This window comes from Janthinobacterium sp. JF4, from assembly GCF_059617925.1.
The window spans coordinates 1-52,053 of the sequence record NZ_JCAQAV010000041.1; the positions used below are offsets into that span (position 1 = coordinate 1).

Annotated in this window: 53 protein-coding genes, 1 tRNA gene and 3 pseudogenes; 21 read left to right on the plus strand and 36 right to left on the minus strand. The window is 64.0% G+C overall.

All coding sequences use genetic code 11. The features are described from left to right. Nucleotides 1–134: 134 nt before the first annotated feature. Nucleotides 135–211: transfer RNA gene (locus AC54AF_RS22450), tRNA-Val, on the minus strand. 148 nt (nucleotides 212–359) lie between these two features. On the opposite strand from AC54AF_RS22450, the gene AC54AF_RS22455 reads away from it, so the two are divergent. Then, entirely contained in the window at nucleotides 360–824 is a 465-nt protein-coding gene (locus AC54AF_RS22455; protein ID WP_496638316.1) for a hypothetical protein, read from the plus strand. 3 nt (nucleotides 825–827) lie between these two features. On the opposite strand, the gene AC54AF_RS22460 is transcribed toward AC54AF_RS22455, so the two are convergent. Further along, the gene (locus AC54AF_RS22460; RefSeq protein ID WP_496638317.1) at nucleotides 828–1,940 is read right to left on the minus strand and encodes an acyltransferase family protein; all 1,113 of its coding nucleotides are present in this window, start codon (nucleotides 1,938–1,940) and stop codon (nucleotides 828–830) included. 138 nt (nucleotides 1,941–2,078) lie between these two features. Between AC54AF_RS22460 and AC54AF_RS22465 the strand changes: the two genes are divergently transcribed. Continuing rightward, nucleotides 2,079–3,041, plus strand: a complete 963-nt coding sequence (locus tag AC54AF_RS22465; protein WP_496638318.1) for a M14 family metallopeptidase — start codon at nucleotides 2,079–2,081, stop codon at nucleotides 3,039–3,041. Between the two features lie 6 nt (nucleotides 3,042–3,047). On the opposite strand, the gene AC54AF_RS22470 is transcribed toward AC54AF_RS22465, so the two are convergent. Further along, the gene (locus AC54AF_RS22470; protein ID WP_436504389.1) at nucleotides 3,048–3,377 is read right to left on the minus strand and encodes an SMR family transporter; all 330 of its coding nucleotides are present in this window, start codon (nucleotides 3,375–3,377) and stop codon (nucleotides 3,048–3,050) included. Between the two features lie 23 nt (nucleotides 3,378–3,400). Further along, nucleotides 3,401–3,721 carry a quaternary ammonium compound efflux SMR transporter SugE gene (gene sugE / locus AC54AF_RS22475; protein WP_034783172.1) on the minus strand — a complete coding sequence of 107 codons (321 nt, stop codon included), beginning with the start codon at nucleotides 3,719–3,721 and terminating at the stop codon, nucleotides 3,401–3,403. Nucleotides 3,722–3,932: 211 nt separating this feature from the next. Between sugE and AC54AF_RS22480 the strand changes: the two genes are divergently transcribed. The 3 genes from AC54AF_RS22480 to AC54AF_RS22490 all read left to right on the plus strand — a co-directional run bounded on the left by AC54AF_RS22480 (nucleotide 3,933) and on the right by AC54AF_RS22490 (nucleotide 5,851). After that, entirely contained in the window at nucleotides 3,933–4,295 is a 363-nt protein-coding gene (locus AC54AF_RS22480; protein WP_496638319.1) for a DUF1304 domain-containing protein, read from the plus strand. 138 nt (nucleotides 4,296–4,433) lie between these two features. After that, nucleotides 4,434–4,730 carry an ArsR/SmtB family transcription factor gene (locus AC54AF_RS22485; RefSeq protein WP_496638320.1) on the plus strand — a complete coding sequence of 99 codons (297 nt, stop codon included), beginning with the start codon at nucleotides 4,434–4,436 and terminating at the stop codon, nucleotides 4,728–4,730. A 56-nt stretch (nucleotides 4,731–4,786) separates the two neighbouring features. Then, complete coding sequence (locus AC54AF_RS22490; RefSeq protein WP_496638321.1) at nucleotides 4,787–5,851, plus strand: alkene reductase; 1,065 nt, start codon at nucleotides 4,787–4,789, stop codon at nucleotides 5,849–5,851. A 49-nt stretch (nucleotides 5,852–5,900) separates the two neighbouring features. On the opposite strand, the gene AC54AF_RS22495 is transcribed toward AC54AF_RS22490, so the two are convergent. After that, nucleotides 5,901–6,122 (minus strand): hypothetical protein, encoded by a 222-nt coding sequence (locus AC54AF_RS22495; protein ID WP_496638322.1) that lies wholly within the window; start codon nucleotides 6,120–6,122, stop codon nucleotides 5,901–5,903. Between the two features lie 250 nt (nucleotides 6,123–6,372). Here AC54AF_RS22495 and AC54AF_RS22500 point away from each other — a divergent pair, with 250 nt between their 5' ends. Further along, nucleotides 6,373–6,984 carry a 1-acyl-sn-glycerol-3-phosphate acyltransferase gene (locus tag AC54AF_RS22500; RefSeq protein WP_131686376.1) on the plus strand — a complete coding sequence of 204 codons (612 nt, stop codon included), beginning with the start codon at nucleotides 6,373–6,375 and terminating at the stop codon, nucleotides 6,982–6,984. On the opposite strand, the gene AC54AF_RS22505 is transcribed toward AC54AF_RS22500, so the two are convergent. The 12 genes from AC54AF_RS22505 to tssK form a co-directional block, all read right to left on the minus strand. Continuing rightward, entirely contained in the window at nucleotides 6,981–7,541 is a 561-nt protein-coding gene (locus AC54AF_RS22505; RefSeq protein WP_496638323.1) for a HupE/UreJ family protein, read from the minus strand. The two genes, AC54AF_RS22500 and AC54AF_RS22505, sit on opposite strands and share 4 nt — an antisense overlap. Then, a complete protein-coding gene (gene ureG / locus AC54AF_RS22510; RefSeq protein ID WP_096236144.1) occupies nucleotides 7,538–8,176 on the minus strand; it encodes an urease accessory protein UreG in 639 nt (212 codons plus the stop codon). Before ureG ends, AC54AF_RS22505 begins: the two co-directional genes overlap by 4 nt. 22 nt (nucleotides 8,177–8,198) lie before the next feature. Beyond that, a complete protein-coding gene (locus tag AC54AF_RS22515; RefSeq protein ID WP_496638361.1) occupies nucleotides 8,199–8,879 on the minus strand; it encodes an urease accessory protein UreF in 681 nt (226 codons plus the stop codon). Further along, nucleotides 8,879–9,403 carry an urease accessory protein UreE gene (gene ureE, locus AC54AF_RS22520; protein ID WP_496638324.1) on the minus strand — a complete coding sequence of 175 codons (525 nt, stop codon included), beginning with the start codon at nucleotides 9,401–9,403 and terminating at the stop codon, nucleotides 8,879–8,881. Before ureE ends, AC54AF_RS22515 begins: the two co-directional genes overlap by 1 nt. A 13-nt stretch (nucleotides 9,404–9,416) precedes the next feature. After that, a complete protein-coding gene (gene ureC, locus AC54AF_RS22525) occupies nucleotides 9,417–11,117 on the minus strand; it encodes an urease subunit alpha (RefSeq protein WP_496638325.1) in 1,701 nt (566 codons plus the stop codon). Nucleotide 11,118: 1 nt separating this feature from the next. After that, the gene (locus AC54AF_RS22530; protein ID WP_496638326.1) at nucleotides 11,119–11,448 is read right to left on the minus strand and encodes an urease subunit beta; all 330 of its coding nucleotides are present in this window, start codon (nucleotides 11,446–11,448) and stop codon (nucleotides 11,119–11,121) included. A gap of 30 nt (nucleotides 11,449–11,478) precedes the next feature. Beyond that, nucleotides 11,479–11,781 carry an urease subunit gamma gene (locus tag AC54AF_RS22535; protein WP_034751936.1) on the minus strand — a complete coding sequence of 101 codons (303 nt, stop codon included), beginning with the start codon at nucleotides 11,779–11,781 and terminating at the stop codon, nucleotides 11,479–11,481. 25 nt (nucleotides 11,782–11,806) lie between these two features. Next, entirely contained in the window at nucleotides 11,807–12,649 is an 843-nt protein-coding gene (locus AC54AF_RS22540) for an urease accessory protein UreD (RefSeq protein WP_496638327.1), read from the minus strand. A gap of 153 nt (nucleotides 12,650–12,802) precedes the next feature. Beyond that, complete coding sequence (locus tag AC54AF_RS22545; RefSeq protein WP_496638328.1) at nucleotides 12,803–15,007, minus strand: EAL domain-containing response regulator; 2,205 nt, start codon at nucleotides 15,005–15,007, stop codon at nucleotides 12,803–12,805. Between the two features lie 175 nt (nucleotides 15,008–15,182). Then, nucleotides 15,183–17,348: a sensor histidine kinase gene (locus tag AC54AF_RS22550; RefSeq protein ID WP_496638329.1), complete on the minus strand. Its 2,166-nt coding sequence runs from the start codon at nucleotides 17,346–17,348 to the stop codon at nucleotides 15,183–15,185. Next, nucleotides 17,345–20,413: an ATP-binding protein gene (locus tag AC54AF_RS22555; RefSeq protein ID WP_496638330.1), complete on the minus strand. Its 3,069-nt coding sequence runs from the start codon at nucleotides 20,411–20,413 to the stop codon at nucleotides 17,345–17,347. Before AC54AF_RS22555 ends, AC54AF_RS22550 begins: the two co-directional genes overlap by 4 nt. Before the next feature lie 146 nt (nucleotides 20,414–20,559). Then, the gene (gene tssK / locus AC54AF_RS22560) at nucleotides 20,560–20,886 is read right to left on the minus strand and encodes a type VI secretion system baseplate subunit TssK (protein ID WP_496638331.1); all 327 of its coding nucleotides are present in this window, start codon (nucleotides 20,884–20,886) and stop codon (nucleotides 20,560–20,562) included. Nucleotides 20,887–21,031: 145 nt separating this feature from the next. Here tssK and AC54AF_RS22565 point away from each other — a divergent pair. After that, a pseudogene (locus AC54AF_RS22565) lies at nucleotides 21,032–21,730 on the plus strand (type VI secretion system baseplate subunit TssF); the annotation flags it as partial. Nucleotides 21,731–21,834: 104 nt separating this feature from the next. Here the strand turns inward: AC54AF_RS22565 and AC54AF_RS22570 are convergent. From AC54AF_RS22570 to AC54AF_RS22580, 3 genes are all read right to left on the minus strand, one after another. Continuing rightward, nucleotides 21,835–22,212, minus strand: a complete 378-nt coding sequence (locus tag AC54AF_RS22570) for a DUF2750 domain-containing protein (protein WP_496638332.1) — start codon at nucleotides 22,210–22,212, stop codon at nucleotides 21,835–21,837. Between the two features lie 88 nt (nucleotides 22,213–22,300). Continuing rightward, complete coding sequence (locus AC54AF_RS22575) at nucleotides 22,301–22,690, minus strand: Imm1 family immunity protein (protein WP_496638333.1); 390 nt, start codon at nucleotides 22,688–22,690, stop codon at nucleotides 22,301–22,303. Then, the gene (locus AC54AF_RS22580; protein ID WP_496638334.1) at nucleotides 22,687–24,327 is read right to left on the minus strand and encodes a SulP family inorganic anion transporter; all 1,641 of its coding nucleotides are present in this window, start codon (nucleotides 24,325–24,327) and stop codon (nucleotides 22,687–22,689) included. Before AC54AF_RS22580 ends, AC54AF_RS22575 begins: the two co-directional genes overlap by 4 nt. A 180-nt stretch (nucleotides 24,328–24,507) precedes the next feature. Here AC54AF_RS22580 and AC54AF_RS22585 point away from each other — a divergent pair, with 180 nt between their 5' ends. Together AC54AF_RS22585 and AC54AF_RS22590 are read left to right on the plus strand one after the other, a co-directional pair. After that, entirely contained in the window at nucleotides 24,508–25,482 is a 975-nt protein-coding gene (locus AC54AF_RS22585; protein WP_496638335.1) for an SDR family oxidoreductase, read from the plus strand. A gap of 305 nt (nucleotides 25,483–25,787) precedes the next feature. Then, nucleotides 25,788–28,091 carry a PAS domain S-box protein gene (locus tag AC54AF_RS22590; RefSeq protein ID WP_496638336.1) on the plus strand — a complete coding sequence of 768 codons (2,304 nt, stop codon included), beginning with the start codon at nucleotides 25,788–25,790 and terminating at the stop codon, nucleotides 28,089–28,091. Between the two features lie 3 nt (nucleotides 28,092–28,094). Here the strand turns inward: AC54AF_RS22590 and AC54AF_RS22595 are convergent. Then, a pseudogene (locus AC54AF_RS22595) lies at nucleotides 28,095–28,169 on the minus strand (DNA polymerase ligase N-terminal domain-containing protein); the annotation flags it as partial. A gap of 134 nt (nucleotides 28,170–28,303) precedes the next feature. On the opposite strand from AC54AF_RS22595, the gene AC54AF_RS22600 reads away from it, so the two are divergent. From AC54AF_RS22600 to AC54AF_RS22610, 3 genes are all read left to right on the plus strand, one after another. Then, a complete protein-coding gene (locus tag AC54AF_RS22600) occupies nucleotides 28,304–28,624 on the plus strand; it encodes a hypothetical protein (RefSeq protein ID WP_496638337.1) in 321 nt (106 codons plus the stop codon). Nucleotides 28,625–28,850: 226 nt separating this feature from the next. Further along, entirely contained in the window at nucleotides 28,851–29,177 is a 327-nt protein-coding gene (locus AC54AF_RS22605; RefSeq protein ID WP_496638338.1) for a hypothetical protein, read from the plus strand. A 42-nt stretch (nucleotides 29,178–29,219) separates the two neighbouring features. Beyond that, the gene (locus AC54AF_RS22610; protein WP_496638339.1) at nucleotides 29,220–29,483 is read left to right on the plus strand and encodes a hypothetical protein; all 264 of its coding nucleotides are present in this window, start codon (nucleotides 29,220–29,222) and stop codon (nucleotides 29,481–29,483) included. Between the two features lie 66 nt (nucleotides 29,484–29,549). On the opposite strand, the pseudogene AC54AF_RS22615 reads toward AC54AF_RS22610, so the two are convergent. Continuing rightward, a pseudogene (locus AC54AF_RS22615) lies at nucleotides 29,550–29,693 on the minus strand (fasciclin domain-containing protein); the annotation flags it as partial. Between the two features lie 160 nt (nucleotides 29,694–29,853). Between AC54AF_RS22615 and AC54AF_RS22620 the strand changes: the two are divergent. Continuing rightward, nucleotides 29,854–30,822: an IS1595 family transposase gene (locus AC54AF_RS22620; RefSeq protein WP_496638340.1), complete on the plus strand. Its 969-nt coding sequence runs from the start codon at nucleotides 29,854–29,856 to the stop codon at nucleotides 30,820–30,822. A 94-nt stretch (nucleotides 30,823–30,916) separates the two neighbouring features. Here AC54AF_RS22620 and AC54AF_RS22625 read toward each other — a convergent pair whose 3' ends face one another. The 5 genes from AC54AF_RS22625 to AC54AF_RS22645 all read right to left on the minus strand — a co-directional run bounded on the left by AC54AF_RS22625 (nucleotide 30,917) and on the right by AC54AF_RS22645 (nucleotide 38,162). After that, nucleotides 30,917–32,362, minus strand: coding sequence for an efflux transporter outer membrane subunit (locus AC54AF_RS22625; RefSeq protein WP_496638362.1), 1,446 nt, complete (start codon nucleotides 32,360–32,362; stop codon nucleotides 30,917–30,919). A 44-nt stretch (nucleotides 32,363–32,406) separates the two neighbouring features. After that, nucleotides 32,407–35,607: a multidrug efflux RND transporter permease subunit gene (locus AC54AF_RS22630; protein WP_131686361.1), complete on the minus strand. Its 3,201-nt coding sequence runs from the start codon at nucleotides 35,605–35,607 to the stop codon at nucleotides 32,407–32,409. Nucleotides 35,608–35,609: 2 nt separating this feature from the next. Then, on the minus strand, nucleotides 35,610–36,848 hold the full coding sequence (locus AC54AF_RS22635) for an efflux RND transporter periplasmic adaptor subunit (protein ID WP_496638341.1): 1,239 nt from the start codon (nucleotides 36,846–36,848) through the stop codon (nucleotides 35,610–35,612). A gap of 271 nt (nucleotides 36,849–37,119) precedes the next feature. After that, a complete protein-coding gene (locus tag AC54AF_RS22640; protein WP_496638342.1) occupies nucleotides 37,120–37,980 on the minus strand; it encodes an alpha/beta hydrolase in 861 nt (286 codons plus the stop codon). Next, nucleotides 37,977–38,162, minus strand: a complete 186-nt coding sequence (locus AC54AF_RS22645; RefSeq protein WP_496638343.1) for a hypothetical protein — start codon at nucleotides 38,160–38,162, stop codon at nucleotides 37,977–37,979. The genes AC54AF_RS22640 and AC54AF_RS22645 overlap by 4 nt, the downstream gene beginning before the upstream one ends. 173 nt (nucleotides 38,163–38,335) lie before the next feature. Here AC54AF_RS22645 and AC54AF_RS22650 point away from each other — a divergent pair, with 173 nt between their 5' ends. The 3 genes from AC54AF_RS22650 to AC54AF_RS22660 are packed head-to-tail and all read left to right on the plus strand — an operon-like array spanning nucleotide 38,336 to nucleotide 40,724. Then, the gene (locus tag AC54AF_RS22650; RefSeq protein ID WP_496638344.1) at nucleotides 38,336–39,298 is read left to right on the plus strand and encodes a LysR family transcriptional regulator; all 963 of its coding nucleotides are present in this window, start codon (nucleotides 38,336–38,338) and stop codon (nucleotides 39,296–39,298) included. After that, on the plus strand, nucleotides 39,295–40,272 hold the full coding sequence (locus tag AC54AF_RS22655) for a D-2-hydroxyacid dehydrogenase (protein WP_496638345.1): 978 nt from the start codon (nucleotides 39,295–39,297) through the stop codon (nucleotides 40,270–40,272). The genes AC54AF_RS22650 and AC54AF_RS22655 overlap by 4 nt, the downstream gene beginning before the upstream one ends. After that, a complete protein-coding gene (locus AC54AF_RS22660) occupies nucleotides 40,269–40,724 on the plus strand; it encodes a hypothetical protein (RefSeq protein WP_496638346.1) in 456 nt (151 codons plus the stop codon). Before AC54AF_RS22655 ends, AC54AF_RS22660 begins: the two co-directional genes overlap by 4 nt. A gap of 3 nt (nucleotides 40,725–40,727) precedes the next feature. Here the strand turns inward: AC54AF_RS22660 and AC54AF_RS22665 are convergent, their stop codons facing one another. The 7 genes from AC54AF_RS22665 to AC54AF_RS22695 all read right to left on the minus strand — a co-directional run bounded on the left by AC54AF_RS22665 (nucleotide 40,728) and on the right by AC54AF_RS22695 (nucleotide 45,622). Continuing rightward, nucleotides 40,728–41,231: a DUF1993 family protein gene (locus tag AC54AF_RS22665; RefSeq protein WP_496638347.1), complete on the minus strand. Its 504-nt coding sequence runs from the start codon at nucleotides 41,229–41,231 to the stop codon at nucleotides 40,728–40,730. 61 nt (nucleotides 41,232–41,292) lie between these two features. Beyond that, on the minus strand, nucleotides 41,293–42,174 hold the full coding sequence (locus tag AC54AF_RS22670; RefSeq protein WP_496638348.1) for a CE1 family esterase: 882 nt from the start codon (nucleotides 42,172–42,174) through the stop codon (nucleotides 41,293–41,295). Nucleotides 42,175–42,247: 73 nt separating this feature from the next. Then, nucleotides 42,248–43,465 (minus strand): sensor histidine kinase, encoded by a 1,218-nt coding sequence (locus tag AC54AF_RS22675; RefSeq protein WP_496638349.1) that lies wholly within the window; start codon nucleotides 43,463–43,465, stop codon nucleotides 42,248–42,250. Next, complete coding sequence (locus AC54AF_RS22680; protein ID WP_496638350.1) at nucleotides 43,462–44,163, minus strand: response regulator transcription factor; 702 nt, start codon at nucleotides 44,161–44,163, stop codon at nucleotides 43,462–43,464. The genes AC54AF_RS22675 and AC54AF_RS22680 overlap by 4 nt, the downstream gene beginning before the upstream one ends. Further along, nucleotides 44,160–44,699, minus strand: coding sequence for a GNAT family N-acetyltransferase (locus AC54AF_RS22685; RefSeq protein ID WP_496638351.1), 540 nt, complete (start codon nucleotides 44,697–44,699; stop codon nucleotides 44,160–44,162). The genes AC54AF_RS22680 and AC54AF_RS22685 overlap by 4 nt, the downstream gene beginning before the upstream one ends. 15 nt (nucleotides 44,700–44,714) lie before the next feature. Next, nucleotides 44,715–45,062, minus strand: a complete 348-nt coding sequence (locus AC54AF_RS22690) for an SMI1/KNR4 family protein (RefSeq protein ID WP_496638352.1) — start codon at nucleotides 45,060–45,062, stop codon at nucleotides 44,715–44,717. Further along, entirely contained in the window at nucleotides 45,059–45,622 is a 564-nt protein-coding gene (locus AC54AF_RS22695; RefSeq protein WP_496638353.1) for a GNAT family N-acetyltransferase, read from the minus strand. The genes AC54AF_RS22690 and AC54AF_RS22695 overlap by 4 nt, the downstream gene beginning before the upstream one ends. Nucleotides 45,623–45,802: 180 nt before the next feature. Here AC54AF_RS22695 and AC54AF_RS22700 point away from each other — a divergent pair, with 180 nt between their 5' ends. The 4 genes from AC54AF_RS22700 (at nucleotide 45,803) to AC54AF_RS22715 (ending at nucleotide 48,767) form a co-directional block, all read left to right on the plus strand. Next, the gene (locus AC54AF_RS22700) at nucleotides 45,803–46,570 is read left to right on the plus strand and encodes a CPBP family intramembrane glutamic endopeptidase (RefSeq protein ID WP_496638354.1); all 768 of its coding nucleotides are present in this window, start codon (nucleotides 45,803–45,805) and stop codon (nucleotides 46,568–46,570) included. A gap of 9 nt (nucleotides 46,571–46,579) precedes the next feature. Beyond that, entirely contained in the window at nucleotides 46,580–47,239 is a 660-nt protein-coding gene (locus AC54AF_RS22705) for a hypothetical protein (RefSeq protein ID WP_496638355.1), read from the plus strand. Between the two features lie 10 nt (nucleotides 47,240–47,249). Further along, complete coding sequence (locus tag AC54AF_RS22710; RefSeq protein ID WP_496638356.1) at nucleotides 47,250–48,047, plus strand: DUF6624 domain-containing protein; 798 nt, start codon at nucleotides 47,250–47,252, stop codon at nucleotides 48,045–48,047. A 213-nt stretch (nucleotides 48,048–48,260) separates the two neighbouring features. Continuing rightward, nucleotides 48,261–48,767, plus strand: a complete 507-nt coding sequence (locus tag AC54AF_RS22715) for a P-loop nucleotide/nucleoside kinase family protein (RefSeq protein WP_496638357.1) — start codon at nucleotides 48,261–48,263, stop codon at nucleotides 48,765–48,767. Here the strand turns inward: AC54AF_RS22715 and AC54AF_RS22720 are convergent. After that, complete coding sequence (locus tag AC54AF_RS22720; protein WP_496638358.1) at nucleotides 48,764–49,909, minus strand: alpha-hydroxy acid oxidase; 1,146 nt, start codon at nucleotides 49,907–49,909, stop codon at nucleotides 48,764–48,766. The genes AC54AF_RS22715 and AC54AF_RS22720 overlap by 4 nt on opposite strands. Before the next feature lie 92 nt (nucleotides 49,910–50,001). Next, on the minus strand, nucleotides 50,002–50,958 hold the full coding sequence (locus AC54AF_RS22725) for a phytanoyl-CoA dioxygenase family protein (RefSeq protein ID WP_496638359.1): 957 nt from the start codon (nucleotides 50,956–50,958) through the stop codon (nucleotides 50,002–50,004). Nucleotides 50,959–51,072: 114 nt separating this feature from the next. On the opposite strand from AC54AF_RS22725, the gene AC54AF_RS22730 reads away from it, so the two are divergent. Further along, on the plus strand, nucleotides 51,073–51,948 hold the full coding sequence (locus AC54AF_RS22730) for a helix-turn-helix domain-containing protein (protein ID WP_496638360.1): 876 nt from the start codon (nucleotides 51,073–51,075) through the stop codon (nucleotides 51,946–51,948). Nucleotides 51,949–52,053: the final 105 nt, after the last annotated feature.

A 52,053-nucleotide genomic window follows, 5' to 3' on the forward strand; every position in this document is an offset into this window, starting at 1 on the left:
ATCCCCGACCCCTTGGATGTCGACCAAGTATTCTAACCAGCTGAACTAACCGCCCGTAAAACTTTTTTGATCATTGTATTTCAAATGACCGCTTGCGGCTTGCGCCAGCTTAAAAACCATCTACTGCCAAATTCTGGTGGGCGGTGAGGAATTCGAATCCCCGACCCCTTGGATGTCGACCAAGTATTCTAACCAGCTGAACTAACCGCCCCGAAGACCAGCATTATAGAGAGGCTTTCCCGGAATGACAAGGGCTGTTTTACAGGAAACTTTAATCTGTTTTTCATCCGCTTCCCGGGCGTCAGCCCTCTTTATACAGAGTCGGCCCGGCACACGCGGAATGCCGCTAGAATCGCGGCATGAACTCCACCCTATTCGCCTGGCTGAAAACCCTGAGCCGCATCTGCGGTTTTGAAACGGCCGACACCTTCCCGCCCGGCCACCCATATGCGCGCACGCGTTGGGACGCCGCGTATTTCGATATCGCCTCCGACGTGAAGCCCGACGAGATCGAACGGCGCATCTGCGCGGCCATCGCCAACACGCCGAGCGTCTTCGCCTACATCACCAACCCCACGCCGCGCATGCAGCGCGCGCTGCTGAACGTGATCCACGACCGGCTGCGGCGCCAGCCGGGCGCGGGCGCCACGGACCTGGTCTTGTTATTGATCAATGCCTACGCCAGCGACCACGTCGCGGAAGCCGTGCCCGGCCTGCGCACCCTGATCCACAACACGGAGCACGAAGACACGAATCTGCGCGTGCACGCCATCCTGGAATTGCTGGTGGGTACGCCACGGGGACTCGATGTAATCGACATGTAGTCGTCACGCATGATTCGCGGGAACATAGCGCGCCCGCAAACGCATGAACGGCGTTTCCACCAATGCATATAAAAGCCAGCCCGTGGCGATGCTCAGAATAATCATCATCAGCATGGCCGGCAGGCTGTCCGGCCCGTAACCAATATCCTGCATGATCGGGCGCAGCAAAATGCACAACTGCTTGTGCAGCAAATAAATCGCATACGACCACAGGGCCAGACTGGCCGCGCCCGGCACGCGCAGTTTATACAGCGCACTGGCGGGACTCAGCGCCGCGATCAGCAGCAGAGTAAAACTGGCGGCCAGGGCCGGATAGCCGAGCACGGTCACCCAATAACCATAGTGATCGGTGAGAAACACGTAAAACATCAGCGCCGTAGCGGCGATTCCCGCCAGCAAGGTGGGGTTGCCATGGGATGTCAGGCGCGCCCAGGCAGCCGGATGGTGATTCTTCAGCAGCGCCAGCGCCACGCCCGCCACCAGCTCGTCGAAGCGGCACCACGACGCGTAATAAATATACTTGTAATAGCCGAGGCCGCCGCGCGGCAGGTGCACGTACTCATCCCACAAATAGGCCCGCACCAGCATGCCGACGATAAAGCTGGCGGCCACGGCCAGCCACGCCCACAGCAGCGACTTGCGGCACGCCGCAATCAACAATGCCACGGCTGGCAGCAGCACATAGAATTGCTCTTCCACGCACAGCGACCACGCATGCGAAAACGCCGTGCCCGGCGTCAGATTGATGTTTTGCGTAAAGCTCAGGAATTTCCACAGGGGCAGCAGCGCGCTATCGCCGCGAAACGCGGGCCACAAATAATACAGGGCCAGCACGACATAGAAACTGGGCAAGGTGCGCAGAAAGCGCCGCGCATAGAAGCGCGGCAAGGAAAAGCCGTGTTCGCTGCGCAAGGCCGCGAAGATCTGGTTGCCGATCAGATAGCCGCTGAGGGCAAAGAACAGGTCCACGCCCACCCAACCGATTTCGCCCCAGAAGCCAAACGCCCCGCCCTCGCTGACGAACAGCAAATAATGGTTCATGAAGACGAGCACGATGGCCAGCGCGCGCAAGGTATCGAGGCCGTACAGGCGGGAAGGATGAGACGTACTGGACATGGAATCGGCAAGGGAAAACAACGGTGGCGCCGATCATGCCACGCCACACGCTGCCATGGCCAACTTTTTACAGGCGGCCACGGCGAATCCCGCTAAAATATGCCGACCCCGCTTTCCCTTCCCTGATACCAATAGGATATGTCCAGCATGAGCAGCGCACTCCACTTCAAGTCCATCAACTACACGGGCCAGGGCAACGGCCCGCGCCTGATCGTCACCGGCGCCGTGCACGGCAATGAAACCTGCGGCACCAAGGGTATTCAACGCGTGATGGCTGAACTCGACAGCGGCGCCCTCTCCATCGTGGCCGGCAGCGTCACTTTCGTGCCCATCACCAACCCGCTGGCCTATGCCAAGGGCGTGCGCAGCGGCGACCGCAACCTGAACCGCAACCTGTTCCCCAACGACAATCCGCAGGATTTCGAAGACCGCATCGCCAACTGGCTGTGCCCGCTGTTGGGCCAGCACGACGTGCTGCTCGACTTGCACTCGTTCAATGCCGACAGCCAGCCTTTCGTCATGGTGGGGCCGCGCAACAACGATGGCCCGCTGCAACCGTTTCAGCACGAAGACAAGGAGCGCGCGCTGGCGCGCCGCCTGGGCGTGCGCCGCTTCGTCGATGGCTGGCTGCATGCGTATGGCCAGGGCGTGCAGCGCCGCCTGGGCAATAGCGACCAGGTAGGCCTGGTCTTGCGCTATGGCGTGGGCACCACCGAATACATGCGCTCGACGGGCGGCTATGCCCTGACCCTGGAATGCGGCCAGCACGCCGACCCGACCGCGCCGGACGTGGCCTACCGCGCCATCAAGAATACGCTGGCCTTCCTCGGCGTCATTGATGCGCCGCAACCGGAAGCGATTGCCGACGCCGACATGGAAGCGCTGAACATGGTCGTCGTGCACGACAAGCTGCATGCAAGCGACCGCTTCATCAAGACCTGGTCCAGCTTTGACAAGGTCAAACAGGGTGATCAAATCGGCGTGCGCGCGGACGGCACGCCCGTGACGGCCGAATTCGACGCCTACATCCTCTTCCCGGACGTCAACGCGCAAGCCAATGCCGAGTGGTATTACCTGGCGCGGGTGGCCAGCAGCTTTTGATTACTCTTAGTGGCCGACCGACTTGGAGAACAAGTTAATGACGAGCACGCCGGCAATGATCAGCCCCAGGCCGATCAAGGCTGGCGTATCGAGGCTTTGCTTGAACCAGAACCAGCCGACGGCGGAAATGAGCACGATGCCCACGCCGGACCAGATCGCATACACGATGCCAGTAGGAATGACCTTCAAGGTCAGGGACAAGCACCAGAAGGCGATGCTGTAGCCGACCACGGTGATGATGCTGGGCCACAAGCGGCTGAAGCCGTCGGATGCCTTCAAGGCGCTGGTGGCGATCACTTCGGCGATGATGGCGATGGCAAGGTAGAAATACGTCATGGCGAGACTCATGCTGGCATCCTTTATTGAGGGCTGAGCAGTTTCAAGCCCAGGATGCCCGACACGATCAGGGCGATGCAGGCAATGCGCGCGGCGCTGGCCGGTTCGCCCAGCACCATGATGCCGAAGATGGCCGTGCCGACGGTGCCGATGCCCGTCCAGATGGCGTACGCCGTGCCCAGCGGCAAGGTGCGCAAGGCCAGGCCCAGCATCACCACGCTGCCCAGCATGGAAATGGCGGTCAATACGGAGGGCACGAGGCGGGTAAAGCCGGCACTGTATTTGAGGCCGATGGCCCAGCCGATTTCCAGCAAACCGGCCAGTACCAAGATGATCCACGCCATACACACTCTCCTGAGGCGGCAGGGTCGTCCCCGCCATGCAGCCCCCACATCGAGCAGGGTCGTCCCCACAGGAGCAAAAGGAAAAAGTATACCATTGGGTAAAAACTCTTGCCCCAAGCACACTATCGCCAGTGCGGCCCCTGTATTCGAAAGTTGCCAAAAAACATGCACTTGGCGGCATAATTGCCGCATCCATACACTCTCGGGAACAATGATGCTGCTTCTGGCCCAGATTCTTACCGCCCTCATCCTGCTGCTGCACGTCTACATCGCGCTGCTGGAAACCGTGCTGTTCGACGCGCGCGGACGCAAGGTGTTTGGCCTGTCGAAGGAAAAAGCGGAGATCGTGCGTCCCGCCATGTCGAACCAGGGGTGCTACAACGGCTTTCTCGTCGCCGCGCTGGCGCTGGGCTTTTTTCACCCGGACACGGCCATCGCTGATGCGTTCACCGTGTTCGGCCTGGCGTGCATCGCCGTGGCCGGCGTGTGGGGTGCAGCGACCGTCATGACGCGCATCCTCTACCTGCAAACGGTGCCTGCCGTCATCGCCTTGCTGCTGTTCCACTTCGCCTGATAGCTGCCAGGGCGGCCCTGCTTGAAAAATCCACGCTGCCAGCACCTTGTTTACTTATATCGCAAAATACCGATATTGAAATTAACAAAAGACGAACCATATATCGTCTACAGACGAACATCGATCAGGAGAAACACCATGGACATCGACGCCATCCACAAGGCGCTGGCCAATCCCGTGCGGCGACAGATCCTGCAATGGCTGAAGGAGCCGCAGCAGCATTTCGCCCAGCAAGAGCATCCGCTCGACTTCGGCGTCTGTGCCGGACTGATCGACCGCAAGCTGGGTCTGTCGCAATCGACGGTCTCGGTCCACCTGACCACCTTGCAAAAGGCCGATTTGATTTCAGCCAGGAAAGTTGGCCAATGGAGCTTTTTTAAACGTAATGAAGCCACCCTCCAGGCTTTTCTGCAGCACATGCAGCAAGGTTTGTAACCGCAGCCCCATCCATATCGCCGTCCGCGGCACTCTCGACAGGAAAGATAGCAACCATGGCAACCTTATTCGACCCTATCACCATTGGTGGCCTGCAACTGAAAAACCGCATCATCATGGCGCCCCTGACGCGTTCGCGCGCCGGTAATCCGGGCCGCGTGCCCAACGCCCTGATGGCCGAGTACTACACGCAGCGCGCGTCGGCCGGCATGATCATCTCGGAAGCGACGGCCGTCACGCCGCAGGGCGTGGGCTATGCCGACACGCCGGGCATCTGGTCCGAGGAACAGGTCGAAGGCTGGAAACACATCACCGAGGCCGTGCATGACGCAGGCGGCCTGATCGTGCTGCAACTGTGGCATGTGGGCCGCATTTCCGCCCCCGTCTTCCTCGATGGCGACTTGCCCGTGGCGCCCAGCGCCGTCAAGCCGGCCGGCCACGTCAGCCTGTTGCGCCCGAAACAGGAATTCGTCACGCCGCGCGCGCTCGATACGGAAGAAATCCCCGGCATCGTGGCAGCCTACCGCCTGGGCGCCGAGAATGCGAAAAAAGCCGGTTTCGACGGCGTGGAAATCCATGGCGCCAATGGTTATTTGCTCGACCAGTTCCTGCAAGACAGCACCAACCTGCGCACCGATAACTATGGCGGCTCGATTGAAAACCGCGCCCGCCTGATGCTGGACGTGACGGACGCGTGCATAGCCGTGTGGGGCGCGAACCGGGTCGGCATGCATCTGGCACCGCGCCGCGATGCGCACGACATGGGCGATTCCGACCCGCGCGCCACCTTCGGCTATGTGGCACGCGAACTGGGCAAGCGCGGCATCGCTTTCATCTGCGCCCGCGAAGCGCTCGGTGACGACCGCCTGGGCCCCTACCTGAAGCAGGAATTTGGCGGCGTGTACATTGCCAACGAGAAAATGGACAAGGCGGCGGCCGAAGCCTTGCTGGCCAAGGGCGAAGCCGATGCCGTGGCCTTTGGCTTGTGGTTCATCGCCAACCCGGACCTGCCCATCCGCCTGCACAGCGACGCACCCTTGAATCCGCTGAATCCGGATACCCTGTACGCGCCCGATGCGGCCGGCTACACGGACTACCCGGCACTGGCGGCACTGGCTTAAACAGCGCTCGGGGCGACAGCAGCGGCAGGTCGTCGCTGTTGCCTGCCCTTCAGCGCCATCGGCGCCGTGCCGGCCTGGCCGGACGGCGCGCCTGCACGCTGCTGAAGACGCGGCGTATCACCTCGACCGGTACCGCGTGCTCACGCAAATAGGCGGTCGCCACCGTCCGTCCCAGGGCGTGATGGAAAGCGACGCCCCGCTCGACGAGCTCGGCCATCACTTTGTCCGTTCGCACATGCTCCCCCTTTACATCGTCGATACTGTTTTTCATGCCATGGCTCCCTGTCGGGTGGATCAACACTGCATCAAGTTTTGACCACATGGTGCGCATTTAGTGCCCTACACAGCGGCAAAGCATCGTTAAAATAGCGGCAGCAACAGCCTCGACACCGCATGAATAGCGGCCTCGGCTGCTTGTCGCCATCGCCAGCCCCGTATAGAATGCCTGCGCAGAATTTTTGCTTCAAGGAAAATGGCCAGCAGCGCCATCCGATTAAGAACAGTGTCACTGAAGGGTATCAATGGACGATTTATTTGTACAAGCGGGCGACTTGCCGACCTGGCACCAGCGCTGCGCGCTGCGCGTGCTGCAGCTGTTCGGCTGGCGCATGCGCTTCCGTCCCCTGCCAGGGCCGCGCGGCATCGTCGTCGTCTACCCGCACACGTCCAACTGGGATTTCATGGTGGGCCTGTTCGGCAAATGGGCGCTGTCCCTGCCGTTCCGCTGGCTGGCCAAGGATTCCCTGTTCCGCGGCCCGATGGGCAAGGTGCTGCGCTACCTCGGTGGCGAACCCGTCGACCGCAGCACCACCAGCGGCACGATCGGGCGCCAGGCCGAACGCATGCTGGCCGCCGACTGGTACTGGCTGGCCATCACGCCGGAAGCGACGCGCAGCTACCGTCCGAACTGGAAAAGCGGCTTTTACCACCTGGCGCTGGCCGCCAAGGTACCGCTGTTGCTGGTCTATATCGACTACCCGAACAAGGTGCTGGGCGTCGTCGACCATATCTACTTGACGGGCGACAAGGAGGCCGACATGGCGGCCATCGCCGCCGTGTATGCGGGCCACCAGGGCTTGCACCCGGAAAAGGCGGCGCCCATCGTGCTGTCCGACAAGCGCCCTGGCGCTTAAGCTAGCCCCAGCAACACCACGCCGGCGGCCGTCAAGGCCACGCCGGCCCCACGCAGCATGCGCTCGGCCAGCACCTGGCCGACGAAACGCCCCGTACACAGCAAGACAGCCGAGGCCAGCATGAAGCCGCATGCGGCCGCTGTTGCCGGCAATTCCTGGCCATGCGCATTGCCATGCGCCAATGCAAACAGGCCCACCAATCCCATGCCGAGCCAGTTCGGCAAGGCCAGCGCCAGCGCGATGGCCAGCCCCACCAGCGCCACCGTGGCGGCGATACCCGTTTCCAGCCCGGGCACCGTCAAGCCCGCCATACCGGCCAGCGCGCCGAGCAGCATCATGCCGAGAAAAGTGGCGCTCTGGCCCAGCCCGCGGCGCTGCTGGCCGCCCCAGATGCCCACGCCCAGCATGGCCAGCAAATGGTCGATGCCCGTGAACGGATGGGCGAAACCGGCCAGGAAGCCTGCGCTCTCGCCATGACCGGGGTGGGCCATGGCGGGCAAGGCCAGCAGGTACAAGGCCGCCACGGCGGCTGTTTTCTTCATCAGTCTTGCGCTCATTGCAGCTCCTTGCCTGGTTGATCGAGCAAACCTTGCTCGCGGATAAAATCGATGACCACCTGCACGCCGTCGCCGCTGCGCAGGTTGGTGAACACGAAGGGGCGCTCGCCGCGCATGCGCTTGGCGTCCTGCGCCATCACATCCAGGTTGGCGCCCACATACGGCGCCAGGTCCGTCTTGTTGATGATCAACAAATCGGAACGCGTAATGCCGGGCCCGCCCTTGCGCGGGATTTTTTCGCCACCGGCCACGTCGATCACGTAAATGGTGAGATCCGACAATTCCGGGCTGAAGGTAGCGGCCAGGTTATCGCCGCCCGATTCGACCAGGATCAAATCGAGATGCGGAAAATCTGCCTGCATGCGCGCGATGGCTTCCAGGTTGATGGACGCGTCTTCGCGGATGGCCGTGTGCGGGCAGCCGCCCGTTTCCACGCCCATCAGGCGCTCGGCCGGCAAGGCATCGGCGCGCAGCAGGATTTCCATGTCTTCCTTGGTGTAGATGTCGTTCGTGATGACGGCCATGTCGTAGCGCTCACGCATGCCCTTGCACAGCATTTCGCACAGGGCCGTCTTGCCCGAGCCGACGGGCCCGCCGATGCCCACGCGCAGGGGATTGGAGGTGATTGATGTCATTTTTTGCTCTCTCATAAAATTTTCAGGAACGGTACAGGCGGCTGTACTGCACTTCGTGCCGCATCGACAGCAGCGACAGGCCGGGCGCCCAGTTGCCCATCTCGTCGTCTGGTAACGTCTGCGCCGTCAGGGCCGCCGCTTCCAGCTCGGGGCGCAGCGACAGCAATAGCCGCTGGCCCGCCACCTGCCCCAGCGGCACGGATTTCACGCAGACGAGCACCTGGTTTTCCGCCCACGCAAACAGCATGGCCAGCAGCGCCTCTTCGCGCGGAATCGCCAGTGCCGCCACGGCGCAGGCATAGGCCGTGGGCAGGGCCACTTCCGGCTGGCCCTGCAGCATGTCGATCAAGACGCCGTCGGCCACGCCCAGCTCGGCCAGCAATTTGGTCAATGAATAGCCCATCTGGATGGTCTCGGCGCGAAATTCCGCCGTGTCGCGCGAAGCGATGAAACGCTCGCTCCAGCGCTGCACGGCGCACAGATCCTGCGCTGCGAACGCCTGCATCAAGCGCCAGCACAAAGGCGCTTCCCAGCGCGCCACCACCAAGGTCAGATGCTGGGCGATCCAGTCGCGCGCCGTGGCCGCATCGTCCACCAGGCCCGATTCGAGCGCCGCTTCCAGCCCCTGCGAATAGCTGTAGGCGCCGATCGGCAAGGCCGGGCTGGCGAACTGCAGCAGATGCAGCAGGGCCGACGCCTGCATCATGCGGCGCCTGGCACGTCGTCGGGACGGTGGATCTTCTGCCGCAGCGGCACGGGCGCCAGCAAGTGCTGGCCGTGGCCGTCGTGGTGGCCATGGCCGCCGCCATACGCGCCCGCCTCCGGCTCGAACGGCGCGCTTTCTTCCGTCACCGTCGCCTGCAAGCCTTCCAGCATTTCCTTCAATACGACATCCTTGCGGATGCGCAAAAAGCCGTCGCCCACCTGCGCCTGCGTGTGCCGATTCCCCAGATGAAAAGCGCAGCGCAGCAGGGTGTGGGCGTCCGCGCAGCGCACCAGGTAGGTCGGCTCGCGCGCGGCGACGATCCGCACCACCTGCCCTTCCGGCCCCGTCATGCGCTCGCCGTCGCGCAGCACCGTGCCGCGCACGGTGAACACGGCCACGTCGTCGCCATTCGACAGCACGGCGCGCAACCGGCATTTTTCGCGCTGGTCGTAGGGCAGCACGAGTTGCGCGAACGGCGCGCGTTCATCGCCAGGTGCCAGCTTGGTATGCAATGTGAGCATGCTTGTCTCCTGCTTAAAATAGAAAATAGCGCTGCGCCATGGGCAGCACGGCGGCCGCCTCGCACACGAGCAACTGGCCGTCGGCGCGCACGGCGTAGGTTTCCGGGTCCACTTCCATGTGCGGCGTGGCGCTGTTATGGATCATGTCGTGCTTGCGCAAGCCGCGCATGTTTTTCACGCCGATGACGGATTTGTTGAGTTTGAGCTGATGGCCGATATCGAGCTCGTAGGCCGCCTGCGACACGAACGTGAACGACTTTTTCAGGCCGCCGCCGAAGGCGCCGAACATCATGCGGTAGTGCACGGGCTGCGGCGTGGGAATCGAGGCGTTCGGGTCGCCCATCTGCGCGGCCGCGATCATGCCGCCCTTTAAAATCATCGACGGCTTGACGCCGAAGAAGGCCGGCTTCCACAGCACGATGTCGGCGATCTTTCCCGCCTCGATGGAGCCGACCACGTGCGATATTCCGTGCGTGATGGCCGGGTTGATCGTGTACTTGGCGATATAGCGCTTGGCGCGGAAATTGTCGCTGCGCGCCGTGTCGGGTGCCAGCGGCCCCCGCTGCACCTTCATCTTGTGCGCCGTCTGCCAGGTGCGCATGATCACTTCGCCCACGCGGCCCATGGCTTGCGAATCGGACGACATCATCGAGATGGCGCCGATGTCGTGCAAAATATCTTCGGCGGCGATGGTTTCGCGGCGGATGCGCGACTCGGCAAACGCCACGTCTTCGGCAATCGCCGGGTCCAGGTGGTGGCACACCATCAGCATGTCCAGGTGCTCGTCGAGCGTGTTGACGGTGAATGGGCGCGTCGGATTGGTCGACGAGGGCAGCACGTTGGCCTGTCCCACGGCGGCGATGATGTCGGGCGCATGGCCTCCGCCCGCCCCTTCCGTGTGAAACGTGTGGATGGTGCGGTCCTTGAAGGCGGCCAGCGTGTGTTCGAGAAAACCGCCCTCGTTGAGGGTATCGCTGTGCAGCGCCACCTGCACGTCCATGCGGTCGGCCACCGACAGGCAATTGTCGATGGCGGCCGGGGTGCTGCCCCAGTCTTCATGCAATTTGAGGCCGATGGCGCCCGCGCGCACCTGCTCCTCCAGCGGCAGCGGTAAACTGACGTTGCCCTTGCCCATGAAGCCCAGGTTCATGGGAAAGGCGTCGGCGGCGGCCAGCATGGCGTGCAAGTGCCACGGCCCCGGCGTGCACGTGGTGGCTGCCGTGCCGACGGCCGGTCCCGTGCCGCCACCCAGCATGGTGGTCACGCCGCTCATCAGGGCTTCCTCGATCTGTTGCGGGCAGATGAAGTGGATATGCGTGTCGACGCCGCCAGCCGTGACGATCAGGCCTTCGCCGGCGATGATCTCGGTGGCGCCGCCGATGGGCAAGGTCACGCCGGGCTGGATATCCGGGTTGCCCGCCTTGCCGATGCCGAAGATCAGCCCATTTTTCAAGCCGATGTCGGCCTTCACGACGCCCCAGTGGTCGAGGATGACGGCGTTCGTGATGACGGTATCCATCACCTCGGCCGCGCAGCGCTGCGACTGGCCCATGCCGTCGCGGATCACCTTGCCGCCGCCGAATTTCACCTCTTCGCCATAGATCGCGTAGTCATGCTCGATCTCGATGAACAGTTCCGTGTCGGCCAGGCGGATGCGGTCGCCCTTGGTGGGGCCGAACATCTCGGCGTACGCGCTGCGGGGAATGCTGGCCATCTCAATCCTTTCCCGGTGGAGTGTCTTGCAGTTCGCCCATCACTGCGCCATTGAAGCCGTAGACCTTGCGCTCGCCCGCCAGCGCCACCAGCTCCACCGTGCGCTGCTGGCCCGGCTCGAAGCGCACGGCCGTGCCGGCCGTGATATTGAGGCGCATGCCGTAGGCGCGCCAGCGCTCGAAGGTCAGCGCCGGGTTGACTTCAAAAAAGTGGAAGTGCGAACCGACCTGGATCGGCCGGTCGCCGCGGTTGGCCACCACCACGGTGGCCGTGGCGCGCCCCGCATTCAAGCTGATTTCGCCTTCTTCCAATGTGTATTCGCCTGGGGTCATGACCGGCTCCTGTAAATGTCGCTTGGTTGATTACGGTATCGGGTGGTGCACGGTCACCAGCTTGCTGCCGTCGGGGAAGGTCGCCTCCACCTGGATATCGGGGATCATCTCGGCGATGCCGTCCATGACGTCGGCGCGCGAGAGTATCTTCGTGCCGTCCGACATCAGCTGCGCCACCGACTTGCCATCGCGCGCGCCTTCCATGATGGCGGCGCTGATCAGGGCCACCGCTTCGGGATAATTCAATTTCAAGCCGCGCGCCAGGCGCCGTTCGGCCAGCAGTGCGGCCGTAAAGATGAGCAGCTTGTCTTTTTCGCGGGGAGTCAGGTCCATGTTTTTCCTTGCGCTTCTTTCCTGATTAAGTGTTCCAGATGCGGGGCACGACGGCGTCGCGCCCCAGCATGGCGGGGCGCAGCAACTGCCAGGCGGCCAGCATGATGCGGCGCGCCGCCTCGCTGTCGCCGCACAGCAGGCGCACCACTACCAGTGCTTTCATGTGCGTGGCGCCAAATGCGGCGCCGGCCGGCACGGCGATCTCGCGCACGGCGGCCAGCACGGCGGCGGATACGGGTGTGCCGACGGCGATCAGGGTGGCGCATACCGTGTGCCCCCCCAAGCCCAGCGGGCTGGCCATCAGGGCGCCGCCGGCGGCCAGCACGCCCTGCTCCCACCACAGCAGCTTGCCGCCGCGGCGGATCTGCACCTGCTGGCGGATGCTGCCCGTGTTGAACATTTCGCCCGAGGCGCTGCGCCCCAGACAGACGATGTCGCAGCCGATATAGCTGGCGTCCGCCGCCAGTTCCACCTCGTGGCGCAGGCGCACGCAAGCCTGGTCGAAGAAAATGCTCTCCTGCGGCAGCCACTCGATGGCCGCGCCCCGGCCCGCGCGCAGCATGAGGTGCTGGCCCGAGACGTGGCCGTTGGCGCGGTACCATTTGGCGGCGCCCGGCGACGTGAGCAAGGCGTGCGCGCCCTCGCCCACCGTCGCGTCGACGGCCAGCTGGTCGCCGCCCACCACGCCGCCTGGCGGATGGATGATGATGGCGTGACAGACGCCATCGCCTTCCGGATACAGGGGCTTTTGCACGCGCAAAGGGCCGCTGTGCGTGCGCTCGACGAGGCGGCTGACGCCATCATGCAGCGCAAAGCCCAGGCGCAGGTGCGCCTGCCAGGCGCCGTGCGCGCTGGTGTCGAAAGACATGACTGGATGGGTACTGTCTGGCATGCGGGGCAATCGCGTAAATAGCGATTACCTAAGCAGGATATATGCCAGCATCAGGGGATGGAAAAGTGAGAATCGTGCACCGCGCCGCAGCGGACGCACCGGCATGGTGCATCCGCTGCGGCGCGGCGCTCACGCCAGGGGCAACGTGCGCCGTTCGCGCAGCAGCGCCGTGAATGGGTCGGCCGCCAGGGGACGGCTGAAATAATAGCCCTGCATTTCGTCGCAGCCGTGTTCCGTCAGGAAGGCCACCTGCTCGCGCGTTTCCACGCCTTCGGCGATGACGCGCATGTCCAGGTTGTGCGCCAGCGAGATGACGGAACGGGCGATGGCTGCGTCGCTGCTGCTGGTGGTGACGTCGTCGACGAAGGATTTGTCGATCTTCAGCACGTCGATGGGAAAGCGTTTCAGGTAGCCCAGACTGGAATAGCCGGTGCCGAAGTCGTCGAGCGAAATGCCCACGCCGATATCCTTCAGGCGCGTCAGCGCCGCCACCGCCTTGTCCGGATCGCCCATCACCGTGCTTTCCGTGATCTCGATCCCCAGGCAGGCGGGCGCGATGCCGTACTTGCGCAAGGTCGCCTCGACGAAAGGCACCGTGCGGTCCTGTGCGAACTGTTTGCCGGACAGGTTGACGGCCACCTTGATGCTGCCCAGGCCCGCATCGTGCCAGACGCGGATTTGCGCACAGACGCTTTCCAGCACCCATTCGCCGATGGCCGTGATCGAGCCGTATTCCTCGGCCAGCGCGATGAACAGGCCGGGCGGCACCTTGCCCAGCACCGGGTTATCCCAGCGCAGCAACGCTTCCGCGCCCAGCAAGGCCCCCGTGCGCAAGCACATCTGCGGCTGGTAATGCACTGCGAATTCATCGCGGCAGATGGCACCGCGCAGTTGCTGCTGCATCGCCAGGCGGGCGCGGATGTCGCTGCCCATGCGCTCCGTGAAGAAGGCGTAATGGTCGCGCCCCATTTCCTTGGCCCGTACCAGAGCCGTGTCGGCGTGGCGCAGCACGTCGTCGAGGCTGTCGCCGTCGGCCGGGCACATGGCGATGCCGATGCTGGTGGTCAGCGCCAGGCGATCGCCATCGACGCTGAGTTCTTCGCGCAAGCCGGCCAGGATGGTTTGCGCCAGCGCCAGCGTGCGGCCCAACATCGCATCGTCCTGCAGCAGGATCTGGAACTCGTCGCCGCCCTGGCGCACCACCGTGTCGCCTTCGCGCACGCAGCCCGACAGGAAGCGCGCCACCACCTGCAGCGCCTTGTCGCCGACGGCCTGGCCATGCGAATCGTTGATGTTCTTGAAGCGGTCCAGGTCCAGGCACATCAGCACCACCTGCTGGCTGTCGCGCACGGCGTTCGCGCGCGCCTGTTCGAAGCGCTCGCGCAGCAGCACGCGGTTCGGCAAACCCGTCAGCGCGTCGTGGTAGGAAAGGAAATCGATCAGGTGCTGCTCGGCCTTGCGCTCGCTGATGTCGAGGAAAACGCCGATGTAGTTGACGACGGCGCCATCGGGCCCGTGCACAGTGGAGGCGCTGAGCAGGCAAGGATAGGTGTCGCCGCTCTTGCGCCGCGTCTGCACCTCGCCCGACCAGCAGCCGCTGCTGCGCAAGCCCTGGCGCAGGGCTTGCAGCACCGCTTCGCCCGTGTGTCCGGCGTGCAGGCGCAGGATGTCCGTGCCCACCACTTCCTGGGCCGCGTAGCCGGTGATGCGCGTAAAGGCGGGATTGGCCGTGACGATGATGCCGGCCGGATCCGTGATCAGGATGGCGTCCTGGGTCGCTTCGAAGACCTGGCCCGACAGGCGCAGCAATTCTTCATTGGCGCGGCGGATCTGCACTTCGCGCGCCAGGGTGCTGGCCACCTGTTCCAGTTCGGCCGTGCGTTCGGCCACGCGCCGCTCCAGGTTGGCGCGCTCCTGCGCCAGCTGCAGCTGCGCCCGCGCCAGGCGCACGTGCGCATCGGTGCGGGCGAGGATTTCCTCGGCCTGGAAGGGTTTGGCGATAAAGTCGACGGCGCCCAGCGCGAAGCCCCGCACCTTGTCGTCAGTATCGTACTGGGCCGACAAGAAGATCACCGGCACCTGGCGCAGGGACGGTATCTCCTTCAGGCGGCGGCAGACTTCAAAGCCGTCGAGGCCGGGCATGCGCACGTCGAGCAGGATCAGCTCCGGCGGGCGCGCCTGGGCCGTCCACAGGGCCAGTTCGCCGTTCGGCGCCTGGCGCACTGCATAGCCGGCGCCGCCCAGCAAATCGCTCAACAGCTTCAGCGAAGCCGGCGTATCTTCAACGATCAGTACTTCGCCCTTAGCATTCACTTCGGAAAAATCGCGGTGCATGTAGCAGTTCTCTCAGCTTTGGATGAGGCGCGGCGGTCGGTTGCCGCGCTGGACAAGACATTTCTTTGCGATGAACTACGTACTATCATCATAATCTTTATTGCAATTTAGCACCATCCATCGGCGGCACTTAGTCCTTCTTTTCAGTCAATCCGATGTTGTCAGCCCACACTTTTCAAGCGTGCGCCAGCGCGCCCTCATGTTCCAGCAAGTCGCACAGCTGGCGGTACTGATGCTGGTCGAGCATGGCCTGCAGCGGCGCCAGCAACGGTGCGGCCGACGGCGGCAGGGCTGCCAGCAGCAGGGCCACCCTTGCCAGGTTCAGTTCGCGCAGCGCCACCAGCAAGGCCGCGCGCTCCGCCCCGGCCAGCAGCAGCAAGTCTTGCGCGCGCAGTGCCAGCGGCGCCTCGGGCACCGGCGCCACGGGCAGCGGCACAGGCACCTGGACGGGCGCCTCGGCCGCCTGCGCGGGTATGCTGAAACGGAAGGTGGCGCCCTGCCCCGGCGTCGATTCCAGCGTCAGTTCGCCGTTCATCAGCTGCACGAATTCGCGCGAGATGGCCAGGCCCAGGCCCGTGCCATCCTTCGGTCCCGCGCTGTCGGCCTGCACGAAGGGTTCAAAAATGCGCTGCTGGTCTTCCGGAGCGATGCCGATGCCCGTGTCGCTGACGGCAAACGACAGCATCCATTGATCGCCATCGCGCCGCTCGCCGAGCACGCGCAAGGTGACCTCGCCGCCGCCGGCGAACTTGACGGCGTTCGACATCAGGTTCAGCAGCACCTGGCGCAGGCGCGTCGCGTCGAGCAGCACGGCCGACGGCAAGTCCGCGCAATCGAGGCGCAAGGCCAGCCCCTGCTGCTCGGCGCGCATGCCCAGCATGTCCATCACTTCCTGCAGCAGGGGCGCCAGCGCCACCACGGCCGTCTGCGCGTGCAGGCGCCCCGCCTCGCCCTTCGACAGCTCGAGGATTTCATTGATCAGCGTGAGCAAATGATTGCCGGAGCGGTGGATGATGGCCAGGTTGCGCTTTTCATCGTCCTGCATGTTCGGCGAGGCGGCCATCAGGCGCGAAAACCCGATCACGGAATTCAAGGGCGTGCGCAGTTCATGGCTCATGTTCGCCAGGAAGGTGCTCTTGGCGCGGTTCGCCGCCTGCGCCTGGCTGACGGCGACCGACAGGGCGCTGGTGCGCTCGGCCACCAATTCTTCCAGGTGATGGCGGTGGCGCAGCAGTTCCAGTTCGGCCTCGCGGTGCGCCGTGATGTCGTAGTTCGAGCCCACCAGGCGCATGGGCTGGCCCTGCCCATCGCGAAAGATCACGGCGTCGGCCTTGATGTAGCGGATGGCGCCATCGGGCCACAGGATGCGGTACTCGTGCGCAAAGGCGCTGCCGGCGGCCAGCGCGGCGCGGATGGCGTCCTTGGCGGCCGGCACGTCGTCCGGCACCAGCGCCGCGCGCCAGATCGCCGCCGGCGCCATGCTGCTGTGCGCATCGGCCCTGAACTGCGCGTACATCTGTTCATCCCACTGCAAGGCGTCATTGACGACGTTCCAGTCCCAGATGCCGATGCTGGCCGCTCCCGTCGCCATCTGCACGCGCTCCTCGCTGCGCTGCAAGGCGCGGTAGCGGCTGTCGAGCAGCGCCACCATGTCGCGGATGGAACGGTACAGCGTGCGCAGCTCGCCCAGGAACCACGCTTTCGGCGGCGTGCCCAACGCTTCGCCCTGCCCCGCCTTGACGCCCGCCGCATACTGGCCGATCGCCTTCAGGGGCTTGAGCATCAGACACCACATGAGCAGCCAGATGCTGGCCACCAGGATCACGTCGAGCGCCACGATCATGGCGCCGATGCCCAGCGCGCGTTGCCGCAGTTTCGCGTGCAGCAGGGCCGGCGTCGCATACACGGCCACGTTGCCGATGACTTGTCCGCCCATCGTCACGGGGCGCCGCTGCACCAGCCAGTCGGGCTCCGCGGACAACGAGGAAAAGCTGTCGATGGCCCCGCTCGCAGTGCGGCGCAGGACCAGCGCTTCCTTGCCAATGCCCGGCGTCAGGGAACTGGCCACCAGGTCGTGCTTGCCCAGCGTGCTGCGCATGATGGCCTGCATCTGCTTTTCATCGAGATTCCACAATGGCAGTTCGATGGCCACGGCCAGCTGGTCCGCACTGACGGCCAGGCTGCGATGCAGCTGCTGCCAGCGCTGCTCGCGTTCGGACTGGTAAAACAACATGGCAAACACCAGCAGCAGCGCGGTGACGACACAGGTCAGCGCCACGCTGACGGCCAGCACGATGGACACGCCGCCCAGGCGCGCGCCTTCGGATGCGTGAAAAGTCATGCGCCTTCGCCCTGCGGCTCGCTGGCCAGCTGCGCCAGCAAGGCGCACAGCGGCTGGTACTGATGCTGTTCCAGCATGGCGGCGATGTGCGCGGCCAGCTGCGGCAGGCTGGTCGCCACGCCGGCCAGCACGATGGCGCTGCGCCGCAAATCGAGGGCCTGCACGGATGCGAGCAGCGCCTGCCGCTCGGCCGCGCCCAGCTGGCCCAGCGTCTGCTGCAGGTCAAAGACGGCCGCCGGCATGCGCGACGGCGCCGCGCCGGTGCGCTGGAAACGCACGCCCAGCTGTTGCTCCAGCATGGCGAACAGGTGTTCCTGTTCGATCGGCTTGCGCAGGAAACCGTCAGCGCCGGCTGCCAGCGCTTCCTGCTTTTCTTCCTCGAAGGCGGAGGCGGTCATGATCACCAGACGCGGCTGCACCAGCGCCGGCTGCGCGCGCAGCCAGCGCGTCAGCGCCAGGCCGTCCATGTCCGGCATGCGCCAGTCGCTGAGCACGATGTCGTAGCGCTGCGTCGCCAGCATGGCTTGCGCCTGCGCGCCGCCCGCCGCCTCCCGCAGCTGGAAGCCCAGCGGCGCCAGCAAGCCGGCCAGCAGCTTGCGGCAGTTGTCGTCATCGTCGACCAGCAGCACCATGCGCCCGCGCTGGGCCGGCGGCAGGCGCGCCACGCGGCCCGGTGCCAGTGCCGCGACGGCCGGCTGCTGCAGCACGGGCGCGCGCAGCTCGAAACTGAAACGGGAACCTGTCCCCAAGGTCGATTCGACGCGCAGCTCACCGCCCATCAGGCGCACGAATTCGCGCGAAATGGTCAGCCCCAGTCCCGTGCCAGCCTGCGCCACGGCGCTGTCGGCCTGCACGAACGGTTCAAAGATGCGCTCCAGGTCTTCTTCCGCGATGCCGCTGCCCGTATCGCGCACGGCAAACGCCAGCGCCACTGGCCCATCATCTGCCGCCTGGCAGGCCAGCGACAGGGTCACGCTGCCCTGTTCGATGAACTTGAGCGCGTTCGACAGCAAATTGAGCAGCACCTGGCGCAGCTTGGCGCCATCGAGGCGCACCAGCGGCGGCACGCCGGAACGCTCGAGCCGCAGCGCGATGCCCTGGTCGCCGGAGCGCATGCGCACCATCTCGAGCACTTCGTCGAGCAAGCCGTTCAAGTCCACGGGCCCGGCTTGCAGCTGCATGCGGCCCGCCTCGATTTTCGACAATTCCAGGATATCGTTGATCAAGGTCAGCAAATGGTGGCCGGCACGGTTGATGATGGCCAGGTTATGCTTTTCTTCCTCGAACATGCTGCTCGAATCGGCCATCATCTGCGAAAAGCCGATCACGGAATTCAAGGGCGTGCGCAATTCGTGGCTCATGTTGGCCAGGAAGACGCTTTTAGCGCGGTTCGCCGATTCGGCCTCGGTGACGGCGACCGACAGGGCCGCCGTGCGCTGCTGCACCAGTTCCTCCAGGTGGTCGCGGTAGCCGAGCAGCTCCTGCTCGCTGTGCTTGCGCTCGGAAATGTCGACGATGCCGCTGCGCACCAGGCGCCGCCCTTCCATCGGCAAGCGCACCAGCCGCACTTCACAGGGAAAGATGCTGCCGTCGGCGCGCCGCACATTGCGTTCAACCAGGATGGGTTCCCCCAGCATGGCGCGGCGCAGATGCTCTTCCATCATCAGTCCCAGCGGCAGGCCATCGGGCTGCTCGCCGGTGTACAGGTCGAACGGCCCACGCGCCAGCAGCGCTTCGCGCGACATCCCCAGCATGCGCTGCGCGCTGCTGTTGGCGTCGATGAAGCGGTCCTGGTCCAGGTCATACACGACGATGGCTTCGGGCGCATGCTCGACGAGAATGCGGAAGCGCTGCTCACTTTCGCGCGCATCGCTCTCGGCGCGGCGCAGGCGGCGGCGCTGCAGCAGCAAGGCGCTCAGCAGGCTCGCCATGGCGAGAAACACGGCGCCAACCGACAGCACGGCGACGCGGTGTTCATGCCACAACTGCGGCGGGCGGTTGAAGAACAGGGTGTGCGGCGGCAGCTGGCTGAAATCCGCATCCCAGCGCTGCAGCTGTTCCCAGTCATACATGGGCACCGGGCGGATCGGCGGCAGCAAGGCGCCCGGCGCGGCAGGCGCCTTGCCATCCAACACGGCCAGCGACATCTGCGCCACCTGCTGCGCGGCCCCTTCGATGTGCAGGATGGAGCCACCCAGGATGCCCTTGCCCACGTTCGTGTTGTACATGCCGAACGCGGGCACGTTCGCCAGGCGCGCCAGTTCCCCGGCAAACTGCACGGGCGTGGCGATGGCGCCGGCCACGTCGCGGTTGACATTGCCCGCCACCAGCAGCGTATCGGCGGGCAGGTGCGCCACTGCCGCGCGCATCTGTTCCAGGGTCAGGCCATCGAGATAGCGCATGGCCACCTTGCCTTGCCACGCCTGCGCCGCCTGCTGCATGCGGCGCTTCAAGGCCAGGTCGGCCTCGCTGGCGCCGACGGCCATGACGATGGTTTTGGTCTCCGGGAACAGCGCCATGGCTTGCGCCAGGGTGCCGGGGAAATCGACATTCGCCATTTGCTGCCAGATGGATGCCGGGCTGCCCGCCGGCAAGGCCTTGCCCGAGGTGTTAATCGCCAGCACGGGCACATCGCGCGCCAGCGGCGCCAGGTCCGACAGCAAGAAGTCGAGCGCCGGCTGCTGCATGGCGATGATCAGATCGGCCTTGCGCCCCATCATCTGGGTGTATCTTAAAAGCAACAAATCACGCATCTCGTTGCGCAGCGCCGGGTCGCCCTGGGTATTCAGGTTCAGGTGCTCGACCATGATGTCTTCGCTGGCCAGGCCCGCGGCGGCCATGGCGGCCACATAGGTGCGCGTGTACGATTCCACGCCGGCGCGGCCGTAATCGTAGGCGTTGAGGAACAGCACGCGCTGCCCCTGGTGCGGCGGCGCACTGGCCGGCACGGCGGCCGGGGCCACGGCGATACAGAACGCCAGCAGCAATGCGCGGCGACAACGGCGCACCGCTGCCCTGCCCATCCCGCCGCCAGGCCGCAAGCCGCCCGGCACATCACGCATCATTCGCCATGCCCATGCTCACTCCCGCCTGTCACCATGTTTCACCATTGCGCTGACTACCCAGCCACCGACACTTACAAAAACATGATAACGTCAACTGCAGGGGCAAGTCCATTCCTTAGGGCAATCTTTTGACAATCCGCCCGCTGTTACGCCGCGGTGCCGCTGATGCCGAACAATTCCAGCTTCAGCCCTTTTATTCCAGATGGCACATAAATCGCAATCGCCTGGGCCTTGATCATGCTGTCATAAATGCTGCCCTTGTTATCGATCGACAAGTAATAGGTATTGGGCCGTACTGGCACCTCGGCAGGAACCTGCGCCATATGGCGCAACTCGGCACCCGGAAGTGCCCGGCCCAGTAACAGGTCGATATTGTCCGGAGAGGATATTTTGAACTGCAAGGCCAGGCCCTCGGACCACAGTAATTTGGATGGCAATGTCATCGCGTTCTCCATGGTGAGCGTTGGAATCATGCTGCTTTGCCAGTCTGATGTTGCCAGCTTGGAAGTCCTTGATGTTGCGCAGCAACCCTGTTCAATTATTTGCGCAAACGCAATTTGCCTTGGAACAAACGCTCGGATACTGGCCATTCCGCCGCGCAGACACAGGAAACGAGAGATGGAGGACTTGCTGCCGTATTTCGAACGCGAGCTGGTGATGCTGCGGCGGCATTGCCGTGAGTTTGCCGAACGTTATCCGAGAATCGCCGGCAAATTGCACATGTCCGGCGAGTCTTGCGAAGATCCGCACGTCGAACACTTGATCGAATCGGTGGCCATGCTGGCGGCACGCGTCTCGAAACGGCTCGATGACGACTATCCGCAATTTACCGAAGCCTTGTTCGAAGCCCTGTTCCCGCATTATCTGCGCCCCTTTCCATCGTGCAGCATCGTGCGCCAGTCCGCCCCGGCGGCTGGAGCGGGCGTATTGCATCTGCCGGCCGGCAGTGAAATGGACGCAGCGCCTGTGCGCGGCGTGCGCTGCCGCTTCAAGACGGTCTACGGCATGACGAGCGGAACATCGGTACTGGACAGCGCGGTTTTCGAGGCGATGATCAAGGCGCCGCCGGGCATACGCCTGCCAGCATCAGCGACTTCCTCGCTGCACATCGGCATCCGGCATCTCGATGCGGCACCCGCAACACTGCGCGTTTTCATCGATGGCGAAGCGTCTTTTTCCGCCGCACTGCGCGATGCCTTGTTCATGCAAACAGTCTGCGCTTTCGTGTCGATCGACGCGCTGCAATGGATGGCCTTGCCCGTCGTGCCTGTGACGCCCGTCGGCTTCGGCGACACGGATGCCTTGCTACCTTTCGGTGCGCGTTCGCAGCCGATCACTTCCTTGGGCTGTATGTGCAAATCAACAGTTTCATTGAACTGGTGGCCGAGCCGTCGTACCAGGCGTCCAGGCGTTCTTCCAGATTATTCATCTTGTCCGACTTCCTCTCGCAAATCGGCAAGCAGGTCGGCAGGCGCCGCGATGCTGGCGCTGCCTTGCGGCACGGGGAACACGGAAGCCAGTTGGCCATTGCTCGCCATGCCGGGCAGCCATTTGTTCAGAAAATCGCCGAGCGCGATGGCGTGCGGCTGGAAATCCGCCCAGTCGCCGCTGGCACACGCTTGCGCGAATGCCACTTCCGGCCAGAACGGGATGGCGACCTTGCCGCCGGATTGCGCCGTGGCCCAGCCATCGCGGTGCAAGCCCCACACTTCTTGCGTATCAGCTACCTTGCGCACAAAGTAGGCATGGCGTTCGACGGACGGCAGCCCCGCCACCTGCTTGAGCTTTTCAGGATGCATAGTTTTCTCCTATCCCTTCAAACCTGCCCTGGCATCCAGCGCGGCCAGCAAAGCATTGTCGATATCGGCGATGATGGTGTGCGCCATCTCAATCCGCTTCCCACGCGATGGCGGCCGGCCGCGCGCCGCCTGTCCTGAAAAATGCGACAAAGGCACGCTCGCATTGTCCCACCTCCACGCACCACGCTTCCGGATACTCGTCCACCTGCCCATTGGCCAGCAGATAGCTGCAGGTGCCGTCCGCCTCTTCATCTCCCAGGGCATGAAAACTCAGGTCATCCTCTCCCGACAGATACATCAGCCAGGCGTTGCCGCCATTGCGCAGCATGCACAGGGCCGGCCCCTGTTCCGCGTTCGTGGCCCTGGTCAGCCACAGCTCGCACTGGGCCAGAGTCCGCGCTTCCCGCAGCGCCTGTTCCAGCGCAGCGACGGTGTCAACGGCGCGCGCATCGCCATGCAGATTCAATTCCATCGTCATGCCGTGCTCCCACTCAAATCATTCATCGCCAGCGCCGTGCTCAGGTACAGCTTGCCGCTCAGGTCTTGCAGCAGGCTGCTCTGGCGCAGGCGGTCCATCACGGGGCCCTTCACTTCGGCCAGGTTCAGGCTGATGCCGCGCTTGCTCAGTGCGCTGTTGAGTTCGATCAAGCCCAGCAAGGCCGTGCTGTCGATCTGGTTGACGGCCGACAGCACCAGCACCAGGTGGCGCGCCGTCGGGTGTCCCCGCAATTCGTCTTCCACGCGCTCCGTGACTGCTTCGACGTTGCCGAAGAACAAGCCCGCGTCGATGCGCAGCAGCAAGACGTCGGGCAAGGTTTGCGCCTCATAGCGCTCCACGTTGCGGAAGTGCTCACTGTTCGGGATACGCCCCAGCACGGCGATGTGCGGGCGGCTGGCGCGCCAGATCAGGGTGCCCATCGACAGCAGCACGCCGATCACCACGCCCGCTTCCACGCCCAGCACCAGCACGCCGGCCGTCGTCGCCAGCAGGGCCAGCGCATCGCTGCGGTCGTAGCGCCACGACAGTTTCAAGGTGTCCCAGTCCAGCAGGCTGGCCACGGCAAAGATAATGGTGGCCGCCAGCACGGGCAACGGCAGCAGGGCCAGCCAGCCCGTCGGCGCCACCAGCGCCAGCGCCAGCAAGCCCGCCGTGATGATGCTGGCCAGGGGCGTGTTGGCGCCCGCCTGGAAATTGACGGCCGAGCGGGAAATCGAGCCCGTGACGGGGAAGCCGCCCGACAGCGCGCTGGCCACATTGGCAGCCCCCAGACCCAGCAGTTCGCGGTTCGTATGCAGTTTTTCTCCGCGTTTTTGCGCCAGGGTCTGGGCGGCGGACATGCTCATCAAAAAGATGATGAAGGCGATCAGCAGCGCCGGCGACAGCAGGGTGCGCCAATGGGCGCCGGACGTGGCCAGGTTCAGGCCCGGCAGGCCGCTGGGCACGTGGCCCGTCGTCTGCACGCCCATCGCTTCCAGGCCGCCATAGGCGACAAGCGCGATGCCGGCCAGCACCAGCGCCATCGGCGCCAGGCGCGCGCCCACGTCGGCCGCCACCTGGCTCAAGCCGCAGCGCTGCAGCAGGCGCGATGCGTAGCGCTTGGCCAGCCACAGGAACAGCAGACCGGACAATCCAAGTACCAGGCTTGGCGTGTGCCAATGGGGCCATGTGGCGCCCAGCAAGGGCGTGATCTGGCCCCATATGATCAGGATCGCGGCGCCATTGCTGAAACCGCTGATCACGGGGCGCGACAGGAAGCTGGCCATGAAGCCCAGGCGCAACACGCCGCACAGCAGCAGGACGAGGCCGCTGATGAAGGCCAACTGGGCGGCCAGGACGATATACAGGGAGGAACCGGGGTCGGCCAGCGGCGCCAGGGCGGCGGCCGTCATCAGGGAAACGATGGCCATGGGGCCCACCGATTGCGTCATGCTGCTGCCGAACAGGGCGTACAGCACGGGCGGCAGGATGCTGGCGTAGATGCCCACCACGGGCGGCAAGCCGGCCACCAGCGCGTAGGCCATGCCTTGCGGCACCATCATCATGGCCACCACGATACCGGCGGTGATGTCTCCGGCCAACAAAGGACGCCGGTATTGCCTGAGCCAGAGCAGCATGAATGATCCCGAAATCTGAAAACCGAAGCCTATCATGCGACGCGGCCGGCTGACAGGGGGGACGATCGATGTCCGGGGTGGACGATGGCGACACGCCCCGCTTGCGCCACTCTGTTAGCGAGCGCACCGTCAGGCGCGCGCGCCCCGCAGATACTGGAGTCCAGCATCCGGGAGGCCAGCATGAACGAGAACAAGGACCAGTCCGTCGGCAATTTGCAGCGCAGCATCCAGCAAGAGCAGGATAGCCGCGATGCCGCCAAAACAAGTAAACAGGACAGCAAGTCCCCCGTGCAGACAGGCAGCCGCAGCCAGCCTGTCCCTCCCCTGCCGGCCCAGCACCTGGACAAGCCGGGCATCGAAGGGCAGATGCAGTTGCAACCGCGCTTCCTGGCGCCCGACTACTGCGGCAGTGGCAAGCTGGCCGGCATGGTGGCCGTCATCACGGGCGGCGATTCGGGCATCGGCCGCGCCGTGGCCGTGCTGTACGCGCGCGAAGGCGCCGACGTGGCCATCATTTACCTGAACGAACACGCGGACGCCCACGAAACCAAGCGCTACGTGGAAGCGGAAGGCCAGAGCTGCCTGTTGATTGCCGGCGATGTGCGCGAGCAGGGCTTTTGCCAGGACGCCGTCAGCCAGGTGCTGGACAAGTTCAACCATATCGACGTGCTGGTGAATAATGCCGCCTTCCAGGAGCATGCGGAATCGCTGCTGGACCTGAGCGAGGAGCGCTTCGACCTCACCATGAAAACCAATGTCTACGGTTACTTTCACATGGCCAAGGCCGTGCTGCCCCATTTGCAGCGGGGCGCGTCCATCATCAACACGGGCTCCGTGACAGGCTTGCAAGGCTCGAAGCACTTGCTCGACTATTCCACCACCAAGGGCGCCATCCATGCGTTCACCATGGCGCTGGCCGGCAACCTGCTCGACAAGGGCATCCGCGTCAACGCCATCGCGCCCGGTCCCGTCTGGACGCCGCTCAACCCGGCCGACAAGACGCCCGAGGAAATCCAGAAATTCGGCGCGGACACGGACATGCGGCGCCCGGCACAGCCCGAGGAATTGTCGCCCGCCTACGTCTTTTTGGCCTCGCCCGCCTGTTCCAGCTACATCACGGGCATCATCCTGCCCGTCACCGGCAGCGTGGGATAAGCGATCGCGCGCGCCAGGAAGAAAATCAGGGCCAGACAGACCCAGACCGTCACCCCGCCCGCGCCGGAAGTAGGGCACGGCAGCAACATGATTGTCCTGCCCGCCCTGCTGCGGCAAAGCCTGGGCAGCAAGCGCGCAGCGACGTCCGCTTCCCGCAAGCGGCCAGGCGCAAGGCGACCTGAAGCACGCCACCCAGTCCCGGAATATCTTCAAGCAGATAAATGCATTGACTTTGGTCAAGCTTCTCGCTACGTTACGCACACAGCCTGCCATCCGGCAAGCCCTGTCATGCGTGCGAAAAAAAAATGGATGCCGAGTTAGATCAGCTTATCCTCAGCGGCGCCCCGGGCGGCGTCGTCATCACGAACGAAGACCATGCCGTCGTGCGCTGGACGGCCGGTGCGCAGCGCATTTTCGGCTATGTCAGCGATGAAGCGCTGGGGCGCACGCTGTGGGAACTGATCTCGCTGCCGGGACAGGCAGAGGCGGCCCCGCTGGTCGACGAGCAACTGACTCTGAACGGCAGCTATGACCGCGAATCGCTGCGGCGGCGCAAGGATGGTGAACTCATCTACGTCGATGTGGCATGCCAGGCCGCCCAGGCCGCGCCGGACGGCCCCCGCTACCTGATTTCCACCATGAAGGACACGACCTTGCTGAAGGCGGCGCGCGACGCCCAGTTCGTTGATGTACGCTACCGCGTGCTGTTCGAGTCGACGCCGGACAGCGTCATCATGGTCAATGCCACGGGCGCCATCGTGCTGGCCAACCAGCAGGCGCAGCGGCTGTTCGGCTATGCCGAAGGCGAATTGAGCGGCAGGCAAATCGATAGTCTGCTGCCGCAACGCCTGCGCCATGCGCACGTAGGGCACCGCTCGCGCTATTTCGACCAGCCCCGTACGCGCACCATGGGCGCCGACCTGGAGTTGCTGGGCCTGCGCAAGGACAATGTCGAGTTCCCCGTGGAAATCAGCCTGTCGCCGATCCAGACGGAGATCGGCACCTTCGTCATCAGCGCCATTCGCGACGTCAGCGACCGCCGCCGTGCTGAGCAAAAGTTCCGCGGCTTGCTCGAATCGGCGCCGGACGCCATCGTCATCGTCAATGGCGACGGCGAGATCGTGCTCGTCAACTCGCAAACGGAACGCCTGTTCGGCTATTCCCGCGCAGAGTTGCTTGGCCGCAATGTGGAAGTGCTGATCCCGGCCCGCTACGCCGCCGAGCATCCGCATCACCGCCAGGCCTTTTCTGCGGCCCCGCGCGCCCGCTCCATGGGCGCAGGCCTGGAACTGTACGGCTTGCGCCGCGATGGCACCGAGTTTCCCGTCGAAATCAGCCTGTCGCCGCTGGAAACGGACGAAGGGATGCTGGTCTCGTCGGCTATCCGCGACATCACCGAACGCAAGCACATCGAACGCACGCTCAACGAACAGAAAATCGAACTCGAGCGGGCCAGCCAGGCGAAGGACCGCTTTCTCACCAGCATGTCGCATGAACTGCGCACGCCACTGAACGCCATCCTCGGCTTTGCCCAGCTGCTGGCCAACGAAGCCCTGCCCGCGACCGTGCTGCAAAAGCGCGCCTTCGTGCAAAACATCGTCACCTCGGGCCGCCACCTGCTCACCCTGATCAATGAAATCCTCGACCTGGCGAAGATCGAGTCCGGCAGCCTGAGTCTGTCGATCGAACCGGTGGCGCTACCCGCGCTGCTCGATGAAGTGCGCGTGATGATGGAAGAACAGGCGCAGCAGCGCCAGATCCACCTGGCCTTTCCAGCCTGCGAGCCGCTGACGCTCAGGGCCGACCATACGCGCCTCAAGCAAGTGCTGCTGAACCTGCTATCGAACGCCATCAAGTACAACCGCCCGGCCGGCAAGGTGGAGCTGGAAATCTCGCGGCCCGGGGCGCAGCGCGTGCGCATCGCCATCCGCGACACGGGCAAGGGACTGGACGACGCGCAGATGGCGGAACTGTTCCAGCCGTTTAACCGCCTGGGACAGGAGGCAGGCAGCGAAGAAGGCACGGGCATAGGCCTGGTCGTCACCAAGCGCCTGGTCGAACTGATGGGCGGCAGCATGGGCGTGCACAGCTGCGTCGGCGTGGGCAGCGTGTTCTGGATCGAACTCGACACCATGGTCGCGCCGCCCGCCAACCGGCAGCCGGATAGGGAATATCTGCACGAGCCCGCCGGCGACGCTGCCGGCGACCAGGCGTTGCTGCTGTATGTGGAAGACAATCCCGCCAGCCTGCGGCTGGTGGAAGACATCGTCAGTTTCCTGCCCCATCTGCGCATGATCTCGGCCACCGATGCGCGCCAAGGTATCGCGCTGGCGCTGGAACGCCGCCCCGATGTCATCCTGATGGATATCAACCTGCCCGGCATGAATGGTAACCAGGCACAGCGCATCCTGCGCAACGATACGCGCACGGCGCACATCCCCGTCATCGCCCTGACGGCCAATGCCATGAAAGGCGACATCCGGCACGGCCTGGCTGCGGGCTTTTTCCGCTACCTGACCAAGCCCGTCGAGATTCCCCAGCTCAACGCGGCCATCGACGAAGCCCTGCAGCTGGCGCGCGCCGTCCTGCCGTGCAAGCCGGAGGAGTAAAGGCCAGCTTTTCAGCGTGCCATCGAGCTCCAGGCGAACGTCATAGTGCAAACGGCTGGCGCAATGCGTCTGGATGACCCGGCAAATGTAAGTGTTTGTAATTGGCCAGCATCGCTGTCAACGCTATTGCCGTACGGCGCGTTTTTGCCTCAGTGACAGGAGAAATGCATCTCCTGAACTCCCCCCCCCCCCACTTCTTGAGGAACTGCATCATGAAAAAACGCATTGTCAACCTGACTGCTACTCTGATCGCCGGCTTGTTCGCTACCGCAGCCTTTGCCCAAACGCCAGCCGTGCCTGCCAAGGCCGAAGCCAAACACACCAAGGAAGTGGCAAAAGCAGAAGCCAAGGAAACCAAGGCCGTCGTGAAAGCCGAGGCGAAAGAAGCAGTCGTCGCAGCCGATGCGAAAGCCGATGTCGCCAGCGCCAAGGCCGACGCCAAAGCCACCAAGGCCAAAGCCCATCACAAAGCCAATAAAGCCAAAGCAAAAGCTGCGGAAGACAAGGCTGAAGCGACCGCAGCAGCCAAGTAATCGCCACCGCACGATTGCGGCAGGCGCCAAGCAAAAAGACAGCTTCCGCTGTCTTTTTGCATTTTCATGCCTTCTTATCCAATGAACATCGCTTAAACCACACGATTGTAAGAAAGTGTAAACAAGGTCAACCGTAACCTTCCGGGCCGCGTTTTCTGCTCAGTGACACGGGAATCTTCCCGACACCAACAGACACACCAGACAAACCACCACTGAGGACTGCACCATGAAAAAAGCAATTGTTACCCTGATCGCCGGCCTGTTCGCAACTGCAGCCTTCGCCCAAACCCCTGCCGTTCCGGCAGCGCCCGCCAAGGCGGAAGCGGCCCACACCAAGACCGTCGTGAAAGCGGATGCCAAGGAAGCGCAAGCCGTCGTGAAGGCGGATGCCAAAGAAGCGAAAGCCGTCGTCGCCGCGAAAACGGACGTCGTCAGCGCGAAAACGGAAGCGGCCACCACGAAAGCCAAGGCACACCACAAGGCCAAGAAAACCAAGGCCAAGGCTGACGAAAAACTGGCGTCGGCCACCGCCGAAGCGGCTCCTGCCAAGTAATTCCGACACACCTGACTGACCACCTATACCAAGGACCTTAAAATGAAAAAAGTCATCGCCACCCTGATCGCCAGCCTGTTCGCCACCGCCGCTTTCGCCCAGACGCCAGCCGTCGCGCCAGTCGCTCCAGTGGCACCGATTCCTGTCGTCGCCCCTGTCGTCAAGGCCGAAGCGCCGGCAGCAGCCGCCAAACCAGCGGCGCACAAGAAAGCCAAGCATCACAAGGCGAAGAAAGCCGCGCCAGCCGACAAGGCAGCGCCTGCCGAACCAGCAGTACCGGCAGCGCCAGCAGCGCCAGCCAAGTAATCGCGGCGGCACAAACCAAAAAGACAGGGTTTTCCCTGTCTTTTTTTCGTCCGCTTTTTTGTTCGCTTATTGCGGCATCAGCACCGTGTCGATGACATTGATCACGCCATGCGACTGGTACACGTCATAGGTGCTGATATTGGCGCTGTTGCCGCCCTCGTTCATCACGACGATGTTGTGCATGCCGTTCATGGCGAACATCAGTTTGCCGCAAACGGATTCAACTGATTGTCGGCTTACGCGCTGCGCGCCAAGCCGACCTACGCGAGCCATAAAAAAAGGCTCTGTCCTCGGCAAATAGGGGAAATGCCGGAATCTTCCCTTGGCAGTGCTGTCTGACTCTGCATACTCACCACACAGGGAGCAGATCATGCCGCCAGCCGAATGGATCAGCTTTATCGCCCAGTTCGCGCAGTTGAACCGGCGCCAGCGGCAGGCAGGAATGGCCTTGCTGCGTGGCAACGCGCCGCACGACGCCACCGTCGCGCTGCTGGAAAGTGTGGCGCAGCCGCGCTTGGCCTGTCCCGCCTGCCACTCGCCTCACCTGCACCGGCATGGCCATGCGCACGGCCTGCAGCGCTACCGCTGCGTGCCTTGCGGGCGCACCTTCAATGCCTTGACGGGCACGCCGCTGGCACGCTTGCGCCACAAGGCGCTGTGGCTCGCGTATGCCGAGTGCCTGCTTGATTCCAGGTCGGTGCGCCAGGCCGCTCAGCAGCTGGGACTGCACCGCAACACCACGTTTCGCTGGCGCCACCGCTTTCTCAGCATAGCCAAGACGGACCGGCCGCATGGTCTGCATGGCATTGCCGAGGCCGATGAGCTATATGTGCTGGAATCGGAAAAGGGATCCCGGCAGATGACGCGTCCGGCCCGCCGCCGGGGCGGACGTGCCCGCCAACGCGGCATTTCCAATGAACAGGTCTGCATCCTGGTGGCGCGCGACCGCACAGGCCAGACCCTCGATTTCGTCACGGGCAAAGGGGCGTTGACGAAGGCACAGCTGCGCCGTTATTTGTTGCCCGTCATCGACAAGGATGTTCTGCTGGTCACGGATGGCCATGCCGCCTACCGGGCCTTCGCCAGGGAAGCGGGCATCAGCCACCAGGCCGTCAACTTGCGCGCCGGCATCCGCGTGCAGGGCGCCGCTCACGTGCAGAACGTCAACGCCTATCACAGCCGCTTGCGGCAATGGCTGCGTCCCTTTCACGGCGTGGCGACGCGCTACCTGCCGAACTACCTGGGATGGCGCTGGATACTCGACGCCAGGCGCATCCGTTCAGCAGAAACGTTATTGAAAGCAACGCTGGGAGCGTTCCCACATCTGGCGGTGACATAGCCTAAAAAAACGGCGCCGTGCAAGCGCACGACGCCGTTCCCGATATGCATCCCTTGCCGCGGGCCGGAATGCTCCAGCCCGCGGTGCCGGGAAACTAGTTGGCCGCCACTTGCGGTTCCGTCTCGCCCCAGCCGCCGCCCAGGGCGCGGATCAGCGCCACCGTGGTGACGGCGCGGTTGCCGCGCAGCTGCACGGCGTTGCGCTCGATGGCAGCCAGATTGCGCTGCGCGTCGAGCAGATCGAGGTAGCTGGAACGGCCCGCATCGTACAGCTTTTGCGCCAGGTCGGCCGAGCGGCGCGCCGAAACGACGGCTTCGTCGATCTGCTGCGTCTGGCCCGACAGGATGCGCAGGCCGGCCAGGTTGTCTTCCACCTCGGCGAAGGCCACCAGCACGCTCTGGCGATACGTCGCCACCGATTCTTCCAGCTGCGCTTCGCTGCGGCTCACGGCTGCCTTATTGCGTCCGCCGTCGATGATCGGCATCGACATCAGGGCGCCCAGCAGCCAGGAGCGGCTGCTCCACTTGAAGATGTCCGAGAAGGCATCGGACGCGCCGCCACCGGAGGCGTTCAAGGTCAATGCGGGGAACATGGCCGATTTCGCCACGCCGATGCGCGCATTCGACGCTTCCATGGTGCGCTGTGCCGAGGCGATGTCGGGACGGCGTTCCAGCAGGGACGACGGCATGCCGGCCGGGATCACGGGCAGGAAGCCGCTGTCCTGCAGCGGGTTGACGCTCGCCGTGAAACTGGCGGCCGGTTTGCCCAGCAGGACAGCCAGCGCATGCTCGCTGGTGGCGCGCTGGCGCTGCAAGCCGATGGCTTCGGCGCGCGTCGTCGACAGCTCCGTGCGGGCACGGGACAGGTCGAATTCACCGATGTCGCCCAGGTCATAGCGGCGCTGGTTCACATGCACGCTTTCTTCGCGCAGGCGCACCGTCTGGGCCAATGTCGCCAGTTCCGCGTCCGTGGCGCGCAGCTGGAAGTAGGTCTGCGCCACGTCGGCCTGCAAGGACAGCAGCACCGAGCGGTAGGTCGCTTCCACGGCCAACGCATCGCTGCGCGAGGCGCTGACGTTAGCCGCCACCCTGCCGAACAGATCGACTTCATAGCTGGCCGTCAGATTCGCCTGGTAGACGTTGGTCGCCGCCACCGGCGCGCCGTTCGGCAAGCCGAGCGACACGGCGGAAGCGCGGTTGCGCTGGCCGCCCACGTTGACGCCCACTTGCGGGATGCGGTCCGCTTCGGCGATGCCGGCAATCGCCCTCGCCTGCTTGACGCGGGCGGCGGCGACGGCCAGGTTGGCATTCGCCTGCGTGGCTTCGTTGATCAGGTTAGTCAGGGCCGGATCATTGAAGGCCAGCCACCACTCGCCGCGCGCCTGGCGCTCGGCAGGCACGCCCTGCTTCCAGCGCGTGCCATCGGCTGCCGTCTGCACGGCGGGCAGGCCTTGCACTTCCTTGAACGCGGCCGGCGTCTCGATCTGCGGCTGCTTGAACTCCGGCGCCGCGCAGGCGGCCAGCAGGACGGCGGCTGCCATGGCGGTCAGCACAGGCTTGACGCGCCAGATGATTTCCTTGGTTTTCAATATATATCTCCTTCCAGGTCCAGCGCTGGCGCGGCGACAGGCTTGGCGGCAGCGGCGGCTGGTTTTTTCTCAAAGCGCTGCGCCAGGGTGCGCAGCAGTACGTAGAACACGGGCGTCAGGAACAGGCCGAAGAAGGTCACGCCCAGCATGCCGGCGAACACCGCCACGCCCATGGCATGGCGCATTTCCGAACCGGCGCCGCTCGAGAACACCAGGGGCACCACGCCCATGATGAAGGCGATCGACGTCATCAGGATCGGACGCAGGCGCAGACGGCACGCTTCCAGCGCCGCTTGCACGACGCTGCGGCCATGCTCTTCCAGTTCGCGGGCAAATTCCACGATCAGAATCGCATTCTTCGACGCCAGCCCCACCAGCACGAACAGCGCGATCTGGGTGAACACGTTGTTGTCGCCGCCGGTCAGTTTGACGCCCAACAACGCGCAGAGGATGGACATCGGCACGATCAGGATCACGGCCAGCGGCAGGGTCCAGCTTTCGTACTGGGCGGCCAGCACCAGGAACACCAGCAGCACGCACAGCGGGAAGACATAGATCATCGTATTGCCGGACAAGATGTCCTGGTAGGTCAGCTCCGTCCACTCGTACGAAATCCCCTGCGGCAGCACTTCCTTGGCGATGCGTTCCAGCGCCGCTTGCGCCTGGCCGCTCGATACGCCAGGGGCTGCGCCGCCATTGAAATCGGCTGCGGCATACGCGTTGTAGCGCTGAACGCGGTCCGGGCCATAGCTGTCCTTGACGCGCATCAGCGACGACAAAGGAATCATCTCGCCCTTGTCGTTGCGTACCTTCAGCTGCGCGATATCCTGCGCATGCGAACGGAACGCGGCATCGGCCTGCACGCGCACCTGGTAGGTGCGGCCAAACTGGTTGAAGTCATTCACGTACAGCGAACCGAGATTGATCTGCAAGGTCTGGTAAATCGTTTGCAGCTGCACGCCCATCTGCTTGGCTTTCACGCGATCGACGTCGGCGAACAGCTGCGGCACGTTGATCTGGTAGCCCGAGAACACGCCCGCCAGTTCCGGCGTCTGGTACGCTTTCGCGGCCAGCGCCTGGGTGGCGTTGTACAGCGCGTCGTAACCGAGGTTGCCGCGGTCTTCGATCATCATCTTGAAGCCGCCGATGGTACCGAGGCCGTTGACCGGCGGCGGCGGGAAGACCATGATGAAGGCGTCCTGGATACCGCCCAGGCGCTTGTTGATTTCGGCCGCGATGGCGCCGCCCGACAATTCCTTGCTGCCGCGCTCATCGAACGGCTTCAGGGTGGCGAAGACGATACCGGCGTTCGGCGCATTGGTGAAGTCGTTGATCGACAGGCCGGGGAAGGCGATGGTCGACTCGACGCCGGGCACCGACTTGATGACGTCGGACATGCGGCGCACGACATCTTCCGTGCGGTCCAGCGAGGCGGCGTCAGGCAATTGCGCAAAGCCCACCAGGTATTGCTTGTCCTGCGCTGGCACGAAGCCGGCCGGCACGGACTTGAAGGTGAAGATGGCGGCAACGACCAGCAGCGCATACACGCCCAGCGAGGCGCTCTTGCGGCCCAACACGCCCTTCACGCCCGCTTCATAGCGGTGCGAAGCGCGGCCGAAGAAGCGGTTGAACCAGGCGAAGAAGCGGCCGAAGACCATGTCCATGCCGCGCGTCAGCGCGTCTTTCGGCGCGTCGTGCGGTTTCAACAGCGCGGCCGACAGGGCTGGCGCCAGAGTCAGCGAGCTGAAAGCGGAGATCACGGTCGAAATGGCGATGGTCAGCGCGAACTGGCGGTAGAACTCGCCCGACAGGCCGGGCACGAAGGCGATCGGCACGAATACGGCGCACAGCACCAGGGCGATGGCGACGATAGGACCGCTGACCTCTTTCATGGCCTGGATGGTGGCGTCGCGCGGCGAGAGGCCTTCCTCGATATTGCGCTCGACGTTTTCCACCACCACGATGGCGTCATCGACAACGATACCGATAGCCAGCACGAGGCCGAACAGCGACAGGGTGTTGATCGAGAAGCCAAAGCCCAGCATCACGGCAAAGGTGCCGACGATGGAGACGGGAACGGCCAGCAACGGAATGATCGAGGCGCGCCAGGTTTGCAGGAAGATGATCACCACCAGCACCACCAGGGCTATCGCTTCCAGCAGGGTATGGATCACGGCTTCGATGGACGAGCGCACGAACTGCGTCGGGTCGTACTCGATGCGGTATTCCACGCCTTGCGGGAAGTCTTTTTTCAGTTCGTCCATCTTGGAGCGCACGTCGGAAGACAGTTGCAGCGCGTTGGCGTTGGGCGCTTCGAAAATACCCATGCCGACGGCCGGATCATTGTTCAGCAGCGACCGCAGCGAATAGCTGTTGGCGCCCATTTCCACGCGCGCCACGTCTTTGAGGTGCGTCACGGCGCCGTCGGCATTGGTGCGCACGATGATGGCGCCAAATTCCTCGGGCGTCTGCAGACGGCCCTGGGTATTGACGGTCAGCTGGAAGTCCGAGTTCTTCGCTGGCGAGGCGCCGATCACGCCGGCGGCCACCTGCACGTTCTGCTCGCGGATGGCGTCGACGACGTCATTGGCCGTCATGCCGCGCGCCGCCACCTTTTGCGGATCGAGCCAGATGCGCATGGCGTAGTCGCCGGCGCCGAAGATCTGGATGTCGCCCATGCCGGGCAGGCGTGCCAGCTGGTCCTTGACGTTCAGCACCGCGTAGTTACGCAGATACATGTCGTCATAGCGCTTGTTTGGCGAGACCAGGTGCACCACCATGGTCAGATTCGGCGACGATTTCACCGTCGTCACGCCGATCTGGCGCACTTCCTCGGGCAGGCGCGGCAAGGCGCGCTGCACGCGGTTCTGCACCTGCGTCTCGGCCTGCTCGACGTTGGTGCCGATCTTGAAGGTCACGGTCAGCATCATCGAACCATCAGAGGTGTTTTGCGAGGACATGTAGAGCATGTTCTCGACGCCATTGATCTGCTCTTCGAGCGGCGCGGCGACGGTTTCGGCGATCACTTTCGGGTTGGCGCCCGGGTACTGCGCGCGCACCACCACGGATGGCGGCACGACGTCGGGATATTCGGAAATGGGCAGGCCGAAAATCGACAGCAGCCCGGCCACGAATATGACGATCGACAGCACCGCCGCGAAAATCGGCTTGTCGATGAAAAAGCGGGAAAAATTCATGTTTATTCCTTGGAAGTCGATGCTGCTTTGGCGGCGATCTTGGCTGCTTCAGGTTTCGCAGGGGCGGCAGGCGCGGTCGGGTCGAAATCCATGGCCACCATCTGCGGCGTCACGGGTGCGCCGGGGCGCACGCGCTGCAAGCCGTTGACGACGATTTTCTCGCCCGCTTTCAAGCCTTCGCGCACCACGCGCAAGCCGTCCGAGGTCGGGCCCAGCTTGACGGCGCGGTATTCAGCCTTGTTGTCTGCACCCACCACGTACACGTATTTGCGGCTTTGATCCGTGCCGACGGCGCGGTCGGAGATCAACAGCGCCGTGCTTTGCGCCTGCGGGCCGTTGCCGCCGTCGAGCAAGATGCGCGCGAACAGGCCAGGCACCAGCTGGCGCTCGGCGTTGGCGAAGGTGGCGCGCATGCGCACGCTGCCCGTGGCCGGATCGAGCTGGTTGTCGACGAATTCCAGCTTGCCTTCGTGCGGGAAGCCCGTTTCGTTGGCCAGGCCCACCTTGACGGTGACGGGCGTGCCCTTTTGCGCCGTACCGGCCACGCGCAGATACGTATCTTCATCGCCGTCGAAGCTGGCGTAGATGCGGTCCGTCGAGACCACCGACGTCAAGATGGCGGAAGCGTCGATCAGGTTGCCGACGGTGATTTCCGCCTTGCTGACACGGCCGCTGATCGGCGCCTGCACCTGCGTGTACGACAGGTTCAGCCTGGCTGCTTCATACGCGGCTTGCGCCGAGCGGGCGTTCGCATCCAGCTCTTTCAAGCCCGACGCCTTTTCATCGAATTCACGCTGGGCGATGGCTTTTTCGGCCAGCAGCTTTTCAGCGCGCGACAGTTCCAGCTTGGCCAGTTCCGCCTTGGCGCGGGCGGAAGCTGCCGTGCCTTCGGCGCGCGACACTTCAGCCTGGAAGGGGCGCGGATCGATGACGAACAGCACATCGCCCTTTTTCACTTCGCTGCCCGGCTTGAAGTTGACGGCCGTGATGAAGCCGCCGACGCGCGAGCGGATTTCCACGCGCTCGATCGCTTCCAGGCGGCCCGAAAATTCCTGCGTTTCCGTGATCTGTTTTTCAATGACGGCGGCGGCCGAGATGGGCGGGCCGCCGGCAGCTGGCGCGTCGGGCACCTTGCTGTTGGCCGAATCGCAGCCGGCCAGGCTCACGGCCACCAGTCCTGCCAGCGCGAGCGAGGCAGCCAGGGGCTTCAGCAGAGTGGAAAATTGTTGAACGTTTTTCATTTTATTTCCCTGTTTTATGAAAATTTCTAATGGTATGGGCGGCAGGAAGCAACCCAACTGAAAAAGTGAATGGTGGTGCCATGGCGCCCGACGGCGCTCGATCAAAGGTAAACAGGCCGCCAGCTGCGTGAAAGCGGACGGGGACGACGAAGCTGGCTGTGCGAACGCACAACGCAGACAGGATGGGAACTACACTGCGTAGTGTAGCAACCGAAACTCAAAAAGTAAACTGATTGGTGTAAGTTTTTTTATGGTGCCGCGAATGGCGGCGTCATGACTCGGGCTCCTGCCCCAGTCCGGCGACGAAACTGCTAATTTCGCTCAATACCTGCACCTTGCAGGCACACTCATTGCGTGCGGTTGCGTCTTGCAGCGGCGCGGCGGCCATGCGCCGCACGGTGGTCTTGATGCCGCAGGCGATCAGTTTGCTGCCGTATTGTTCAGCCTCGTCGCGCAATGGGTCGTCTTCGCTGGACAATATCAAGGCTGGCGGCAGGTTCTTCAGGCGGCTCGACTGCAATGGCGACGCATACGGATGAGTACGGTCAGCGGCATTCGGCAGATAGCCGCGGTAGGCGGCGGCGCATTGATCGGCCACTTCGGCCAGGTCAGGACAGGTCGGCAAGTGGCGCATCGAGCAGGTCGACAGGCCGGGGTCGAGCATGGGCATGATCAGCACCTGGCCCGCGAGGGGCGGTCCGCCCCGGTCGCGCGACATCATGGCGCAGACGGCGGCCAGGTTGGCGCCCGCTTCGATGCCCGACACCACCATCTGCTTGCCCGTCCAGCCCAGCTTGGACTTGTTCTTTTTTGCCCACAGCAGCACGGCATGCGCGTCTTCCACGGCGGCGGGAAATGGCCGCACCTTCGCCAGCGTGTAGTTCGCGGCCAGCACCACGTGGTCGGGGTTGCTCAGCACGAGGCAGCGCAGGAAGTCGTCCGCGTCGTCCAGGTCGCCGGCGACAAAGCCGCCGCCATGGAAGAAGACGATCAGGCTCGATTGCCTGGCGCCCGGCACGCCGGCCGTGTAGACGCGCGCGCCGAGCGCATCTTGCGCGCCCTGCACCTCGATGTCGCGTATCTTCAGCGCCTGGCCAGGCGCCAGTTCGGCTGCGGTGTCGGCAACGCTCATTGCGCCACCACCGGCTGCACCGCAACATCGAGCACCGTGTCATTCAGGCACAACAGGGCGGCGCCGCCCACTTCATGGGTCAGGGCGCTATACCCGCTCGCTTCGCTTTGCGCCGCCAGTGAATATGCATCCGTCGATACCATCGCGGCCAGAGCGAGCGAGCTCATAGCGAGAGCGAGCATTGCAAAGATTCCATTCCGATGACCCATGATCTCTCCTGTTGTCCTTCCTGCTGCATCACATTTATGCTGCAGTACAACAACTATAGACTTGATCTACAATCTGATAAAGAGTGCAATGACGAATTGATTGTTCAGGATTCTGAATAATCACGGATAAAGTGATAGGAAATCAAGTGAACAAGCTGCAAGCCATGGAAGTGTTCATCCAAGTCGTCGATGCGGGCGGCTTTACGCGCGCGGCGGAAAACATGCAGCTGCCGAAAGCCACCGTGTCGACGCTGATCCAGTCGCTGGAAGCGAGCCTGTCGGTCAAGTTGCTCAACCGCACCACGCGCCACGTCAGCATCACCTCCGACGGCGCCGCCTATTACGAGCGCTGCGTGCGCATCCTGTCCGACGTGCGCGAGGCGGAGGAATCGCTGTCGCGCACGCGATTGAGCCCCAGCGGGCGGCTGCGCGTGGATGCGCCCACGGCCCTGGCAAGCGAACTGATCATCCCCGCCCTGCCCGATTTTTTTGCCCGCTACCCGGACATCTCGCTGGAACTGGGCTGCAGCGACCGGCCCGTCGACCTGATCGAGGAAGGCGTCGACTGCGCCGTGCGCGGCGGAGAGCTAGGCGACCTGAACCTGATCGCGCGCCGGGTCGGCGTGCTGCACTTCATGACCTGCGCCTCGCCCGGCTACCTGGCGCACCACGGCACGCCGCTGCATCCGAACGACTTGCCGCGCCACCGGGGCGTGAATTTTTTCTCCGCCAAGACAGGTAAGACCTTCGAATGGGATTTCACGCGCGCCGGCGAACGCATCCAGATAGCCATGCCCAGCCATATCGCCCTGAACGATTCGAACGCCTACACGGCGGCCGGCCTGGCGGGCCTCGGTATCGTGCAAATGACGCATTTCATGCTTGCGCCGCTGATAGAACAGGGCAAAATGGTGGAATTGCTGGGCGAATGGGAATCCGACCCGCTGCCCATCCACGTGATCTATCCGCCCAACCGCCATTTGTCCGCCAAGGTGCGCGTGTTTGTCGAATGGGTCGCCGACATGTTTACCAACCACCCGGCCACGCAGCTCAAGGGCAGAAACACCAGCCCAAGCCCGCGCGCCACCCTGACCGAGGCCCAGCCATGACCGCAGCAAGCACATCGCCACACCCGCACCGCATCGTCTTTCTCGACCGCGACAGCCTGATCGCCAGCGTCCGCCCGCCCGCCTTCGTGCACAGCTGGGAAGAGCATGCGCACACCAAGGGCAGCGAACAGACGGTGTCGCGCCTGCAAGGCGCCACGATCGCCATCACGAACAAGGTGCCGCTGCGCGCGGCCGAGCTGGCGCAGCTGCCGGACTTGAAAATGATCGCCGTGGCCGCCACCGGCACGGATATCCTCGACCTGGCCGCCTGCCGCGAACGGGGCATCGTCGTGGCGAATATCCGCGACTATGCGCGCGCCACCGTGCCCGAGCATACGCTGGCCCTGATGCTGGCCCTGCGGCGCCAGCTGGTCGCCTACCGCGCCGATGTGGAAGCGGGCCTGTGGCAGGCGTCCGACCGCTTCTGCCTGTTCGGCCACCCGATCCGCGACCTGGCCGGCAGCCGCCTGGGTTTACTCGGCTACGGCGCGCTGGGCAAGGCCGTGGCCCAGCTGGGGCGCGCCTTCGGCATGCACGTCATCGTGCACAACCGCTCGCCCATCGACGAAGAAGGCGTGACGCAAGTGACCTTCGACGAGCTGCTGGCCACGTCCGACGTGCTGAGCCTGCACCTGCCGCTGACGGACAAGACGCGCAACATCATCGGAGCGAAGGAACTGGCGCGCATGCAGGCCACCTCGCTGCTGATCAACACGGCGCGGGGCGGCCTCGTCGATGAAGCGGCGCTGGCCGAAGCGTTGACCCGTGGCGTGATCGCCGGCGCCGGCTTCGACGTGTTATCGAAGGAACCGCCGCTGCCCGACAACCCGCTTTTAAGTTTGCGCCTGCCCAACTTCATCCTCACGCCGCACACGGCGTGGGCCAGTGGCGAGGCCATGCAAAAGCTGGCCGACATATTGATCGGCAACGTGGAAGCGTTCGAACGCGGTGCGCCGACGAACGTGGTGGCATGAGCCTGTTAAACGAACTGGATGAACTGCTGTGCAGCGACGACGATGAGTACGACCGCCTCGACCTGTTTCAGGAGGCGGCTGAGCTGATCGGGCAACTGCAACCGGCCGGCGCGCCAGCACTGCTGGGACTGTGGCAGGCGCGCAGCCTGTGCTGGCAACAGCGCTTTACGCAAGCGAGCAGCAACATCGACGGCGCCGTGCTGCGCGCCCTGCTGGCAGGCTTGCTGCAAATCAAGGAGACGACCCACGGCGTGTTCGAGCTGATGACGCGCCTGCCGCCCGTGGCCGACAATTCTGCCCTCAGCAACGCCCTGCTCGACTACGCCGAGCAAACCTGGCATGCGAACCAGGAGCGGCAGCGGCAAATCCAGATCAGTTGCTGGAGCTGCGGGCTGTCGGGCCGGCTGCTGAAACGGCTGGGACTGGCATCGTGGAAGGATGCGGGCCGGTAGGAACTACAGCGCGGCCGGCCGCTCGAACGAAAACCCCGGCGCATACGCGTGATAGCCGTCGAAATCGCCCTTGCCGATGGCCGCGCCGCCGCTGCGTGCGATCGCATACGCCATGCTGAAGTGAAAGTAGAAATTCGGCAGGATGTATAAGTTCAGATATTCATCGGCCGGCAGCGCAATGTCGGCAAAACCGGCGCGGTCGCGGCAGATGCGGCCTGACGGCCCGTCAAATCGCTCTGCGGGAATGGCCTGGAGATAGCGCATGGTCTGCGCGATCTGTTCCTGCAGGCTGGAGGCAGCGCTGAAATCGGCCACTTCCAGCCCCGCCAGCGGGCAGCAGCCGCGCAGCGAGAAGCTCACGGCCGCGCGCACTTGCTGGGCGAATGGCAGCATGTCCGGGTGCAGCCGCGCCGCCAGCATGTGCGGCGCCGTGCCGGTCTTGTCGAGCATGGCGGAAAGCTGCACCAGCGAGCGGCAAAAGATGGCGACGGGGTGGATGTTCATCATTTCCTTGTGCAAGATTCAATCTGACAAGAGTGTGCCACAAGCACCCGCATCCCCCATAGCGTTAACGCCGGTGCTTGCCGAAAAACTCCCAGATGACCTCATTTGCATCGATGGCGCGCGTGGTCTTGCCGATGGGCAGGCCGATATTGAAGGCATCGGCACCGGGCCACGTGTGGCCGCCCTCCTTGACCGTGAGCAAGGCCACGCTGGCGCCGCCAGCACCGCCATCCAGCTCCAGCCAGCTCACTTGCGTGGCGTCGCCAGCGGGGCCAGGGAGCAGGCGCGGCTGCGGCGCGGCGCCGTCTATGCCGTTGTGCTTGCGCCAGTAATCGAACGTGTCCCCTGCGGATAGATAGCCGCCATCCTTGCCCCCATACAAGACCACCTTGTCGGCCGTGCCCTGTATCAGCAGCATGCCGACCTTGTCCTTGTTCTTGTGATGCTGCCGCACCGGTTCCGGCATCGGTGCGCCCACCGAGGCGACGGCGGCAAACTGTTGCGGCAGTTCGGCCGCCAGGCGCAGGGCAAAGAAGCCGCCGCGCGACAGGCCCGTGGCATACACGCGCTTGTCATCGATGCGGTAATCCTGCCTGAGTTTACTCAATATTGCCTGCGTAAAACCGACGTCATCGGGGCCTGTCAGGTAATCCATGCCAAAGCCCACGTTCCAGTCTTGCTTGATACCTTGCGGATACACAACGATGAACTGGTGCCGCTCGGCCGTCTTGTTCATCTGCGTGTACAGCATCTGTTCCGCCATGCTCATGCCGCTACCATGGAAATTGAAGACGATGGGAAAGGTTTTTTGGGGCTGGCTGTGGTAGGACGGCGGCGTATAGACGATATAGCGGCGCTTTTCATCTTTGTGGACGAGGCTGGCGACTTGCGCCAGCGCAGGGATGCAGGTGCAAGCCAGCACCAGCAGGCTGATAAGAAATTTCATGTGCTTTTCTCCGTCAAGTAAGAGCTTGCAGCTTACGGGGGCGCCGGTGAAATCGCGGTGAAATCCGGCGCCTTTATTGCGCTACCAGGATGGCGACATGGTACTCCCTCTCGCCGGGGTGGAAGACAATCTCCCAGCGCATGGCCTGGGCCAGGCGCAGCAGCAGGTTCTGGCCATGTGCGAAGCCCTGGACGCGCCGTGGCTGGCCCGCCGGCACGGTATTGCCGATGCTCAGGCAACCTTGCGCAAACGCCATGCGGATGCGGCAATCGGGACCGCCGTGGAACAGGGCATTCGCCAGGCAATTATTGATGAGCAACATGGCCAGCTGCCCGTTGCCGGTCACCTCCAGCCGCTCGGGCAAGTCCAGGGTCAGCAGGCGGGCATCCCAGCGATGTTCGTCCAGCAGGCGCAGCAGGCATTGCTCGATACAGCCGCGCAATTCGACCACTTCGCCCGGCAACTGTTCGGCCCGTGCCAGCGCGAACAGCACGTCGATGGTGGCGCGCATCTCGTCCGTGGATTGCCGCAGCTGCGCCTGCTCCTGCCCGCCCAGGGGCTGTGCATTCGCCAGCGCCAGGGTGTTGTGCATCAGGGTCAGCGGCGTGCGCAATTCATGGCTGACGTCGCGGGTAAATGCCTGTTCGCGCTGCAACACCGCCTGCAGTTCGGCAAAGGTGGTTTCCAGACGGCGTGCCAGGAAGCCGATCTCGTCAGGGCGGTCGCGCTCGCTGAAATGGACGGCGCCGCCGGGCGCCAGCTGGCGCGCTTCCTGGGCCAGGCGCTGCAAGGGCAGCACGAGGCGCCGCGCCAGCCAGTACGCGAGCAGCAAGGCCAGGGCGATCAGCGCCAGCGCCAAGCCAGCCACGACACCGCCTACTTCCCGCGCCAGGCGCGACACCACCAGCACGGGCGCCACGTCGGCCAGCAGATAGCTGCGCTGGGGCTTGCCGCCGGCAACAACGTCGAACGCCAGCACATGATAATGCTGGCCTGTCGTGGTAAACACTTCCCCGCACGGGGCAGACTGCGGCACCTGCTGGCGCACCGCTTGAGGCAACTCAAGGTAACCGCCATAAACCGTGATGAGGTCGCTGCCAGACGGCGTCAACTTGCCGTGCTGCTGCCAGCGCATGCTGACGGCCGCCGCTTCGCGTTCGAGCAGGCGCTGCACCAGCATGTCTTCCGTCACGTAGGCGATCACCAGCGCCAGACCCGTGTAGCACAGGCACAGCAGGACGGCGAAGCCGGCCAGCGCGGCGAACAGGCGTTGCCGGATCGACTTGCTCATGCAGACGCCGCAGCATCGAAGGCCAGGCGGTAGCCCAGCTGCGGTATGGTCACCAGCACGCCCGCCGCGCCAACCAGCTCCAGCTGCTTGCGCAGCGCGTAGATGTGCGATTTGAGGGCGTCGCTGTCGGGCGGCTGGCTACCCCACAGATGCTGCAGCAAGGCCGAGCGCGAGACGGCGTGCGGATGTTCGCGGCACAGCAGTAGCAAGATTTTAAAACCCGTCTGCGTCAGCGGCAGGGGTACATCGCCGATCAGGGCGCGTCCTGCGCGCGTCTGCAAGGTGAATGGCCCCACGCGCATTTCCTGGTGCACGTGCAGCTGCTGCCGGCGCGCCAGCGCTTCGCAGCGCAAGGCCACTTCGCGCAAGTCGAAGGGCTTGGTCAAATAGTCGTCGGCGCCGTCACGAAAACCGCGTGCCTTGTCTTCATACGCGTCGCGCGCCGTCAGCATCAGAATCGGCACATTGCTGGGCGCACCCGCCTTGATGGCGCGGCACACTTGCAAGCCATCCATGTCGGGCAGGTTCAGGTCCAGCAGCACCACGTCATAGCTGTTGCGCGTGGCCAATTGCACCGCCAGCGCGCCCGTGCCCGCATGGTCGGTCTGCCAGCCCAAGCCGTCGAGGAAGTCGAGCACCTGGCGCGCGATGGCCGGGTGGTCTTCCACCAGCAAGATGTTCAAGGGAAGCTTGCTCATCGCACGCCGGCAATGCGCGCGTATAGCCAGAAATTGCCGGATCTTCCCCGAATTTGCCGGTAGCAGCGCAGATAGCCTTCGCGCTCGAAAACGCAGCGTTCGAGCACGCGGATCGAACGTGCATTGCTCTCCAGCACAGTCGCCTGGATGCGCAGGAAGCCGAGCTGCTGGAAGCCCCAGCCCACGACAGCGTTCACGACGGACGTGGCCACGCCCTGCCCCCACACGGCGGGCGCCAGGTCGTAGGCGATTTCCGCCGTGCGGTGCTGCGGGGAAATGGCATTGAAGCCGATCGTGCCCACCAGCTGGCCACCATCGCGCAGCACGATGGCCAGCCGTATGGGCGCAGACGGCGCGGGCGATGCGTAGTCATCGAAATTGGCCTGCAAGTCGTCGGCGCTGCGCAAAGCCCAGCTCGTGTGCTCGACGACGGCGGGGTCGGCCAGGTAGGCATACCAGGCGGGCGCGTCGCTACGTTCCAGCTGGCGCAAGGTCACCAGCGGATGGTCTGGAGCGGGTAAATCGACAGCTTTCATTGCCTTGCACCCTCCTCAGGCTAGCGGGCAATCGGCGGCCAGCCAGGACGCGAAATCATCGGCGGCCAGCTCGAAATCGTCGCGCTGCATCGTGCCATGCCCCACCAGGTACACTGCCGTCGAGGCGCCATCGAGCGCCAGCATGACGGCGCGCCCGCCGCTGTCGTCGCCGATGGTGATATAGCCGGGACAGGCCAGCGCGGTGTCGTAGGTGGCATTGCGTTCCATCAAACTGTCCGCGCCATACAGCAGGACCTGCTCGCCGTGCATGCCTTCCTGCCCATCCTGGAGAAAACGCAGATAGTACGTCGGCAGGCTGCGGCCGAGGGCTTGCTGGAACGCGTCGATAGCTTGCCCGCTCACGCGGCGCCCTTGCGCCGCGCCTCCCACTCGCGGCGCAGCAAGCCGTACAGGGCCGAATCGCTGACGTGGCCACCGACGATCCAGCGTTCAGGCAGAAAACCTTCCTTGTTGAAACCCTGGCGCTCCAGGGTGCTGGCCGAACCGGCGTTGAGCGGGTCGACGTCCGCTTCCAGGCGGTTCAGGTCGCGCTCGATAAACGCATACTCGATCAGCGCCGACAGCGCTTCGTGCATATAACCGTTGCCCCAGTATGGACGGCCCAGCGCGTAGCCGATCTCGGCGCGGCGGTTCTGGCGGTGTTCGGAAAACAGGCTGCAGCTGCCCAGGTATTCGCCCGTCGCCTTCAGCTCGACGGCGAAACGGAAAAACTCCTCTTTCTCGAAAGCGGCGATATCCTCGGCAATCTGGCGCGCGGCACGGCCGGCATCGGTCCACGGCGGTTCGCTGAAATAGCGCATCACTTCGGGGTCGGCATGCATGGCGAATTGCGCCGCCTCATCCGATGCTTGCGGCTTGCGCAGGATCAATCGTTCAGTGGTGATGGTCTTGCTGTAGCTCATGGCGCTCCAGTATGGCGGCAAATGGACGAATGCTTATTATTCCATGCAACTATAACGATGTGGCAATTTTGTGACGATGCTTTTAATGTACCATGGCAATATTTTTCACCATATCATTGATGCAACTTCATGATCCGCTCATGCACGCAGTAAAACACGCAGCCAACACCGAAGCCAACCATGACCATCCCTAGAATCCGCATCACCATGCCGCTCGCCATCGGCGCACTGGCCGTCTGGCTGGGCCTGAGCCTGGGCGGCCGCTGGCTGGAAGCCGCCGGCTACGCCTTGCCGGGCGCCGCCGTCACCGGCCGTATCGGCCTGTCGTGGGCACTGGCCGCACTGTTCGCGCTGGCGCTGCTGCTGGCCTCAAACCGGCGCCGCGCGGCAGGCCTGTGCGCACCGCAGCCATGGAAAACGCTGTGGCTGGTCTGGCCACCCCTGCTGTATGCGCTGCTGATGCTGTTGCTGGCCTGGGCCGGCGGCTGGCCGCAGCCGCGCGTGCTGCTGATCGTCGCTTGCAATGCGGCGCTGGTGGCCATTTCGGAAGAATTGATGTTCCGCGCCATCTTGCTGCAGGGCATGTTGGACCGCTACGCCGTCTGGCCCGCCGTCCTGATGTCATCGGCGCTGTTCGGCCTGGCCCATACAGCCAACGGCCTGGCCACGGGCGACGTCAGCGGCGCCCTGTGGCAAGCCGTGGCCGCCACCCTGCAAGGCGTCGGCTATGCGGCCATCCGCCTGCGCACCCGCTCGGTATGGCCCATGGTCCTCGTGCATGGACTGTGGGATTACGCGCTGGTGACGGCCACCTTGCCGCATCCGGCCGAAGACGGCGCGTCGATCCTGCCATATATCGCCCTGCTGGCCGTGCTGCCCTTGTGCCTGTATGGCGTCTACCTGCTGCGTCCCAGCCAGAGGGCGGTCATATCTCAACTGCAACTATAAGGAATGTGCATGGCGTTTTTTTCACGCGACTACGAAGCATTCCTGCTGCTGGCCGCGCCCGGTGCAGCGCCGCTGTGGGATGCGGCGCAATGGACGCCGTTTGCCGCCAGCCTCGACGACCTCATGGCGCAAGCACGGGGCAAGGCCGGCGTGCGCAGCCATCAATACAATCCCAAGGGCAAGTCGATTTCCTTTGGCCGCCTGGGCTGGGACGACAAATCGCACGCCAGGTGGACGCACACGCCGGCAATCAAGGAGGCGCGCTTCATGAGCCTGGAAGCATGGGCGCCCACCTGGACCCTGTGCGAAAAAGACAATCAGGCGCCCGACCTGTTCCTCGCCCTGGCCAATGAATCGCTGCTGGGCCGGGCCGGCAAGCCCCTGCAGTTCAGCCAGCGCCTGGTGTGCGCCATCGCCACGGACATGGGCCCGGAAGCGGCCGCCACCTTGCAGCAATCCCTGGCGCAACTGGCTGCGCGGCAAGAGGCCGTCGTCTTCGCCCGCACGCAACGCCAGTGGGGCAGCGCCTCGCCCTACGGCGGCTACACGGACGCCATCCAGGACATGCTGATCGGCGGCCTGTTCCGGCAAGACGACCCGCATGCGCGGCCGCTCGATGCGGCCGCGTTCCGCGAAACCTGGACCTTGCTCGACATCCCCCAATCCTGAACGGACGCCCATGCCACGCCTGACCTTCGCCATCCTGCTGTGCTGGAGCGTCCATGCGGGCGCCTTCGAACTGAGCGGCACCATCCGCAGCAACGGCGCGCCGCTTCCGCCCGCCGTCACCATCATGGCCGAGCGCATGCACGGCGAGCCGCAGATACGCGGCACGGTCGAGAATGGCCGCTACCGCATCGACGTGCCGGAAGGCACCTTGCTGGCGCTGGTCCTGCGGGCGCCGCAATGGGAAGCGGAACCGAGGATTATTTACGACGCCGCCACGACGAGCGCGCCGGATATCCTGCTGTATCGCGCTGCGGTGCCGGAAGCGGCACTGGCGCAGGAGCTGCTGGCCATGGAAAAGGAAGATGTGGCCGCGCGCACGGATTGGCCGACGGCAGGGCCCGACATGCAGGCACGCCAGCGCATGCGCGAGACGGACACGAGGAACGAAGCGCGCCTGCGACAGATCATCGCCAGCAAAGGCTGGCCCACGCAAACGATGGTCGGCTACAGGGCGGCAGGCAGCGCGTGGCTGATCGCCCAGCATGGATCAAATGCTTTCCTCAAAAGCAGCCTGGCCCTGATGCGCGCGGCGGCAGCGCAAGGGGAAATCACGCCGTCCAGGCTGGCCCTGACGATCGACCGCGACCTGAGCAATGACAATCTGCCGCAACTGTATGGCAGCCAGTTCCAGACGGGCCGCGACGGCAAGAGCGTCGCCTTCCCCATCGCCGATCCACAGCACCTGGAGCAGCGCCGCGCCAGCATGGGCATGGAACCCTATGCGCAGTACCGGCAATTCTTCGAGTAAGGAACGTGCCCGCATTGACAGCGCCATCCAGCACATGGCATTGTTGCACCATGCAATCGACATACAGCCCCCTGCCCTCCATTATTGCCGCCATTCCAACGAGGGTGGCTGGGCAGAAATGAGATTGCCAAAGCCGCCTGCAAAGCGGCTTTGATATGCAACAACTGGTCAAGACGTCTCGCAGGTTTTATTGCCTACTCTTCGCGAGCGACCATGCAAGCCACTTCCAGCACCACCGCCTCCCCCACCCTGCACCTCGTGTGCGGCAAGATTGCTTCCGGAAAATCCACCCTGACCGCCCGGCTGGCCAGTGCGCCACACACCGTGCGCATCAGCGAAGACAGTTTGCTGGCGCAGCTGTACCCGGGCCAGATCGCCAGCCTGGCCGACTACGCGGCCTGCGCGGCGCGGCTGCGCGCAGCCATCGCCCCTTTGGCCCTGCAGATGCTGCAGGCGGGCGTGTCCGTCGTGCTCGATTTCCCCGCGAATACGCCCGCCAGCCGCGCCTGGATGCGCGAGCTCTTCCAGCAGGCGGGGACGCCGCACGTGCTGCACTACCTGGACGTGCCAGATGAGGAATGCAAGGCGCGCTTGCGCCAGCGCAATGCAAGCGGGCTGCACCCGTTCTCCACCAGCGACGCCGAGTTTGACGCCATCACGCGCCATTTCGTGTCGCCCCAGGCGTCGGAAGGCTTTGATATCGTGCGGGTGGAAGCTTAGAAGGTGCCCGGCAGCAAAATCTTCTTGTCCACCTGCTGCAGGTCGCGCAAGCCGCAAAACGCCATCGTCAGATCGAGTTCATTGCGGATGATGTCCAGGCATTTGGTCACGCCCGGCCCGCCCATGGCGCCCAGGCCATACAGGAAGGGGCGGCCTATGTAGACGCCTTTCGCGCCCAGCGCCACGGCCTTGATCACGTCCTGGCCCGAGCGGATGCCGCCGTCCATATGCACTTCGATCTCGCTGCCGACGGCGTCGACGATGGCCGGCAAGGCTTCGATCGACGATTGCGCGCCGTCGAGCTGGCGCCCGCCGTGGTTCGAGACGATCAGCGCGTCGGCGCCGCTTTCCACTGCCAGGCGCGCGTCTTCCGGGTCCATGATGCCCTTGATGATCAATTTTCCGCCCCAGCGCTGCTTGATCCATTCCACGTCCGCCCACGACAGGCTCAGGTCGAACTGCTGCTGCGTCCAGGCCGACAGGGACGACATGTCGGAGACGGACGTGGCGTGGCCGACGATATTGCCAAACCCGCGCCGTTTCGTGCCCAGGATGCCCGCCACCCAGCGCGGCTTGGTGGCCATGTTGATGATGTTGGGTATCGTCAGTTTCGGCGGCGCCGACAGGCCGTTGCGCAAGTCCTTGTGGCGCTGGCCCAGCACTTGTAAATCCAGCGTCAGCACCAGCGCGCTGCATTTGGCCGCCTTGGCGCGGTCGATCAGGCGGTTGATGAATTCGCGGTCCTTCATCACGTACAGCTGGAACCAGAACGGTTTCGTCGTGTTCGCCGCCACGTCCTCGATCGAGCAAATGCTCATGGTCGACAGGGTGAACGGCACGCCAAATTTTTCAGCGGCCTGGGCCGCGAGGATTTCGCCATCCGCATGCTGCATGCCCGTCAAACCCGTAGGCGACAGGGCCACCGGCATGGAAACCACCTGTCCGACCATGGTCGAGGCCAGGCTGCGGTCTTCCAGGTTGACGGCCACGCGCTGGCGGAATTTGATCTTCGCGAAATCGCTGTTGTTGGCGCGGTACGTCGATTCCGTCCAGGAGCCGGAATCGGCGTAGTCGTAAAACATGCGCGGCACCCGTTTCTGGGCCAGCACGCGCAAGTCTTCGATGCAGGTGATGATACTCATGCGTTTCCTCGGTCGATGGCAAGTCGAACCATGATCGTGCATTTGCCTGCAATTGTCTATCCGGCAGGCAAGACTGACGGGCAGACCGTGGCTTACCAGTCGCGCGCGCCGAGGATCTGCTCGCCCAGCGCGGTCAATCGGGCCTGCGGATAGCGCAGCGCTTCCTTTTCCTCGGGGTCGCCAGGGAAAGCGTAGCCTTGCGGCGCGCTGCGCTCGCGCCAGCTTTGCACGCGCCAGTCGCGCAGAGATTGATTGTCTTCCTGCGCTGGCGTGAAGGAAATGTATTGCGCCAGGCGCACCTGGTCAGTGGACGTGTTCGGGCGGATGCCATGCGCCAGCAGGCTGTTGAAGATCAACAACTCCCCTTGCTTCATGGCGATGAATTCCATCGGATACGGCACCGTCGCCAGGTCCGGCTGCCACGGGTTGCGGTCCTTCGGCGCTTGTGCGCGCCACGCCAGCAAGTTGTTGAACAGCTCTGGATAGCATTGAAAACCGCCGCTCTCGGGCGAGGTGTCGGACAGGGCCAGCACGCCTTGCACGTTGACGGGCAGCGGGTCGAGCGTAGTGTCGGCATCCCAATGGATGAAGCCGCCAAACTTGCGCTTGCCATGGTTCGGCGTGTTCAGATTGGCGCGGTCGATGGTCACCCACAGATCCTGACGGTCCCAGATGTCGACGAAGGCGTCGTAGACGCGCGGGGTCTGGCGGTTATCCCACAGGGTCTGGTTGTGATAGGCCTCGACCATGCCGGAACCGTTGAGCTCTTTCATCGCATGGTCGCGCAACTGGTCCCGGTTCCAGGTGGCGGCATCATGCTGGTCGAGTCCCTGGAACTCCCACAGAAAATCGCTGGTGCGGCGCACCTGCTCGGACGACACGGCATCCTTGACGATGACGTAACCATAGGTTTGCCAGTGCAAAAAGTCGCTGTCGGACAGCACGCGCAGCGGCAGCTGTTTTTGTATGTCGCGCAACTGGGTCTGTTCCGTGTAGGCCACGGACGGGTTGCCGGGACGGTCTTCGCCGTATTGGTATGGGTTCTGCATCGCTGTCTCCTGTGTTGGTGTGGGCAGATTGTGCGATGGAAGATCAGGCGAAAATGCGTGCGGAACGACCAGTACTGATACTATCCTGACTATTCATCCCTAAAAAACGTCACAATGACGCCTTTATTCGAACAAGTCACGATCCCGGCAGGCCACTCCTGGGGCTTGCTGTGGCGCGAACTCGATGCCATTCCCTTCATCTGGCATTACCACCCGCAGTTCGAGCTGACCTTGACGGTCAATGCGCGGGGGCAGCGCTACATCGGCGACCACCTGGGCGACTTCGAGCCGGGCGACCTGGTGCTGCTGGGGCCGAATTTGCCGCACACCTGGTCGGCCAGCGAGCGCATCGACAGCACGCAACCGATGCTGGCCGTCGTCGTGTGGTTTTCCCTCGAATGGGTGGAGCAGCTGGCGGCCTGTTTTCCGGAGTTGCACGGCGTGCGGCAACTGGCGCGCCGCGCCGGCCCTGCCCTGCATTTTTCGCCGGCAGCGAGCGCGCGCAGCGCATCCAGACTGCTGCAGTTGAATGCGCTACCCGTGCCGCAGCGCCTGCCGCTGCTGCTCGACGTGTTGCTGGACCTGGCGGGCGATGGCAGTGCGCAGCCGCTGGCCTCGGAAGCGCTGGCGCCGATACGTGCCGATGGGCAGCAGAAGCGCATGGAAATCGTGTTTGACTTCATGCACGCGCATTTCCGGGAAGAGATTGCACTGGAAACGCTGGCGCAGCGGGCGGCCCTGTCGCTGGGCGCCTTTCACCGCTGTTTCAAGCGCCACGCGCATTGCACGCCGGGCGAGTATCTGGCGCGGCTGCGTATCGGCCGCGCCTGCCAACAGCTGATCGAAAGCAATCTGGCCATCGCCGTCATCGCGCAAGAGGCGGGCTACCGCAACCTGGCGCATTTCAACCGCCAGTTCCGCGCCGCCAGGCACGTCACGCCGCGCGCGTTTCGCCTGCAATACCGGCGCGGCGCCAGCGGCGCCGCGTAAATCCATTCGGAAACGAAAAAGGGGATCAGATTTTACAATCTGACCCCCGATATTCTGGTGCGGCTGGCAGGAATTGAACCCACGACCCCTTGGTTCGTAGCCAAG

What these genes read in the sequence shown, in the direction of transcription:
- AC54AF_RS22455 (WP_496638316.1), top strand. Translation starts at nt 360, where the DNA reads ATGAACTCCACCCTATTCGCCTGGCTGAAAACCCTGAGCCGCATCTGC.
- AC54AF_RS22460 (WP_496638317.1), bottom strand. Translation starts at nt 1,940, where the DNA reads ATGTCCAGTACGTCTCATCCTTCCCGCCTGTACGGCCTCGATACCTTG.
- AC54AF_RS22465 (WP_496638318.1), top strand. Translation starts at nt 2,079, where the DNA reads ATGTCCAGCATGAGCAGCGCACTCCACTTCAAGTCCATCAACTACACG.
- AC54AF_RS22470 (WP_436504389.1), bottom strand. Translation starts at nt 3,377, where the DNA reads ATGACGTATTTCTACCTTGCCATCGCCATCATCGCCGAAGTGATCGCC.
- sugE (WP_034783172.1), bottom strand. Translation starts at nt 3,721, where the DNA reads ATGGCGTGGATCATCTTGGTACTGGCCGGTTTGCTGGAAATCGGCTGG.
- AC54AF_RS22480 (WP_496638319.1), top strand. Translation starts at nt 3,933, where the DNA reads ATGATGCTGCTTCTGGCCCAGATTCTTACCGCCCTCATCCTGCTGCTG.
- AC54AF_RS22485 (WP_496638320.1), top strand. Translation starts at nt 4,434, where the DNA reads ATGGACATCGACGCCATCCACAAGGCGCTGGCCAATCCCGTGCGGCGA.
- AC54AF_RS22490 (WP_496638321.1), top strand. Translation starts at nt 4,787, where the DNA reads ATGGCAACCTTATTCGACCCTATCACCATTGGTGGCCTGCAACTGAAA.
- AC54AF_RS22495 (WP_496638322.1), bottom strand. Translation starts at nt 6,122, where the DNA reads ATGAAAAACAGTATCGACGATGTAAAGGGGGAGCATGTGCGAACGGAC.
- AC54AF_RS22500 (WP_131686376.1), top strand. Translation starts at nt 6,373, where the DNA reads ATGGACGATTTATTTGTACAAGCGGGCGACTTGCCGACCTGGCACCAG.
- AC54AF_RS22505 (WP_496638323.1), bottom strand. Translation starts at nt 7,541, where the DNA reads ATGAGCGCAAGACTGATGAAGAAAACAGCCGCCGTGGCGGCCTTGTAC.
- ureG (WP_096236144.1), bottom strand. Translation starts at nt 8,176, where the DNA reads ATGACATCAATCACCTCCAATCCCCTGCGCGTGGGCATCGGCGGGCCC.
- AC54AF_RS22515 (WP_496638361.1), bottom strand. Translation starts at nt 8,879, where the DNA reads ATGCAGGCGTCGGCCCTGCTGCATCTGCTGCAGTTCGCCAGCCCGGCC.
- ureE (WP_496638324.1), bottom strand. Translation starts at nt 9,403, where the DNA reads ATGCTCACATTGCATACCAAGCTGGCACCTGGCGATGAACGCGCGCCG.
- ureC (WP_496638325.1), bottom strand. Translation starts at nt 11,117, where the DNA reads ATGGCCAGCATTCCCCGCAGCGCGTACGCCGAGATGTTCGGCCCCACC.
- AC54AF_RS22530 (WP_496638326.1), bottom strand. Translation starts at nt 11,448, where the DNA reads ATGACCCCAGGCGAATACACATTGGAAGAAGGCGAAATCAGCTTGAAT.
- AC54AF_RS22535 (WP_034751936.1), bottom strand. Translation starts at nt 11,781, where the DNA reads ATGGACCTGACTCCCCGCGAAAAAGACAAGCTGCTCATCTTTACGGCC.
- AC54AF_RS22540 (WP_496638327.1), bottom strand. Translation starts at nt 12,649, where the DNA reads ATGTCTTTCGACACCAGCGCGCACGGCGCCTGGCAGGCGCACCTGCGC.
- AC54AF_RS22545 (WP_496638328.1), bottom strand. Translation starts at nt 15,007, where the DNA reads ATGCACCGCGATTTTTCCGAAGTGAATGCTAAGGGCGAAGTACTGATC.
- AC54AF_RS22550 (WP_496638329.1), bottom strand. Translation starts at nt 17,348, where the DNA reads ATGACTTTTCACGCATCCGAAGGCGCGCGCCTGGGCGGCGTGTCCATC.
- AC54AF_RS22555 (WP_496638330.1), bottom strand. Translation starts at nt 20,413, where the DNA reads ATGATGCGTGATGTGCCGGGCGGCTTGCGGCCTGGCGGCGGGATGGGC.
- tssK (WP_496638331.1), bottom strand. Translation starts at nt 20,886, where the DNA reads ATGATTCCAACGCTCACCATGGAGAACGCGATGACATTGCCATCCAAA.
- AC54AF_RS22570 (WP_496638332.1), bottom strand. Translation starts at nt 22,212, where the DNA reads ATGCATCCTGAAAAGCTCAAGCAGGTGGCGGGGCTGCCGTCCGTCGAA.
- AC54AF_RS22575 (WP_496638333.1), bottom strand. Translation starts at nt 22,690, where the DNA reads ATGACGATGGAATTGAATCTGCATGGCGATGCGCGCGCCGTTGACACC.
- AC54AF_RS22580 (WP_496638334.1), bottom strand. Translation starts at nt 24,327, where the DNA reads ATGCTGCTCTGGCTCAGGCAATACCGGCGTCCTTTGTTGGCCGGAGAC.
- AC54AF_RS22585 (WP_496638335.1), top strand. Translation starts at nt 24,508, where the DNA reads ATGAACGAGAACAAGGACCAGTCCGTCGGCAATTTGCAGCGCAGCATC.
- AC54AF_RS22590 (WP_496638336.1), top strand. Translation starts at nt 25,788, where the DNA reads ATGGATGCCGAGTTAGATCAGCTTATCCTCAGCGGCGCCCCGGGCGGC.
- AC54AF_RS22600 (WP_496638337.1), top strand. Translation starts at nt 28,304, where the DNA reads ATGAAAAAACGCATTGTCAACCTGACTGCTACTCTGATCGCCGGCTTG.
- AC54AF_RS22605 (WP_496638338.1), top strand. Translation starts at nt 28,851, where the DNA reads ATGAAAAAAGCAATTGTTACCCTGATCGCCGGCCTGTTCGCAACTGCA.
- AC54AF_RS22610 (WP_496638339.1), top strand. Translation starts at nt 29,220, where the DNA reads ATGAAAAAAGTCATCGCCACCCTGATCGCCAGCCTGTTCGCCACCGCC.
- AC54AF_RS22620 (WP_496638340.1), top strand. Translation starts at nt 29,854, where the DNA reads ATGCCGCCAGCCGAATGGATCAGCTTTATCGCCCAGTTCGCGCAGTTG.
- AC54AF_RS22625 (WP_496638362.1), bottom strand. Translation starts at nt 32,362, where the DNA reads ATGGCAGCCGCCGTCCTGCTGGCCGCCTGCGCGGCGCCGGAGTTCAAG.
- AC54AF_RS22630 (WP_131686361.1), bottom strand. Translation starts at nt 35,607, where the DNA reads ATGAATTTTTCCCGCTTTTTCATCGACAAGCCGATTTTCGCGGCGGTG.
- AC54AF_RS22635 (WP_496638341.1), bottom strand. Translation starts at nt 36,848, where the DNA reads ATGAAAAACGTTCAACAATTTTCCACTCTGCTGAAGCCCCTGGCTGCC.
- AC54AF_RS22640 (WP_496638342.1), bottom strand. Translation starts at nt 37,980, where the DNA reads ATGAGCGTTGCCGACACCGCAGCCGAACTGGCGCCTGGCCAGGCGCTG.
- AC54AF_RS22645 (WP_496638343.1), bottom strand. Translation starts at nt 38,162, where the DNA reads ATGCTCGCTCTCGCTATGAGCTCGCTCGCTCTGGCCGCGATGGTATCG.
- AC54AF_RS22655 (WP_496638345.1), top strand. Translation starts at nt 39,295, where the DNA reads ATGACCGCAGCAAGCACATCGCCACACCCGCACCGCATCGTCTTTCTC.
- AC54AF_RS22660 (WP_496638346.1), top strand. Translation starts at nt 40,269, where the DNA reads ATGAGCCTGTTAAACGAACTGGATGAACTGCTGTGCAGCGACGACGAT.
- AC54AF_RS22665 (WP_496638347.1), bottom strand. Translation starts at nt 41,231, where the DNA reads ATGATGAACATCCACCCCGTCGCCATCTTTTGCCGCTCGCTGGTGCAG.
- AC54AF_RS22670 (WP_496638348.1), bottom strand. Translation starts at nt 42,174, where the DNA reads ATGAAATTTCTTATCAGCCTGCTGGTGCTGGCTTGCACCTGCATCCCT.
- AC54AF_RS22675 (WP_496638349.1), bottom strand. Translation starts at nt 43,465, where the DNA reads ATGAGCAAGTCGATCCGGCAACGCCTGTTCGCCGCGCTGGCCGGCTTC.
- AC54AF_RS22680 (WP_496638350.1), bottom strand. Translation starts at nt 44,163, where the DNA reads ATGAGCAAGCTTCCCTTGAACATCTTGCTGGTGGAAGACCACCCGGCC.
- AC54AF_RS22685 (WP_496638351.1), bottom strand. Translation starts at nt 44,699, where the DNA reads ATGAAAGCTGTCGATTTACCCGCTCCAGACCATCCGCTGGTGACCTTG.
- AC54AF_RS22695 (WP_496638353.1), bottom strand. Translation starts at nt 45,622, where the DNA reads ATGAGCTACAGCAAGACCATCACCACTGAACGATTGATCCTGCGCAAG.
- AC54AF_RS22700 (WP_496638354.1), top strand. Translation starts at nt 45,803, where the DNA reads ATGACCATCCCTAGAATCCGCATCACCATGCCGCTCGCCATCGGCGCA.
- AC54AF_RS22705 (WP_496638355.1), top strand. Translation starts at nt 46,580, where the DNA reads ATGGCGTTTTTTTCACGCGACTACGAAGCATTCCTGCTGCTGGCCGCG.
- AC54AF_RS22710 (WP_496638356.1), top strand. Translation starts at nt 47,250, where the DNA reads ATGCCACGCCTGACCTTCGCCATCCTGCTGTGCTGGAGCGTCCATGCG.
- AC54AF_RS22715 (WP_496638357.1), top strand. Translation starts at nt 48,261, where the DNA reads ATGCAAGCCACTTCCAGCACCACCGCCTCCCCCACCCTGCACCTCGTG.
- AC54AF_RS22720 (WP_496638358.1), bottom strand. Translation starts at nt 49,909, where the DNA reads ATGAGTATCATCACCTGCATCGAAGACTTGCGCGTGCTGGCCCAGAAA.
- AC54AF_RS22725 (WP_496638359.1), bottom strand. Translation starts at nt 50,958, where the DNA reads ATGCAGAACCCATACCAATACGGCGAAGACCGTCCCGGCAACCCGTCC.
- AC54AF_RS22730 (WP_496638360.1), top strand. Translation starts at nt 51,073, where the DNA reads ATGACGCCTTTATTCGAACAAGTCACGATCCCGGCAGGCCACTCCTGG.